Raw genomic sequence first — 57,671 nt, 5'->3', positions numbered from 1 at the left:
TACCACCGGGCACGGCAGCATCCTGATCCAGACCGCCGATCTGGATGCCCTGTCCTCACACTTCAAGAGCTGAGGAGGTGCTGTCGGCATGTTTCTGATTCGAATGATTGTCAGGTCCTTCAGCCGCCAGTTCGGCAGAAGAATCCTCATAGCCGTGACCGTCTGCCTTTCCGCCTGCGTGGCCGTCGCCATGCTGGGGGTCGTCTTCGACGTGGGCGACAAGCTCAATGCCGAACTCTCCACCTATGGGTCCAACATCATCGTGCAGCCCAAGTCCGATGCGGTGGTCTCTGATCTATACGGTTCCCAGGCGAGCCAGGGAAGTCAGGAGCAGTCCTCCCGACCCGCCTCATACCTGAAGGAATCCGACGTGCCGAAGATCAAGACCATCTTCTGGGCCTACAACATCACCGACTTCGCCCCGCAGCTCGACATCAAGGCGGGCGTGGACGGGGTCGAAGCCCCCGTGGTGGGGACCTGGTTCAGAAAGGACATCCACCTGGACAGCGGCGAGAGCACCACGGTCGGAGTCAGGGGACTCCGGTCCTGGTGGAAGGTTGAGGGGTCGTGGCCCGAGGACAGGCGTGACTCCTCGACCGGGGACCCAGCTCAGGGCATGATTGGCAAGGATCTGGCGGCCCGGTTGGGCGGTAAGCGGATTGGCGATACCGTTGGCTTGAAGATGGATGGACAGACCCAACAGGTCAGGATTGTCGGCATCTTCGATTCAGGCGATTCCGACTCCTCGGCCCTGTACGTGCCGACTTGGGCCTTGCAGAAGGTCTCCGGACTGCCCGACCAGGTGGACAGGGTGGAGGTCAAGGCCCTGACGACCCCCGAGAATGACCTGGCAAGGAAGGCCGCCCGTAATCCGGCCGCCCTCTCCCAGGACGAGTGGGAGACCTGGTACTGCACGGCCTATCCGTCGGCCATCGCCTACCAGATTGAGGAGGCCATACCGGGGGCTGTGGCAAAGCAGGTTCGCCAGGTGGCGGCCCTCCAGGGTGACGTACTCCAGAAGACCCAGGCCGTCATGATTCTGATGACCATCCTGAGCCTCCTGGCTGCTGCCATCGCCGTGGCCAATCTGATGGCCGCCTCCATTTCCGAGCGATCATCGGAGTTTGCCCTGCTCAAGGCCCTGGGGGCCACCGACGGTGCTGTATCACGGCTGGTCCTGGCCGAGACGGCCCTGATCAGCCTGGTCGGAGCCGTGGTCGGCGCTCTGCTGGGGTCCGGGGTCGCGCAGATTGTCGGTCACGTCGTCTTTGGTTCGGGCATCACCATGCGGCCCATGGTCTTTGTCCTGGTCTTCGTTCTTCTGGCCCTGACCGTGCTGGTCGCATCCATTTCATCCATACGTTCCATTCTGAGACTTCGACCGGCGGAGGTGCTCCATGGCAGATGATTCCAAGCAGGGGGGTGGAATGACAGACCAATCAGGTAGGTCGGCCCACCGCCACGCACCAATGACCAACACCCGTATGTTCCTGACCATGCTCTTCGGGGCGGTGTTCCGGCGGCGCAGCAGGGCATCCATGGCGGTGGTGGCCTCCATGGTCGGGGCGGCCACCCTGTTCTGCCTAGCGGCCGTCTGCCTGGAGGTTCCCAGACAGATGAACCAGGAAATGCGGGCCTACGGAGCCAACCTGGTGGTGACTCCCATCCAGCAGGCAGGCCAGTCTCGGCAGGGCATCGAGCCGGGCATGGTCAGCCACACCACGGAGATGGTCACGGCCAAGGCACCGGCCAGGCATGCCACCTACCGGTACGAATCGGTCAGGGTCAACGCCGGATCTCACATGATGGCAGGGATTGATGCCGAGCAGGTGCGCCAGCTCAACCACCACTGGAATGTGGACGGGGAGTGGCCCAAGGCCGGTTCCGTCATGGTGGGGCGTGATCTGGCGGATGCACTGGGACTGAAACCGGGCAGCAGGATTACCGTCAGCTACAGGGCTTCGGACAACGCCGATGATGCTCCCGTTGCGGGCGCTGCCGCCGGGGCTGAACAGTCCGATGCCCAGCAGACCGCTGACGCGCAGGCGGAGAGCCATTCCGCCTCAGGAGCTTCTTCCGGCGGGTCCGGGCACATGCACGGCATGGCCGGGATGCCCGACAATTCGGGTCAATCAAATGAGCAGGCCCAGGCGGGGAATTCTCCCGGCAATAGGGAGGCCCAGACCCAGAGCCTGGCGCAGCAGGGGTCTCAAGCCCCGGTTGACGAGTCCATTGCCAAGGATGCCCAAGAGTCGGGTATGGAACTTCGGGTGGGCGGCATCGTTGATACCGGCGGTTCCGAGGATCAGATCATCTACGCCAGTCTGCATGACATGGAGGCGCTGACCGGAGCCAAACGAGGGTCCGATGTCATCGAGTACTCGGTCGATGCCATGGGGCCGGATCTGTCGGCAATAGCCAAGAGCATCAATGAAATGACCAGCATGGGGGTTACGGCACGGACGGTGGCCAGAATCACCGCCGGCGACACCCACACCATCACCATGCTCCAGACCCTCTTCTGGCTGGTCTCAATCGTCGTCCTGGTGCTGACCTTCGTGGGGGTAGGCACCACCATGGCCTCCATCGTCTCCCAGAGGCGCAGTGAAATCGGTCTGCGCAAGGCCCTGGGAGCCTCATCAGGCAGCATTGGGGCGGAGTTCTACGCAGAGTCCGCCCTGTATGGGTTCCTGGGCGGGCTGATCGGTACCGCACTGGGATACCTGTTCGCCCGGCTGCTCTGCACCTCGGTCTTCCAGCGCTCGCTGGGCTTCAGCTGGTGGCTGGCCCTGACCTCGGTCCTGCTCAGCATCGCCATATCGGTAGTCGCATCCATCCGGCCTGTGCACAGGGCATCACGCATCGACCCGGCACTGGTTCTCAGGGAGGAGTAATCATGAAGGAACAAGAAGAGGTCCAGCAGGGAAAAGGCGGAAGCATGCTCCTCGATCTGGACCACGTATCCAAGATCTATGGCGACCTGCACGCGCTGGATGACCTGAACCTGAGTATCCCCCAGGGGCAATGGCTGGCCGTCGTGGGGTCGTCAGGATCAGGCAAGACCACCCTGATGAACATCCTGGGATGCATGGATACCCCTTCTGCGGGGTCGGTCCGGTTGGAGGGGCGCCCTCTGGAGGACCTGAACCCTTCCCAATTGGCGGATGTGCGTAAGAACGTGATTGGGTTGGTCTTCCAGAAGTTCTATCTGGTGCCTCACCTGACGGCCGTCGAGAACGTGATGGTGGCCCAGTACTACCACTCGGTGGTTGACGAGGACCAGGCCATGCGGGCCCTGGACCGGGTCGGTCTGGCCGACAGGGCTAAGCACCTGCCCGGACAGCTTTCAGGCGGGGAACAACAGCGCGTCTGCGTGGCCCGCGCCCTGATCAACGAGCCCAAGCTGATTCTGGCCGACGAGCCGACCGGTAACCTGGATGAGGCCAACGAGAAGATCGTGCTGGACCTGTTCCGGCAGCTGCATGACCAGGGGACCTCCCTGGTTGTCGTGACCCACGATGCCCTGGTGGCTTCCTGTGCGCAACGTGAGATTATGCTCAACCATGGTGTTCTGGTGGGTGAACAATGGAACGACGAGGATGCCCGACGGGCCTATGAGGAGATTGGCGGCAGGCCGGCTTTCAGTGGCAGTGCCGATAAGGAGGCTCAGTCGGGTGATGTTCCTGTCGGATTTCGGGATCCGACCAAGGCGGCCAAGACCGGCGGCGGGAATCGGATCGACTGAGCAGATGATGGAGGTCCCCATGAAGGATGATAAGCGGGATGGAATCAACAGGGAATCCCGGGCTGCGGACGATGCAACCGGATTCACTGGGGCCCAGGCCGGATCTTCCAGGTCACATGGGCTGACCGGGATTTCGGCCACCCTGGTGGGTCTGGTCGCGGCCGCCTCCTTCCTGGGTGGGTGCGGCCAGACCGATACCAAGCCCATGGATGATGAGTACGCGGGCAATGAGTCCAGCAGCGCTCCCGGTAACGGAGAGGCACAGGGACCTCAGGCCGGTGAGGGTGTGCCCAGTGTATCTTCGCGGGATGGAAGGCAGCCTGCCGCTTCCGATACCGGGCAGTATCAGGACGGGTCATATGCCTTGACGGGCCATTACGGCAAGGATGGTTCCGACAGCATCGATGTCGACCTGGATGTGTCGGGCGGCACCGTGCAATCGGTCAGGGTCTCCGGGAAGTCCGATTCCCCGGTCTCCAGAAAGCACATCGATGAGTTCGCCAAGGCCGTGCCCGGGGTGGTCCAGGGCAAACCCCTCAAGGATCTCAAGGTCAGCAAGGTGGCCGGTGCCAGCTGGACCTCGGATGCCTTCAACAAGGCTCTGGACCTGGCCCGGCAGGAAGCCTCGATTTCGCAGTAGCCTTGGGCGACGGTCGGTAATCCCGTGTGCGGAATGCGAAGGGTGCCCGACACGGAACCAATCCGTGCCGGGCACCCTTCGCCTTGCCGAGGGATGATCGGTCGGCCGACTACTTCCCCGGATCCACTCGAAACTAGCGATCCCACCAGGGGCGGAGCGGGTAGGAGTACGTGCCGGTCGCGGGGTCGGGCTTGATGCACTGGAACTGGTGCACCTGGATGTTGTTGATTTCGAAGTTCAGGCGCGACCCGGCCATGTAGAGACCCCAGAGACGGGCCTTGGGCTCGCCGACCATGGTCTTGGCCTGCTCCCAGTTGTCCTGGAGGTTTTCGGTCCAGTGTTGCAGGGTCAGGGCGTAGTGCTGACGGAGGTTCTCCTGGGTCATGACCTCAAAACCGGTGTCCTGGATGGCCAGTTCGATTTCGGCCGGGCTGGCCAGCTCGCCATCGGGGAAGATGTACCGGTCGATGAAGCCGCCGGCCCTCTTGTTGTCGTGGGAGTTGGTCCGGGTGATCTGGTGGTTGAGGAGGATGCCGCCGGGGCGCAGCTTGTTCATCATCTCCTTGAAGTAGGAGGGGTACTGCTTGTATCCCACATGCTCCATCATGCCGATTGAGCAGATGCCGTCGAAGCCTGATTCGGGCACATCGCGATAATCCATCAGGCGGACCTCGGCCAGGTCGCCCAGGCCCTCCTTCCTGATCCACTCCTGGGCCCATTCCACCTGTTCCTCGGCCAGGGTGACACCGATGACGTGGATGCCACGCTTGGCGGCGGCCACCTCCATCGAGCCCCATCCGCAGCCCACGTCAAGGAGCCGGTCGCCCTTCTTCAGGTTCATCTTGTCGAGGACCATGTTGAGCTTGTGCTCCTGGGCTGCCTCCAAGGTATCGGTCGGCTTCTCGAAGACGGCGCAGGTGTAGGTCATGGAGGACCCCAGGAAGAGGCGGTAGAAGTCGTTGGACTGGTCGTAATGGTAGCTGACCGTGGCCGCATCGCCCTTGCGGGTGTGGGGGCGCAGGCCCTCGGTCAGGCGCTTGGCCAGGGAGGGGCCCTCGATTGCAGGAGGCTCGGGGATGCGAATCCCGTGCGAGAAGATGGCGGCGGCCATGCGGGCCAGATCGGTCTTGCCGGGCTTCTTGACGTACTTCTTCAGGGCCACCAGGTCCTTGAAGACCTGATAGGGATTGCCTGGCTGCAGGTCCGGCGAATCCAGGTCGCCCTGCAGGTAGGCCCTGGCCAGACCCAGGTCGTTCGGATTCTCGGCGATGTAGTATATTGCGCGCGAGTTCTTGATCTCCAGATGGAGCGGTGCGGCCGAATCTCCGAAGTGCGATCCGTCGAAGGCGGTTATCTGAACCGGCGCGGCAGGGTCCAAAAAGAGCCGGATCATTTCCGCGACCGTCATATTGCTTCTGGCCATGAAGCCCCCTTTTCTGACGTCCTGATTGCGAATAAGCATGACAAATCAGGCCGCCTGTGGTTGTTTTCTGGACCCAACCGTACTCCTCGTACTGGCCTGTGCCGGTATTCTCTGAGCTGATGTGTGCCTTGTCGAATCCCCTTTTCGCTGGTAATGCTGGTGCTGAAAGTGAGGCGACCGTGATTGGTGAGGATAACCAGGAAGGGTTGATTTCGAATCCCGACAATGCCTCTTCACCGGGGAACCTGCGGGAAGAGGAGGTGCCCGCCTGGGTCGGTCGAACGCTGGTCCGGCTGGGGCACTCGAATTTTCGTGCCGGATTCAGTCTATCGGCCAGGGACCGCTCCTATGCCAGGGCCAGGGGGAAGGCAACCATCAACCGCCATGCCCACGAAATGCTGGCCAAAAGGGTCGGACCGGCCCATCCCTTGAAGGATGGGAAACAGACACCGTACAGAGGTCATCCTGTCTTCACGGCCCAGCATGCCACCGGTACCTGTTGCCGTGGATGCATCCAACGTTGGCACCATATTCCCAAGGGCCGCCCTCTGACCGACCGTGAGATCGATCGGTTGGCCGCCCTGGTCATGGGGTGGATCGAGCGCGACTTGATGCATCATCCAGCCTGATACCGGTCGGATGATGCACCGTGGCAGGGCCTTATCGGGGATGCTCGTTGGATGGGGGTTGACTGGCCCTATGCCTTTGCGGGTTTGGTTGAGCGGTCCGCACCTGCCGACTGCTTGGTCCCAAGCGCCTTCCTGGCTTCGGCCTTGAGCATTTCGGGGGTCTTCCGGGTGCCGTTTTCCTCGGCGTCCTTGATGATGGCCTTGACGTCCAGGTCCGGGTTCTGGTCCTGCGTGGCCACCAGGTCGCGGGCCTCCTGGCGGTTGAGGACCGTAGGCAGGGTGCCGGGCATGGGCTTGCGGGCTGTTTCGGCCAGGAAGAGGACGGTCACCAGGCCGCAGACCGAGGTGAACATGATCCAGTATGCCGGGGCCAGGCCCTTGCCTGTGGCTGTCACCAGGCCTTCCATGATGACCGGTGCCGTACCGCCGAAGACGGCCACGGCCAGGTTGTAGGAAAGTCCCATACCACCGTAGCGCGAGGCGGTGGGGAAGAGGGCGGGCAGGGTCGAGGCCAGATTGGCCACAAAGAAGATGACCGGTATGGCCAGGAGGACCAGGCCGGCGAAGACCGCGCCCGTGGTGCTCTGTTCCAGAATCCTGAAGGCCGGAAGGGAGAGGCACAGTCCGGTGAAGGCGCCCATGAAGAGTACCTTTTTGCGGCCGAACCTGTCGGAGAGGGCACCGGTGATGGGGATGCAGAAGGCCACCAGGAGGAGGACGGGCAGGGATAGCAGGTTGGCCTGGGCCGTGTTGTAGTGGAGTGTGCCTGTCAGATAGGTGGGCATGTAGGCCGTCAAGGTGTAGCTGAGGGTGTTGGCCGCGGCCACCAGGATGAAGGCCATGAGCAGTTCCTTCCAGTACCCTCGGATCAGGTCGCCCAGGCCCTTGTGCTCGCTCTTGGTCTTCTCGTCCGTAACTGCTTGCGCCTGTTCAAAGGCCGGGGTGTCCTGGACCTTCGCCCTGAAGTAGACGGCGATGCCTGCCAGGGGAAGGGCGATGATGAAGGGGATGCGCCAGCCCCAGGCAAGCATGGCCTCGGGTGAGAGCTGGAACTCCAGGAGTGAGACCAGACCGGCCCCGAAGGCATAACCCAGGTAGGAGCCCACGTCCAAAAGGGAAGCAAAGAAGCCGCGATGCCGGTCGGGGGCATACTCGGTGACCATGGTCGATGCGCCGGCATATTCTCCACCGGTCGAGAATCCCTGGACCAGCTTGAGCAGGATCAGAAGGATGGGGGCCAGCGGGCCCACGGCCGCGTACCCTGGTAGGACTCCGATCAGCAGGGTGGCTGCCGACATGCTCAGGAGGGTGAAAGCCAGGATTCGTTGCCGGCCCAGTTTGTCGCCGAGCTGGCCCAGCACCACGCCGCCCAGAGGTCGGGCGATGAAGGTTACCGCGAACACACCCAAAGAGAAGAGACGCTGAATGGCATCCGAAGCGTCGGAGAGGAAGACCCGGCCGATGGTCACGGCCAGGTAGCCGTAGACTCCCACGTCGTACCACTCCATGAAGTTGCCGACCACGGTGCCGGCGATGGCCCGTTTCAGTGTCGACGCATCGACCACGTTGATGTCAGTGAGATGCAGGCGCTGGTTCCAGCTTCGGTGGGGATGCTGGTTGCGCTTCCTGGTCCTGCCTTTGGTGGCGGGCCCAGTCTTTCCGCCCCGCCCATGACCCTGCTTCGAATTGAGATTATTTCCGTCGGTTGAACTTGATTCCTCTTGTGCCATCATTCCTTCTTCGGCCCCCTGGCCGTACTGCATTTCGAGTGTTTTGGTATCCCTCAGTGGTCTCCTATCAGGTGGTTTTTAGGAAAATGCCATGAAAATACACTGTAACACTCGGGTCTTGGCGGGGGCCGGATATGAAAGGAGCCCCGCTATTGCGGGGCATACTGACACCGCGGCATAGAGCCTGATGCCGAATCCTGTCGCTTGCGGGGCAGAAGAGCAGCGGAGGCGAATGCCGCTGGTTATGGTCAGCTCAGAGAATCTGACAGAATTCGATGGTCTCCCTGTTGGGTCCGTAAACGTTGAAGTAGCGGATGCCGCGATCCCAGAAGGTGGGGATGGACTGGATGCCGTCTTCCTTGATTTCCAACCCCAGATTCCTGGCATTCTGATAGGCGGCTTCGATATCCGGGGTATCCAGGGCCCAATGATTGATGGCTCCAGTGGTCAACGGGGCCTCTTCGCCTTCCCAGGTCTCGATGGTCAGGTGACCATAACGCATGAAGGCGCAACGGTTCTCTCCGTTGGGGAAGACTCCCACCAGCTCGAAACCGAGCTTGGCGGTATAGAAGTCAACGGTCTCATCCAGGTTATGGGCAATCATGCCTGAGTGCTGGAGGTCTGTGGTGAATGCCGACATTGGCTGCATGGATAACTCCTTTGTTGTGGCGAGCACCGTATTCTGGCGTATGGCCGATACGTGCTGCTGGAACCATGGTATGCGATGCTCGGTACGGAACCTCTGGTGCCGGTTGCCGCTGCTTCAGGGATTCCGATTCCCGGTTGCGCTTGCGCGGTTCTCAGTCCCCGAAGGCGACCACCGCCTTGATGACACCGCCGATCGATCCGGACATCAGATCGGGCACTTGTTCGAGGCTCAATATGTGGGTGACCAGACCTGCGATATCCATGCGAGCGGAGGCCAGGAGGCTGATGGCATCGCCGAATGAACATGGGTTGCTGAAGGATCCCTTGATGGTCAGTTCCTTGCGGTAGATGTCATAGGCGTTCATCGTGAATCGGGCATCGGGGCAGCCGATGCCGAACATGAGCACCTGGGCGCCCCGGCGGCAGGCCTTGATGGCCATGGTCTCGGCAGCTGGAACCCCGACGGCTTCGATCACCAGGTCATAGTGGTCCCGGGGCGGTGTCTGTCTCCGTTTGTCCGATCTGTAGACGGCATGAAGGTTGTTCAAGGCCTTTCCCCTGGCCAGTTTCGTCTCGTTCAACCCGGCCATGTCGACCTGAAAGAGGCCCTGAATCCTGAGGAGTTGGGCAAAGAGCTGGGCCATGAAACCATCCCCAACAATCAGGGCCCGCTGGTTGGACCGCAGGTCCAGGCATCGAATGCCATGCAAGGCACAGGATAGGGGACCGATGGCAGTGGACTCCAGAAATTCCAATCGATCGGGCAGCCGGTAGACCACCTTGGCCGGGGCGGAGAAGTACTCGGACATCCCACCTCCGCGTGTCACACCGATGACCGCCAGGTGTCGGCAGAGTTCGGGTCTGCCGTTTCGGCAGTAATCGCAACGTTGACAGGTGATGTTAGGGTCCACGGCCACCCTGTCCCCCTCGGCCGCCTGGCCTCCGTCAGCCAGGGTGACCGACCGGGTACCGATGGCCGCCACGGTTCCGCAGCTCTCGTGCCCCAGGATAATCGGGAGATTGGCCTCAATCGACCCCTGTGCTCCCTGGTAGATGCCGCGATCTGTGCTGGATATGCCTGTAAAGGCGGTGCGGATGAGAACCTCTCCCGCCTTGGGCCGAGGAACCGGGACCTGCCTCATGTGCAGGCCGCGTGTTCTGTCCAATACCAGTGCCCTCATGATGGTTTCCCTCCGCCGGCTGCGGTGCAGGTTTGCTCGTCGCTGTGCTTACTGCTCTTCAGGTATTGCGGCTTGGACCTTGTGCATACCTATAGGGTGAATCGTCTTCGGACTGATGCCCCTCATCTGATTGAGGAGTTGGGTGCCGGAGTTCTCGACTGCCTGGTTTCATCCTAGGGTCGCCAGGATTTGGAATCCGGTGCTTTTCTGCCGGATATCGGTATTATTTTGCCCTTTTCTTGGATAGGATGGGTGGTCATCGCCCTGGCAGTGACAGGGTTGGCAAAGGTGCCGTTGAAGCTCTCCCCCTGTGTGCGATCAGTTGTGCTGAGTGCGACCGATTGGGTCAAGAGCAACAGGCCGTTTCCCCGCACATATCGGAGGTGGGTGAGCATGGGCAGTCATGTCGATGGGCGGGCGGATTTGGAGGTGGTCCTGCCTCGGAGCGGCGAGAGCATCCGCTGGGTGGAGCACGGGTACCCTTCGGCCTTGGCCCGGTGGCATCACCACATCGAAATTGAGATCCATCTGATCCGCAAGGGTAGGGGAATGATGATGGCCGGGGATGGGATGGTGCCTTTTGATTCGGGGCAGGTTTCCCTCCTGGGGAGCGATGTTCCCCATAATTGGATTTCGGAATTGGATCCGGGTGAGGTGTCCATTCCCAAGCGGGATGTGGCCTGCCAGGTTCATCCCGAGCGCATCCGAGCCCTGGCGCGGATTTTCCCCGAGGCCGGGAGGATACTGACCCTGTTGAGACGGAGTGGGCAGGCCCTTGTCCTGTCCGGTGCTTCCGCGCACCGAGCGGCCACCATCCTGATTGGTATGGGGGCGCATCATGATCTTGACCGGCTGATTGACCTCCTGGCGATTTTCCGTATCTTCATCCAGGCCCCTCGCCGGGAGTGGATGACAGTGGTCACACCGGGTTACGTGGCGGAGGCGCCCGACGGCATGACGGAACGGGTCAACCAGGTCCTGGCGTATATCACGGCACATATCGCAGACCGGATTACCTTGGAGGAGGTCGCTGCCCAGGTGGTCATGAGTCCCTCAGCGTTCTCCCGTTTCTTCAAGGAGGCGGCGGGAATCAACTTTTCCGCACTGGTCTGCCGCTTGCGGACTGCACGCGCCTCCCTCCTCCTGGTCACCACCGATCTGCCCATCGCCCGGATTCAGTCCTTGAGCGGGTTCGGTAATGCCTCCAACTTCAACCGTCGCTTCAAGATGGAGACCGGCACGACCCCGCGTGCCTACCGCCGGGCGTATCGGCGCTGAGGCCGTTGATTCCTCTTCAAGTAATGAAGTAAGCAAATGGACGAACTACGTCCGAATGGTGGATGCTGCTTGGGAGGATGCACGCGGGTGCTCTAGCATCGTCCCCATGAGGAAAATGACATCACGGCAGTCCTGGTTGCCCATGGGTGTCTTTTTCTATGTCGATGCCCGATGGCGTTGATGTCCTTCGCCTGATGGGCCAGAACCGGCTCGGTTCTTCTTCTGATTCATATATCCGCCTCGGTGTTTGAGGTCTCTTTTTCCATTGCTGACGGGTGTGGGGCCATCGGATGGTTTGGATCCATACCGTATTGGATACCCGCCTCAACCCGGGTGCACTCGCACCGTGGGAGGTTCATCCCCCGTCTTTCCAATCGCAGCATCCGACCAAGGGAGTGCCGGTATGACCATCAATGCAACCATGGAATCCCACCAATTCGTCAGCGACCTTGACGCCCTGTCCATATACAGGCGCTTGCGCACCAGGTATCGGGAGGATCAGCTCTTCCTCCTGGAGTCCCTGAGTGGTCCCGATCCGGACAGGAACCGTTCGGTGATTGGATTCGAGCCCATGTTGACCCTGAGTGTGACGGACCACGTTATGACCATTGATCCGCTGGGTAACGTACAGCTGGCAGGTCTGTTGGAGGTCTTCGGCCGGATTGAGCAGGGGGTGGTTCGCCATCCGGTCCCCGACATCCAGGAGGTGTTCGCGGTGCTGAGGGGGATTGAGTCCTCCTTCGCCATCAGCGGCGGCCATGAAGGCCCCTTCGGGATGGGATGGTTCGGCTACTTCGGGTATGACACCATTTTCATGATTGAGGACCTGGAAGAACGCATTCCCAGGGATGCGGCCCTGCCGGTCATCTCGCTGACCCTCTACCGGGGAATCATCACCCTGGACCTGAAGGCTGGCGGCCACTGCGCCACGCTGATCCATCTGAGCGGCGACCCTGGCGGGTACGACATCCGGGATGGTCGGGGAAGCAGGGAAAGCGGCAGTCCGGTAGGGCAGGAAGACGCGGGTGACATTGAGTACAGCAGGCTTGACGGGCAGCCGGATGGGAAGAGCGTTGGGCATGAGTCCGACCGGTTTGCGGAAATGCTGGGCCTGCTGCAATCTGACGCACCCCTTGCGGAAGACCCTGCCCGGACCGGTGCAGGGTCTGAGGATGCCGGATCGAACTTCCCTTACAGTGCCCATGACACGATTGACCGAGACCTCTTCTATCGGTGGTTTGCCAAGGGCAAGGAGCACATAGCCCAGGGAGATGTGTACCAGCTCCAGCTCGGGCATGAGATTCAGGTGGACTCCAGGATTCCGCCCTTCCAGGTCTACCAACGGCTGCGTCGGCAGGACCCGTCCCCCTATATGTACTATTTTGTGACTCCCCAAGGGGTACATGTCATCGGCGCCAGCCCCGAGCTCTTCATCGGGCTGACCCCTGATGGTGACATAACCCTGAGGCCCATCGCCGGAACTGTCGGCAATCCCGGAGATGATGAGGCCCGCCAGGCGGCCATCAGGCAGCTGACCGGCGACCCCAAGGAACGGGCCGAGCACCTGATGCTGGTGGATTTGGGGCGCAACGACGTAGCCAGGTGCTGCACACCCGAATCCTTGGAGGTGGACCGGCTGATGACCACCGAGGTTTACTCCCACGTCATTCATATGGTCTCGGATGTGGTCGGTCGAATCCGGCCTGGCCTGGACAAGTACGACGTCTTCTCGGCCGCCTTCCCCGCCGGCACCATGACAGGAACCCCCAAGGTGCGCGCCGTGGAGATCATCGAGGAGACCGAGGTCAGTTCGCGCGGGGTATATGCCGGGGCGGTGGGCTTCCTCGGATTTGACGGCCAGGTCCTGACGGCGCTGTGCATAAGGACGGCCTCCTACCATTCGGGCAGATACCACCTGCGCGCCTCGGCCGGAATCGTCGAGGATTCTCAGCCGGAAAGCGAATGGCAGGAAACCATGAAGAAGATGAGTTCGGCCTATCTGGCTATCACCGGAAAGGAGCTGGCCCATGAGAGTCTTGCTGGTTGATGCCTTCGACAGTTTCGTCTATGTGGTCAAGAACTACGTGGACCTGTTGGGCGCCGATACGACCATTGTCCGGGTGAACCACTTTGCCGAGGTGGATCCACTCACCTTCGATGCGGTCATCCTGGGCCCTGGACCGGGCCATCCGGAGGACTGCGGATACCTGGAGCTCCTTGACCGGGTTGCGGGACGGAAGCCGGTATTCGGCATCTGCCTGGGCATGCAGGCCATCGCAGTACATGCCGGAGCCCAGGTGGTCAGGGCCTCCAGCCGCCAGCACGGCAAGGTGAGCGGGATAAGAAACGACGGGAAGGGCTGCTTCAAGGGTCTGCCCGATACCTTCGATGTGACCAGATACCATTCCCTGGTTGCCGATGAGACCTCGGTCGGGCAGGTCGCCGATCTGGAGATCAGTGCGCGCTCGCTTCTGGACGGGTATGTGATGGGCCTGAGACGTGGTCGATCGCTCATGGAGGGTGTCCAATTCCACCCCGAGAGCATCGGCAGCCAGTATGGTCACCAGGTGATTGGCAACTTCTTCCGGGAGTACTGCGGCTCGCCTGCTGGGAACTGACCCGTTGCGGTCGGCTGTCGGTAATGGGGGCCGACCGCACCCGAAGTCCGTATCAGGACATCTCGCTACGGCCCTGGCGCCAGTATCCCATGAAGGAGACACTGCGTCGGTCCATTCCGTGGTCTCTGACCAGCATGCGCCTCAGGTCACGGACGGTGGCTGCCTCGCCGGCAATCCAGGCATACAGGTCATCGGTTTGGATGACGGTATCCGCCTCAGCGGAATCGGATGTCTCCCAGAGCAGCTCGCGGTCGATATCGATTTCCCTGAATTCCTTGGAGGATTGAGCGGCCTCGTCCGAGTCGGAATGGACCGGCAGGTCATCCAGGAGGTTGTGCATGGCCTCGGTAAGGGCATGGCCATGGCCGGACTCGTCACGCACTGTCCAAATGACGCGGATGCCCTCCGGCGTTTGGAGGGGGAGGCGGTCCTCTTCGGCCGGGACTTCAATCACCACCACCCCATCGCCATGCCACTGGTCGCGAACCAGGCTTTCCATTATGGCGGCGATGGCCGGGAGCGCCGTTTCATCACCCGCCAGGAGGATATGCCTGGATTGGCCCGGGTGAAAATCAAGTCCTGGAACCTGTCCTCCGACCCTTCCATCGGGGCCAATGATGACGGCTTTGTCGCCTGGCTTGGCCTGCTCTGCGAAGGTTCCGGCAGGTCCGGAAGGATCGTGGATGACGAAGTCCACATCCATTTCCCCGATCTCGGGTCTGAGAGCGCGAACCGTGTAGGTGCGCATCGGGTTGCGGCGTTCCGTGGGGAGGGCCCTCCATTCCTGCAGCCAGCCAAGCGGAACGTCTGGGGCAATCTCGAAGAAGGAGGGGTCAGGTACTGATCCGTCCGGAAGAGGAAGGATGATTTTGATCCTCTCGTCGTATCCTGCATCGGCGAAGATCTTCAGGTCGGGGCTCTGGAAGACGATGCGGCGGAAGTGGGGCGAGAGTGTTTCCGTTCTGGCCACGGTGACATGGAAGGGAATCAGGGATACCGGGTGGTTGGCGGGAAGTTTCATGGTCATTGCTCTTTCGGTTGGGTTGTATGGCTGACCTTGGACTCAGACCTATTGTGTGGGTGTCTGGGTTGCCGAGAATCAGGACACCGGGTTTGGTGTCATAGAGCTGGATTGCTGTGTTTCGGATATCGGATGCCGAATCATGGGGATGTGCATTACCGGGGCCTCACGGAGTGGGCTCCGAGGCTATGGAGGGGAGCAGGTGTCATCAGTGGAGTGCCGGTGGATCCATCCTTCACCACGGTGGACGCGATGTCGAACACCTCCGTGACCAGGTTCTCGGTCATGACCTCGTCGGGAGCGCCCAGTGCGACCCTCCTGCCATCCTTGATGGCCAGGATCCAATCCGAGTATCTGGCGGCCATGTTCAGGTCGTGGAGAACCATGACCACCGTGACGCCCTCCTGCCTGTTCAGGGTGCTCAGCAGGTCAAGCACCTCAAGCTGGTAGGCGATGTCGAGGTAAGTGGTCGGCTCGTCAAGAAGGAGTATGTCGGTCTGCTGGGCGAGGGTCAGGGCAATCCAGGCGCGCTGGCGCTGGCCTCCGGACAGGCGGTCGATTGGACACCCCGCCATATCGGTCAGTCCGGTCAGGGCAAGGGCCCGTTCCACCGCCTTTTCGTCCTTGGTCGTCCACCGTTCGACGAAGTGGTGGTGGGGGTATCGGCCGCGAGCGACCAGGTCGGCGATGGTGATGCCGGCGGGGGCTGACGGGTTCTGTGGCAGCAGCCCCAGAATCGTTGCAACCTTGCGGGTGGGGATGCTGGTGATGGGCTCTCCATCCAGCATGACGGTCCCCGAGGCCGGTTTCAGTATCCTGGCCACGGCCTTGAGGAAGGTTGATTTTCCGCACCCGTTGGGTCCGATGATGGACCCCATCGTGTGTGGGGGTATATCCAGACTCAGGTCCTCGATGACCGCACGCCCGCCATAGGTGAGGCGAAGGTGCGAGGCGGTCAGCCTATGCGCGCTGCTCCAGGAGTCGTGTGCCGGGGGTGACGTCATGATGTTCAGAGCTCCTGTCTGCGGGTCATGAGGACCATGATCAGGATGAGGACGGGGCCGCCCACAATGCTGGTGATGATGCCGACCGGCACCTGGGTTGTGGGCAGATGCTGGGCGACGATGTCGGACCCCAGAACCAGGCAACCTCCCACCAGGCCCGACTGGATAAGGGCCGATGCTCCCCGACCGACCAGGACCGCGGCGATGGGGCCGGAGAGGAACGAAACGAAGGAGATGGGACCGGTGGTCGCCGTTGCGACGGCCAGGAGCAGCACACCCACGATGATCACCTCGAACTGGACACGGCTTACCCTGACTCCCAGTCCGGCGGCCATCTCCGGTCCCAGCTGCAGTGTGCTGACATTCCTATCGAGTGCCAGCAGGAGCATGGCGCCGACGAGGGTTGTTGTTGCCAGTATGGGTAGATCGGACCACTGGGCATCGGCCAGGCTGCCCGTCAGCCACCGGGTTGCTGCCTGGATGTCCCATTGGCTGCTGCGAACCATGAGCCAGGAACCCAGAGCATTGAACCCTGCGGCCACTCCGATTCCGATCAGTATCAGCCGGGTCGGGTCGAACGAACCGCGCCAGGCCAGGGCCATGACCAGGAGGGCTGTCAGGAGACCGCCCATGACCGCCAGGCAGGCCAAGGGCATGCCCGACAGGCCCAATACGACAATGCCGAAGATGGCGGCCGTGTTGGCTCCTGCCGTGATGCCGATGATATCCGGGCTGGCCATCATGTTGCGCAGGAGGTGTTGGAAACCAATTCCGGCCATGCCGAATGCGATGCCGGCGGCGCAGCCGATCAGTGCCCTGGGCATGCGGAGTTGGAGAATTACGAATCTGGTCCCTTCGTCCCCCTGCCCCAGGAGTGCTCCAATCAGGTCGTTCATGGAGTATGTGCGGTGTCCCAGAACCAGGTCGGACAGCGCGAGAGCAACCAGGAGTACCACAAGCAGGATGGTGACTGCCAGTGAACGAACGGTATGGGTCCGTCGTATCCGTTGCAGGTCGGTCATCGCATCGGGTCTATGCGATTTCTGAAGGGCGGGGTTACCGCCATGAACGGGGGAAGCGACCATGCCTATACCTCCGCGGTTCTTCTGCGCCCGGCCAGAATCACGAATACGGGAGCCCCAATCAGTGCCGTGACGATGCCGACCTCTACATCGGATGGACGGGTGATTATCCTGCCCACCACGTCGGCGCCAACCACCAGAAGGGGGCCGATGAGGATGCTCAGAGCCATGATTCGTCTGTAGTCGGGTCCTATAAGCAGTCGTGCCACATGGGGGACCACCAGTCCGACGAAGCCAATCGGACCCGCCAGTGCCGTACAGGAGGCGCAGAGGAGTATCGCCGCAAGCCAGGCCAGGCTGCGGACACGCCCGACGTGCATACCCAGTCCTTCGGCCATCTGATCACCCAGGGTCAAGGCGTTGATTCCGGGTGTCAGACAGAAGGCGAGTATCAGGCCAAGGGCGAGAAGAGGCAGGACCGGCATCATGAGATCGAACCGGGCGCCGGAGATTCCGCCCACCTGCCAGAAGCGATATGAGCTGATGACATTGATGCGCGGCAGAAGGATGGCGGAGGTAAGAGATCCCAGTACCGAACTGATCACGACACCGGCCAGGGTCAGCCGTAGCGGAGATGGACCGGATGGCCCCAGGGAGCCTATGGCCCAGACGGCAAGTGCGGTCGTCGTACTGCCCAGCAGACCCACCCAGACATACTGGGCCGGGGTCGATAGGGAGAAGAAGGCTATGGAACAGACGATCGCCAGGGCCGCCCCCGTATTGAACCCCAGAATCGACGGGTCCGCCAGTGGATTGCGAGATATGCCCTGCATCAGGGTCCCGGCCACCCCGAGCCCGGCACCGACCAGGAGGCCGAGGACGGTGCGGGGGATTCTCAGGCGGATGGCCGAGACCGCGATGTCATCCGAGGAGGCGGACAGGGCGTGGAGGATGTCGGAAGGGCTGACGGAACGGGATCCGAAAACCAGGGACAGGGCGCAGACCATGACCAGGCAGACCGCCAGAATCAGCCCGGACAAGACCATGGGTCCGTTTCCATTGCGATGCATGGTTGCTCGCCGGGTGCCTGGGCGCGGAGTCACTCCCGACCGCATATATGCGCCACCTCTCCCTCTTTCATCCCCTCACCTGCGGCCTGATCAGACCTTGGCGGCAGCCTCGCCCAGAAGTTGGGCGTATGCGTCGGTCGTCTTCTGGATGGACAGGGCCGAGGGGTCAAGGGCATTGGCCATCTCGCTGTCATTGTCGATGACCACGACGGATCCGCGCTCAACTGCGGGAATCTTGGAGAGGAGGGGGTCCTTGCGCATCGCTTCAAGCAGGTCCGGGGTGCCGTAGGTAACGATGATGTCGACATCCTTGTACCTGTCGGCATGCTCGGAGGAGATCTCCTTGTAGAAGTTCTTGGTGCTCTTGGAGTCCTCCTTGATGGACTCCGGAGTCTCCATACCGAGGTCGTTCAGGAACTGAGGCCGGGCGTCGGAGGTGGTGTAGACGCTGAACTTAGAGAGCTTGGAAGCATCGAAGTACATCACTGCCGCGGTCTTACCCTTGATGGACGGTTGGGCCTCTCCGGCCTTTGAGATGCGCTCCTCCAGGTCGGCTATCAGCTGCTTGCCCTTTTCGGGTTCTCCGATGGCCTTGGCTGTGGACGTGATGACCTTGCGCCAGGGGTCGCCCCAGGCAACCTCCTGATAGGCGATTGTCGGCGCAATCTTGCTCAAGGTGTCATACTGCTTCTTGGTCATGCCGGAGAGCAGGCCGATGATTAGATCGGGCTTGGACGCGGCGATGGCCTCGACATCGATGCCGTCCGATTCGTCATGCAGCTTGGGCATATCCGCCTTGGCCACATGCATCTCATCCAGGGCATCCTTGGTCCAGGGCAGATACCCTCCATCCACGGTCTTGCCGAAGGAGTTCTTCTGGATGCTGACCGGCACGACCCCCAAGGCGATGAGGTTGTCGGGAGTGGCCCATCCGACGGTGGCGATGCGCTTGGGCTTGGAAGGGATCGAGGTGGTGCCGTAAACATGATCGATCTTGACGGGGAAGGAATCCTGCTGCCCGGAGGTTGTGGTCTCGCTGGACGTGGCTGTCTGCGAATTCTGCCCGCAGGCGCCTAGAAAGAGCGTGGAGCTTGCCAGTACGGTGACGATCGCGATGGCGCGTTTGAGCCGAGTCAGGGGAAGGGATGTTCGAGTATGCATGTGGTTCCTTTGATTGTGCTGTGGAATTGGCATGGCGCACCAGAGCCAAATACCAGATTTAGCATCGGGGCGACAGGAAGAAAAGAGTTGATTTCCTTAGCTGCATGTGTTAATTGGAGTGCTTGTATTTGGGGAGTGCAATTGGAGATGCCCTGCCGAAACGTTCATGTTTCGTGTAGCACTGCTGAGTGCAAGAAGCGCTTCCGTGCGCTGCCTTGACGTCAAAATCTCAACATACGTATAAATCGGAGATGGACAGTGCAATCGGCTTTACAGTGATGGTAAAGCCAAATCCGTGTGGTTCCATAGATAGGACAATGTAGTAACTCTAAAAGGGGAACAAAAGCGTGACTGTTGATATAGCAGAGTGGTAACTGAATGAACTGAAGGGGCAGTCCGATGGACGATCGTGCTGCTTCTTCATCGTCTTGTTTCTCAACCCGTACCCGCCATCCTCCTGTGCAGCGGCCTGAAATGGGCTATTGACAGTCAGACCGTGGTGGAGCGCCACCCTTTGCGACCTGCTTGATGAATAATGACACCGAAAGGCTCCGGAATGGGCAATATCGAATTGAGCGTATCGAATCTAACTGTTCGGATAAAGAACAAGACGATTCTCTCTCATCTCTCATTGGAGGTTGAAGAAGGGGCCTTCCATGGGGTCATCGGGCCTAATGGCGCGGGAAAGACGACGCTGTTCACTGTCTTGCAGGGATTGCAAAAACCGACTGAGGGAACGGTATCGGTTCTGGGCAAGGCGCCCTATCCGCGGAACCTGGCTTTGCTCCGCCAAATCGGCATCCAACCTCAGCAGTCCTCTTTCTTCCCCAAAACAACGCTCGTTGAGCACCTCACTGCGGTGGCGGATATCTACCAGGTGCCCCGGTCGCGTGTGGACGATCTGGTTGATGCGTTGAAACTGAATCATGTGGCATCCAACAAGGTTGAATCACTATCCGGCGGTGAACAGCAGAGATTGGCTATCGCCACGGCTGTCATCCATCGTCCTCGTCTGCTCTTTTTGGATGAGCCGACTGCCGCCCTCGACCCCGAGTCACGCCACGATCTTGTGAGCCTGCTCAAATCGAATCAACAATTGGCCGCCACGGTTCTTTACACGACGCACCACCTGGATGAGGCGGAGCGGTTGTGCAACATGGTCTCGATTTTGGCTGATAAGCATATTCTCGTGACGGCCAGTCCCAGCAGGCTTATTGCGCAAGCGGAGATGGAGTCAACCATCCTTCTTCCAAATGCCTTAGATCAGGCCGATCATGTGGTTCACCTCGTAGGAAGTGACTATGTAAAGGTCACACCCGACGGTTTATCAGTGCGTACCCGGGATACTGGAGTTACCTTCGCGAAATTGGTTGATTCCGGAATCAATACAAGCCAGGCGCAAGTCAAGGATGGGCGTCTTGAGGATGTCTATCTTCGCCTGCTCGAAAAGGAGAACGCCGAATGAACAGCTTCAGAACCCTATTCAAGTTGATGTTCCACTATGATCTTCGCGACTGGTCCACTATGGTTTTCACCTTCCTCTTCCCTGTAGCATTGCTATTGGTTTTGGCCCTGTCTTTTAAGAGCTTCGTTCATGGAATTGATATCGTCAGTCAAATCAGCGCCAATGTCATTGCATTTGGCGCAGCCTACGTGGGTATTTTCTCGGGTGCTTCGCACATTGCTACCTGGCACGAGAACGGCATGCTTCGGACGGTCCGCAATTTCCCCCTATCCTCGAATGTGATTATCTTCTCCCAGGCCGTGGTGGGTATCGTCGTCCTGCTGGCCCAGGCTGTGGTGCTTGTAATCATGGGAATGATCATGGGGATGGCGCTGAAACCGACGTTTTTGTCGGGGTTGCTCCCTCTGGTTCTTGGCTACCTCCTGTTCTTTTTCTTGGGCGTCATCATCGCCCTGATAATTCCCTCCATTGCAGGCGTATCCATCTTTGCGAACATTATTATTTTGCCCCTGGGCTTTATCGGCGGAGCCATGATGCCTGTATGGATGTTGCCGTCTTGGGTGCAGACCATTGCACCGTATACGCCCTTGTATCACATGAGGGAGGCACTGTCGATGATGCTGATCGGATCGGGCACCTGGACTCATGCCTGGATCGGACTCCTGTATCTCGCCGTGGGTTGCATTCCATTGGGGCTCATCTCTGTGTACGGTTTCCGCTGGAAATAAGGACGCGCAGAAGTGTGCTCGTGACGCTGCCATTCCAGCGCCATCAACCTCAGTGAGGCTCCTGTCTTGTCTCACGACACGGGTTTGAACGGTATCCGGTATCGCTCAGCATGTGAAAATCCGTCAATTGCCGTTCCCTGTTGCCCTATAGTGGAAGAGAATGTCCAATCAACAATGGCGTATTGAAAAAGACAGGATATCTGTATATGGATGAAACTCCGCTGACCCTCGATAATGTTTCTTTTCACTATGCCTCGGGCGGTCTTGGCATTAACGATGTGTCTCTGGCCTGCGGGACCGGTTCGTGGACGGCTTTGATGGGTCCATCAGGGGCAGGCAAATCAACCTTTCTTTACTGCGCTTCCGGCCTGTTGCCGATAGAAAGTGGAGTGGTTTCAATTGCTGGCAGGAATCTGTCCGGCATGCGTGAATCCGATCTGACGCGGATGCGGCGGGACCATATCGGATTCGTGTTCCAGGACTACAACCTGGTTGATGCCTTTACCTGCTTGCAGAATGTCATGTTGACAGCACTGTTTGGTGGCCCGTCCATTAAGAAGGAGAACGCTCTTCGAGCCTTATCGCTGGTAGGGCTGGGTGATTTTGCTGACTCGTATCCCGCAGACATTTCGGGTGGGCAGCGTCAGCGTGTGGCAATTGCCCGGGCTTTGGCTTCACAGCCGGACATTATTTTTGCTGACGAACCTACTGGAGCCCTGGACAGTCGAAGCGCCTCATTGGTCCTCGACTCTTTCGAGGCCGTGGTGGAACAAGGGCGCACCGTCCTGATGGTTACGCATGACCCCAACGTGGCGGCCAGGGCCCACCGTGTCGTCTTTTTAAAAGACGGCCAAGTGGATTCAATCTGCGAGGGGTACGATGCCGAGCGTCTGGCCATGCACTTGGCTGATATGGCATCCACAACGGCCGGGAGGCAAGTGCAATGAAGCGACATGGTCCCAACGGTCCGGCTCACCAAGCCCCCTCACACCTCTCGTCGAAGAGGGTCTCACTCCCAGCGCTTGTCTGGTCTCTGGTTAAGGCACACAGCGCCTCGTATATCGTCATGTCTGTGACAGTGTGCCTGACCTCTCTTCTGTTCTGTTCGACCTTGCAGGTTTACATGGCTGGCAGAATGCAGGACGGCATCGGGAAAATGGGATCCATGCATACCTTGCGCCGTCTCATGGCAGAAACGCCATATCGGAATGTCGTTATGATATCCACGGTGTCTGTGCTGTGCATAGGATTGATTTCCATCTTCCTCGTTCTTGCCTCAGTCTCCTTCCTGGTGCAGGACCGTAGGCGAGAGTTCGGAATGATGCGGCTTAATGGGGCCAGTCGGACAAGAATCATGGTGATGGAGCTGTGTGAATTCGCCTTGCCTTTGGCCCTTGCGAACATCGTAGGGTCCTTGCTCGGGTCTGTCCTGGCTATTCCTATGGGAAAGGCGTTTTCGGGCCCTTCGGAGTTTCCTGGCTCGGGAGTGAGCTTTGATTTGAGGGTTCGTCCGTCAGTTACTGTTCTGTCCTCTGCTTTCATGATGGTCGTCTGCCTGCTGGGAGTGTGGCTGGCAATACGAAAGCTGAATAAAGTGCCACCGCTGGGGCTGATGGCGCAAGAGTCTGCCAAGGGCGCCAAAAAGATGGGCAAGCTTCGAATTGTCATTTCCTGCCCACTGGTTCTGCTTTCCTTGTTCGTCGGTTTCGCTCCGATCTCCTTGCCTCTTGATATGCGCTGTATGCTGCTGGTCATCTTGGTAATCTGCGCTGTTTATGCAGCTTCCCCTCTTCTTGTGGCTGGTTCGGTTTCGCTGCTCGGTTTGATTCCGGAAAAGCTGTCCAGTGGGCCGGGGATTTTGGCTCGTCAGCGGGCCAGAAGGGAGACGGCCGGTTCTACGGCAGTCGCCTTGCCTGTCATGATGGTTTTGACGATCGTGATTTCTTTCCTGGCGGTCTTCCAGGCCGGTTCCATAGGAGGAAACATGTTAAACCTGCAGCCGCTTAAAGCGGATGTGATCGTAAGCTCTGACACCGAAGAAAGCTTCGACGAGCTGTCATCGACCATACGGGACCTGGGTGGTGAAGTCCGTGGAGCCGATATCTATACAACCCAAATCTGGGCCGTGGAGAATCCCTCAGGAACATTCCAGGTGGCCTGGCAGAACGGTACGGATGGGCTGGTCGGAGACGGTGCGAGGAGGGCTACCGCCCCCGAGGCGGTCGAAGGAAGCCTGTCTGACCTGGGCCCCGGAAAAATTGCCGTGTCGAACCAAAACACCGATTACCGGCTGGGTGACAAGGTTACCTTGATTGATCGCAGTGATAAACGTTATCAATTGACCGTGGCTGCCATCGTCAGGCCGCCCGAGGGTACGCCCCCTCTGCCTATGGACTTCCTGTCCTCAGCTGACGGACTACCTCATGCCGGCGAGGAGGAGCAGGTCTTAGCGCTTATCTCCGCGTCCTCGCCATCGGCAATCAGTGATATAACCAAAGCAATTCGTGGTGCCGGAATCAAGGGAATGTCGGTGGAAACCCGATCTGCTTTTATAGATCGGTTCTTACAGCGTGGCGTCTCAGGTCAGCACGCGCTGTCCGTTATGATTGTCGGCGGTACAGCACTCGCAATCATCTTCCTGCTTCAGTCGATAGCCATAGCCCTCTCCGAGCGGCAGGGGCAAAATCGGAGACTCTATCAAATTGGGGTATCACGGCAGTCCATCGTTTGGTCGGCTGTCCTGGAGACAGGCGTGAACATCCTTGCCGGTGCCTTAATCGCTGTGGTTGCTATATGCGTGGTTGTGGCGGCGGTAGCCTTGGCCTTTAGCGGTATAGGCCTGTCTGTTGCTTATACGCCAATTCCTCTAGGGCCGTTCTGCCTGGTCGGATTCCTGCTGCTGGTCATCGGCGTCGCCGCGACTCTCGTGGTCTCATATGGCACCTTGAAATCCGCTGGGGCAAATTAGTGGAGTACAAGAGCATGCTCCGATTGCTTGACTAGCCGCACTCCTCGGAGCGGCAGCCTTGACGGTTTTGACAGAGCCTGTGTATATTGTGATATCTACTTGGTAAACAACCACGCAGCGTTTTGGTCTGGCCGTTTTTTGATTTCCTTCAATGGGCCCCTGAGGCGTTGACTACTCCGTGGCATAAGCAGGAGAGTGGCATGACTGGGTTGACCAGCGGCTCCAAGCAAGAACAATCAACTGATACCGGGATGGCTCCGACTGCAGGGCAGGACTCTGAGCTGAGGCGCACCGCGAATGACACCATTCTCAAGGATCCCTCCACAGCGGATGCCGAGCAAGTGGCCCTTGCTCTGAATGTGGATCCTGACCGGGGCCTGGACGAGGCCGAGGCGGCGTGCCGGCTGGAGGCATTCGGCCCCAATGAACTGGCTGGGGCGCCTCCCGTACCCGCATGGCGGAAGTTCCTTCAGCAGTTCAAGGACCCCCTGGTCTACCTGCTGCTGGTGGCCACGGCTATTTCGCTGGTGGCCTGGGTGGTGGAGCGTTCTCATCCGGCGGCCGGTGGGGGCGAGCCCCTCCCGTTTGACGCCATCGTCATCATGATCATCCTCATCCTCAACGCCGCCCTGGGATACGCCCAGGAAGCCAAGGCCGAACGGGCGGTGGATGCCCTGGCGAGCATGACGGCTCCGCGTGCCTCGGTGTTGCGCGACGGTCAGGTGGTCAGCCTGGAGACCAGCAGGATTGTACCCGGTGATGTCGTGGTCCTATCCGAGGGAGACTCGGTCGGTGCTGACGGGAGACTGTTCCAGGCCGCGGGACTGCGCGTGGCTGAGGCATCGCTGACCGGCGAGTCACTGCCGGTGGGCAAGAGGCCCGGTCGGCTTGACCGGCCCAAGGCTTTGGGCGACAGGGCCAACATGGTCTTCAACGGCACCGCAGTGACCCAGGGCACAGGTCGCATGATTGTCACCTCCACCGGCATGGACACCCAGGTCGGAAGGATTGCCGGCATGTTGGCCGATACCCAGGAGGAGCCCACGCCCCTCCAGAAGGAGATGGCAAGGGTCTCCAAGCTCCTTGGACTGGCCGTCTGCCTGATTGCCGTCCTGGTTCTGGCCGCCCTGGCCCTGATGGAGGGCTTCCAGACGATTCAGGACCTGATTGACTCCCTGCTCATGGCCGTTTCCCTGGCCGTGGCCGCCGTACCCGAGGGGTTGACGGCCATCCTGACCGTGGTCCTTGCCCTGGGTGTGCAGCGCATGGCCAAGCACCATGCCATCGTCAAGAAGCTCAGCTCGGTTGAGACGCTCGGGTCGGCATCGGTCATCTGCTCCGACAAGACGGGGACGCTGACCCGCAATGAAATGACCGTTGAGCGGGTGGTTGTCCCCTCGGGGCAGGTCCGGCTCACCGGTACCGGGTACACCCCGGAGGGAGCCATGCAGCCGGTCACGTCCGCAGGGGCCGACGATCAGCTGACCGACCCCATCGATTCATCCCTGGCTGCGGAGGTTGAAGAGACCCTGATGGTCGGAGCCGTCGCCAACGACGGAGACCTTCACTGGCAGGGGGGCGATGTCGAGTCGGATTCCGAAGCCCAGTCCGGTTCCGACCAGGGGCACTGGCAGATAGTCGGCGACCCCACGGAGGTTTCGCTGATTGTCGCCGCCCGCAAGGTGGGAGCCGATTCCAGAGCTGATGGCTATCGTCGTCTTGCCGAGATTCCCTTTACGTCCGAACGCAAGCTCATGTCGGTTCTGGCTGCTCCGAGAACCGGTGACGAGGGGAAGACGCGTCTCTTCTGCAAGGGCGCTCCCGATGTGCTGCTTGATCGATGTGACAGGATTCTTGAAGGCGGTCAGGTCAGGACCATGACCAGTGCCGATCGGGAGGGGATACTTGCCCAGGTAAGCAATCTCTCGGCGGATGCCTACAGGACCCTGGGGCAGGCCTTCCGGCCTGTGTCCGGCCAGGAGCTGTCATCATTGGCCGAAACCGACGCAGGGGAGGGGCCGTCAGGAGCGGTCGGAACGGACCAACCGTCTCAGTATGCCGCGGCGGTCACCTTGTCCGCTGACACGGTGATTCAGGAAAGCGCCCATCTGGAGAACAACCTGATCTGGACGGGCATGGTCGGGATCATCGACCCGCCCCGCACCGAGGTCCGCCATGCGGTGGACCAGGCCCACAAGGCCGGAGTCAGAACAATCATGATTACCGGCGACCACCCGCTCACAGCAGCCAGAATCGCAGGGGACCTGGGTATCATCGAACCCGGGCAGCCCGCCTGTACCGGTGAGCAACTGGATGCCATGGATGCGGACCAGCTGCGGGAGACCACCTCCAAGGTCTCCGTCTACGCCCGCGTGGCTCCTGAGCACAAACTGAAGATTGTCGAGTCCCTTCAGGACCAGGGCAAGGTCGTGGCCATGACCGGCGACGGCGTCAATGACGCCCCTGCCGTCAAGGCTGCCGACATTGGCGTAGCCATGGGCATCACCGGGACCGAGGTCACCAAGGAATCGGCCAAGATGATTCTTGCGGATGATAATTTCGCCACCATCGTCCAGGCTGTACGAGAAGGCCGGGGCATATTCGACAACATCCGCAAGTTCCTGCGCTATCTGCTCAGTTCCAATATGGGTGAGGTCTTCACGGTCTTTGGCGGTGTGGTCTTCGCCGGCCTTCTGGGTATATCCCAGCCCGGTACGGCGGGTGTGACCGTGCCTCTCCTGGCCACCCAGCTGCTCTGGATCAACCTCCTGACCGATGCGGCACCCGCACTGGCTATGGGTGTGGATCCCCAGACCGACGATCTGATGGACCGCCCGCCCCGATCCGTCAGCGACAGGGTGATCGATCGGGACATGTGGTTCGACATCGTCTATATAGGCCTGGTCATGGCTGCGGTCACCCTGATCGGCATGGACATGCACCTGAGCGGCGGCCTCTTCACCGACAGGTCTGTCCAGATGATTGGTCACGAGGCGCAGATCAGGGAGGCGCGGACCATGGGCTTCACCATCCTGGTCTTCGCCCAGCTGTTCAACGCCTTGGCCTCGCGTTCGTCCCGGAAGTCGGCCTTCCATGGGCTCTTCAGCAACCTCTGGCTCTGGGGCGCCATAGGGATCTCGATCCTGCTTCAGCTTCTGGTTATCTATGTGCCCTTCCTGGGCGAGGCCTTCGGCACCGTTCCCCTCCAGCCCCAGGCCTGGCTTGAGTGCATCGCCCTGGCCTCCCTCGTGCTGGTGGCCTCGGAGCTGCGCAAACTGGTCACCTGGGTGTTCAGGCGGATTCGAGCGTAACCCCCCCCCTCTTCAGGAGGGGTGCCGGAGAGGTTGTGCGGGCCTGGATGCGTAGTGCGTTGGAGACCCGGATTGCGACTCGGGGGATAAACCGGTGCTGAGCCGCCGAGCCTGGCTCTCGGAGTGTTTGCAGTATCTCCTCGGGGTTCAGGCTCGGATGTTTTGATTGGGACTCATCGGCAATCCTCATGGAGGGGAGCGCGGTCGCTACAATACTTGTATGAGTATTGAAACGACGGGTGATGGGTCCTCTCTTGCAGCAGAAGATGATGAGGCACGGGTCAGGGTGCTCAAGGCGCTTGCCGATCCGACCCGCCTGCAGATTGTGCGCTACCTCAAAAGGGTGTGCAGAGGTGTGACCTGCGGGGAGATCGCGCAAATGGTGCAGATGAGTCCCTCGGCTGGCTCGTATCATTTCAGGACCCTGCGTGAGGCTGGTCTTACGGTGGACGAGCGGCGTTCGCGCGAGAAGTATGTCTCCCTTAACGAGGAGACCTTCCGTCGGTACGCCCCCGGATTCCTTGCGGCCCTGTAAGGCTGTTCTCCTGATGCGGGAATCGGTCCACCGGCTCTTCCGATTCGGTGTCCGGGTGCTTGTTAAGAGTGGTCGATGTCGTGCTACTATTTAATAGTTCATGAACTATTAAATAGTTAAAAGTCGCAGAAAGTCAACTCTCCTATGCGTAAACACAAGCCGACCAGTTCATTTTGGATTCTGGGTCTCACCTCCTTGGGCTCCTTCATGTCGATGATGGACTCGATGATTGTTACCACCGCCTCCACTGCCATTCGTCATGACTTCGGTATTTCAATCACCTCACTGCAGTGGGCGCTCAATGCCTACAATGTGACAATCGCTGCGGTCCTCCTGGTCGGCGTGGCCTTGGGGAACCGATTCGGGCACCGCACTGTATATATGGCTGGCATGGCTGTATTCGTCCTGGGGTCCCTCATGGCCGCCCTCTCAGGCTCCATTGCCGTGCTCATTGCCGCCCGCGTGGTGCAGGGGGTGGGTGCTTCCGTGCTGACGCCCATGTCGATGACCATTCTGGCCTCAGGAACACCACCTGAGCGCAGGGGCAAAGCACTGGGCATATATTCCGGAATCGGCGGTCTGGGCTTGATCGTCGGTCCGGCCCTGGGCGGTCTTATCGTCTCCCAGTTGAGCTGGCAGTGGATTTTCTGGATTAACATCCCGATCGGTCTGGCCGGTATCTGGCTGAGCCACAAGTACCTACCCGAAGATACGCCAGGAAACGGGCGCATCAACCTGGTGGATGCAGTGCTGGTCATTATCGCTTCCGTGGCTCTGATACTTGGGCTGTCCGACAAGAGCTGGAGCCGCTTCTCTATAGTGCTCGGCTTGGCCGGTGTTGCATTGTGGGCTGTGCTCATGCTGCGCCAACGCGGCCAGTCGAATCCTATGATTCCCTTGAGCTTCTTCCGATCCCCCTCCTTTGATGGAGGTAACCTCGCCACCTTCCTTCTGTACGCGTCCATGTACGGGGTGGTTTTCTTCCTGCCTCAGCAGCTACAGGTGGTAGGCGGTGCGAAAGCCCTGGTAGCCGGTCTCGAACTTCTTCCTTGGACGGGAACCCTGGTTGTCGTCGCGCCCCTGGCCGGGAAGTGGGTGGACAGGTTCGGCGAACGGATGGTTGCCGCACTCGGGTTGTTCCTGCAGGGCCTGGGATATGTCTGGATTGGTCTGGTGACCGGTGGCGAGTTCACCTATGCGGCCCTGGTTCTGCCCCTGATCATCTCCGGTGCCGGCTTGTCGATGGCCGGCCCCGCCTTGCAGAAGGCGGTGCTGGGAGCGGTGCCGTCTGCTGATAGCGGCAAAGCGTCCGGTATCTATAACATGTCTCGTCTTCTCGGTGGAGCGGTGGGCGTTGCTGTTTCAGTGCTTGTCTTTTATGCCAGGGGCAGCGCCTCTTCGCCGGCTGCCTTCACCTCCGGTTTCAAAGCCGCCATGTTGACTGCTGCCGTGCTCTCCTTGCTGGGATTGCCGGCCGCTGCCGCCATAGGTAGATCTGAAAGCAAGTAGATCCGCTGTTGGTTGGTTTTGGCTACTATCCTCCTGGTGACACTGATGCGGGGGTAGGCCAGGAAGATATACAGGTCTAAGGCAGTAGTGAGAGCTGCGCAGTTTGATGAGACAGGAAACCGGTAACGATGATATCGGATGAGTCTCGACCCGCTTATGCTCTACCGAGACCCTGCGAGTTTATGAGCATGGCTCGCAGGCTCGGTGTTCTTGCAATGAGATGAGGCATAAAGGTGGAGAATTTCGCACTACTGCTTAAATATAGATATTTCTTACAGTTCGGACTGAGGTCCGTATCTGTCTCCGTGTTTGCTGATACTTAAATATATGAGCAAAGATGCAGAACAACACTCGATGGACGTTTTATCATACTGGTGCGCGGTTGAACTGTTCTCGCCGCAGAGCTGGAATGATATTCAGTTAATAGCCTTGACGGATGCCCCTGAAGGTATGCGCAGGACAAGCCTTTCGGGGCGAGAGCAGCTTCCCTGGGAACAGGTACATGCCAATCTCCTCATCGGATTAACAGGTACCGAGAAGTATTCGTATAAAGATTGCTACACGGAACTATGGGGAAGAAAAGTATACCGTCTGCAAACGGACATGAAAGCGCGGTTGACCGAGCCTTTTCCGTTTGTGGAAGATACTGAGAACTGGTTGCGTATGCAGGCAGGTGGATTGGGGCTTGATGATCAGCTCATAAACAGCCTGGTTAGTGAGGCGAATCTGTCATGGATGGAGGTAACCAAGCAACGTGGCGCTTTGCAGATAGGCACCGTTTTGACGGACTCTATGGTCTCTCGCCTTCTGCAGATAGTGAGGGAGCTGTCGACCAAGATTGGTTATTCCGGTGTAGCCAGTGCTGCCTATAGCAAGGACTACGATCCACGATTTGCTCGTCAGCCCATTTACCAGGTGGTCAAGCCAGCAGTAGGTCCAGATTCTGCGGAAGGATCTGAAGGGAAATCTTGGCTCCGGCACGAGCGGTTCCGAATAGCGGCCGGTCTCTCTCAGGAAGTGTCCAGAAGAGCACTGATAACGGCCGCCAGGCTCGTTCGTGAGCTCTCGCCAACTGAAGAGACGGCTCAGGATGAAGGACTGCAGGAACTTGCTTACCAGCAACAGAGGCGTACCGGCAATTCGCATGCCACGGCTTCCCTAATGGAATTTTGTATAGGGGACGAGGGGAATCTGGTCGTAGGATCGCTAGATATCTCTCAATATGCCAAAGCGGTTTCCTGTTTATTCAACAATGAGAGCTGGCCTGATTGCCCGGCTGGATGGCCTCATATTGAAGTATTTGATCAGACAGAGAAAGAAATTAAATACCATTTCAATCGCTCTATTAGCCAAACACCTAGAGGCGAAGAAGAGTGGGCTGAGCAGGAAAGCGGACCAGTCCACAGAAGCGATATCGCAGGTCTTATTGATTGGGTAGCAGGCCGGATTGGGCTGAGTGACGATAGGGTAGGTCGTTCTCCCCTTTTCTCTCGTAATGATGGGTCGCCCCTAATCAGGAATTACGTTAACTGTCGCCTGGAAACCAATCCTGAGCAGTTCGGCGGGGGAATGATGGATTCATTTTTCCTCGACGATCTTGAGCACCTTTATCAGGGTGGTCCCGATTTACTCTCCGAACCGGTCAGACAGTATCTGTCGATAGACCATCCACAGCGATTCAATCTGGAAGAGGACCCTGAAGGGCAGCTGATTGGGGGCCTGACGGAACCTACCAGCATGTCCGTCGGGCGATGGCCAAGTGCTTCCAACCGATTCCAATCAGCGGGCCAACAGTTGGCAATCAACCAGATACGTGCAGTTATGGAAGGTTCCGGGAGTTCATCGCTCCTGGGTGTCAACGGCCCTCCTGGAACCGGTAAGACCACCCTCCTCAAGGATGTAGTCTCCGAGATTATTGTGGCCCGAGCAAAGCAGCTGATGAAATTCTCTCGCCCTCAGGATATTTTCACACCTCGGGACCAGGACGGGAACATTTCAGACGAAATCAGGAATCAGGGCTATTGGACACTCGACCCAGCTGTGACGGGTTTTGAGATTGTTGTAGCTTCCAGTAACAACAAGGCTGTCCAGAATGTCAGCCAAGATCTCCCCAGCGCTGATGCCATAGATGACGAGTGGGAGTCCTATATCGAAAGCGAATTCAAGCAGGTCCCACTTGGATTCGATTTTCGTGATTTAGCTGGGCGTATTGCCGATACGGAAGGCAAATCTTCTGGAGCCTCTTCAGCCTGGGCGCTTATATCAGCTGTTCTAGGGAATATGAAAAACAAAAATCGGTTCATACGGCCGTTTAAGAGTGAGTTCATATATGGCTACTTGAAGAAGATTCGTTATGGGGAGAGTGGCGGAAACACCTGGGCCAAGGCTAAGGCCGCTTTTGAGGATGCTCTGGAGAAGGAGGAGGGCATTCGTGCCCAGAAAGCCGCCCAATACGAACTGATTCACTCGTACTCAGATTTGTGTGATCGACGGGCTGACCTCTCATCCAGTCTTAAAACCGATAATGAACGACTGGTATGTATGAAAACCGACCGCTCAGAGTACATGAAACGAATTAAGGCGGCGGAGGGGCAAATGGCGGAAGCCAGGCAGGCCGCCAGCAGTGCTGATGCTGTTTGGGAACAGGCTAATAGTACCTACCGGGTTCATATATCTTATTGGCGGGAGCATCCTCTTAGATCTCTCTTCCATGGTAAGGAACGGCAGCAGGATGAGCTTAAAGTGCGTACTGATTTGGATCAATCTCGCTTAGCAAAGGAACACTGCGATGAACGGGTCAGTGATGCCAGCCAGCAGTTGCAGTCCCTCTACAACGGATTGCAAGCAGGGGACCAAAAGCTGAAACAATGCGAAGCGCAGATTTCGTCCTCAACGAAGGAACTGTCTGTTCTTGAGGGGCAGATTTCTGAAGCCGAACGGATTCAATGGTCCACTCCGCGCATTGGCGATGACCATATCGAATGGATGGACGAAGAGTGGAGCAAGGCGCGGACGGAGCTCTTCATCAAAGCGCTGGCCCTTCATCAGCAGGTCGTCATGGGGGCTCCCAAGCAATTCATGCGCAACCTATCTCTGGTCTGCACTGCGATGCAGTCGAATGACATCTCCAAAGGTGCGCGGCTAGCAGCCTGGCAGACTCTCTTCCTGGTGGTGCCCGTCGTCTCTTCGTCGTTTGCTTCCATAGCTAGGATGCTGTCGGGGATAGAGGGAGAAGCGTTCGGTTGGGCTATTGTGGATGAAGCCGGGCAGGCCTTGCCGCAGTCTGCCGTTGGACTCCTGCAACGCGTCAAACACGCAATTGCGGTTGGAGACCCAATGCAGCTCCAGCCTGTTGATCCCATGCCCAAGCCGATGCATGAGCTCTTGGCGAGTACCCACAACATCCAACTTGGCTTGGAATCCGAAAACATGCAGGCCATGGTTGATTACCAGACGCCTTGCGGGCTGCTGGACGATATAGAGAATCGCTGGTTAGGGATGCCTCTGGTGGTACATCGTCGCTGTGATGAACCCATGTTCTCTATCTGCAACGATATGGCTTACTCCGGCAGAATGGTTCGTGTGGGGCCGGAGCATCAGCCATGTACTTATCCTTCCGGTCTTCATGCAGGAGAAGAATTGCCGACTTCCTGTTGGTATGACGTGTCATCGGGTCCTGGCATGAGCAGCAGGACGCAATGGAGGCAGGAGGAAGGTATCGAACTTCGTAAACGGATGCGTGGACTCCTTCAGGGGGGAATTGACCCTGCCAATATTCTGGTCATCGCTCCGTTTAGGGCGGTAGCTAATGAGGTGTGGAAGATCTTCGAGGATGAGGTCAGAAAGACCTCTCGCAGTAATCGTAGCGATGCGAGGCGCCTTGCTCAGGAGCAAGCAGGGACGGTTCACACTTCCCAAGGCAGGGAGGCTGACGTGGTCTTTATCGTTCTTGGCAGCAAATATGGTAGCCAAGGAGCAAAGTCGCGTTCGTGGGTAAACCAATCGCCTAACCTGCTCAACGTTGCTGTGTCAAGAGCAAAGCGCCGTGTATACGTGATTGGAGATTTTTCCGATTGGAAGAACGGTACTTATACATCCCTGATTGCAAAGGACTTGCCCGTAGTGAGGGGTGACGAGGAAGCGCGGGAAGTCATGCCGGAGTGGCAGAGGTGACCCCCAAAGGAGGTGCTCCATTGAAAACGGCAGTGGTCTTGATCATGAGACTGCCTGGAGTTTTTAATGGAGCAAGTCAAGAGATGGGGGCGCTGGGGTTCTGTCTTTAGTATGACTCAGAACCGATTCAAGCAGGAAGCAGTATCGGGACCTGCCAACCAATGGCACTTTGTCCAGAATCATGTATGGCTCGAACCGATTTCTGACCTTTCGTCGGGATTGACACCGTAGAAACCGTCGGAGTCGGATGTTCTGCACTGATGCGATGATATTAATGAGACCCGGGAGCATCGACCAGTTGGGGATGGTCATTGATGCTCCCGGGCCTTTCCCCGGTGCTGTCGAGTCGGGTGGGCCGACTCGACAGCCTTACTCAAGCGAAGTATCTAGTTGTCTCGATTGCCTGTGATGGCGCTGCGCCGCGATGCCGCACATGGCGACGACACCGGTAAGCAGCGTGAGCATCATACCGGCCCCTCCTGCGTTGGGAAGGAGGGTGCCTGCGGGCAGGTACAGGTACGATAGCGACGTATCCGGCATCTGTCGTACGTTTTCCAGCGTGTAGTCGACGGTGACCGTCACCATCCCGGGCTGATGCGCGGGAGTGACCACGGTGGCACTGTGGCCGTCACTGTTGATGGTCAGGCTTGTTGCGGGGCTCCGGTCGAACCTGACTCTGGTGATTACCGGCCGCTTGTTAAACAATACCGGTACAGGAGTCGAGGTCTGCGAGAAGATACCGTCGTTGCCGAGCTGTCCAAAGATGTTGTCTCCCCATGCTTGGGCATCTCCGTCCGGGCCGATTGCCATCGTGTGTTCATAACCTGCGCTTATATGGACAGCGCTGAGTATCTTGACAGGCACACAGTTTGGGCTATTCCCTGTTTTTTTGCCGTCGCCGAGCTGTCCATGCCAGTTCCATCCCCATGCCCAGGCGGTTCCAGCCGAGTCAATTGCGAACGAATCGTTGGGGCCGGCAATCACTTGCGTCGCGTTCAGGTTTCCGTTGCCCCAAGGGGAGCAAACAAGAACGGGGATACAGGCATTATCGATGCTGTTGTTGCCGAGCTGGCCATACTGGCCCTGCCCCCATGCCCAGGCTTTCCCGTCAGTGCCGACGGCAAGTGCGTGCCAGCCTCCAGCACTGACCTGTGCCGCTTTAAAACCTCTTGATGCGTCCATGGGGCAGGTTGGATCGCGAACGCGAGTGGGGGTCGGATAAAAGACGGTGGAATTTGGACCATCGAGGCGACTGTTGCCAAGCTGGCCGTGATTGTTGTACCCCCAGGCGTACACGTAATCGTCCGTTCCGATGGCCAGGTTGAAGGACCAGTCGGTGCTGATCTGCACGGCATGGAAATTGTTGGATGAATTCGTGGGGTCCTTGACCGGGACGGGAACAGGCTGTCGATCGGTGAATACGGTTCCGTTCCACCCTCTTGACTGGCTGCCCCAGGTGTATACGGTCCCGTCCGTTCCCAACGCCATGGAGTTCAAAGCGCCGGCGTCTACCTGAACTGCGGTTAGGCCCTTGTATTGGTTCGTAGGGTCATTGGGGTCGCGTACCCTCGCAGGTGTGGTGGTTTGATCGCCGCAATTGGTGTTTCCTAGCTGCCCGTGGCTATTAAGCCCCCAGGCGTACACGTATCCGTCACTGCCTAGGGCCAAGGAGTGATAACCCCCAGCGCTGACTTGTACGTACGTGAAATCCGCCGGGGCTCCATCAGGTTTTTTCACCAAGACTGGAGCTCTGCGGAGGGAGGTTGTTCCGTCGCCAAGCTGCCCATGCTGGTTTGAACCCCAGGCATATGCATTCCCATCGCTGCCTATGGCCAGAGAATAACCCCTGTGGGGTTCCTCGTTGAGGTTCGTCGCACTGCTGGTCTGGTTGAACTTGATGCCCCTATTGAGGGGTGGGGTGATGCGCACGCTCTGTCCGCCATACTGGCTGCCCCTGTCGGGGTCGATTTGCCAAGTGTCCTGACCATCGAGTGTCCAGTGGGCGGTCAGAGTGAGGTTCGAAGTGACGGGTTTGCTGAAGTCATAGGCAATCCTGCCATTGAACCATCCGTCGAACAGGTAACCGCTGCGTACCGGATTCGTTGTGGGCCTTTGCACACGCCCATACGGACTGGGGACGTATTGGGCGCCGGGTCGGGGGCTGCCTCCGTCCGCGTCGAACGTGACTGTATATGTTGGGCTTGGTGCAGCGGCTCTGGCGAGAGGCTCTTCCACCGTGTAGGTGAAACTCTTGGAGAAGGGCTGGTTGTCTTGCTTGCCGCTGATGGTGACCGTGGCTTGCCCTGCTGGCCTCGCGGGTGCGTCTGCCTGCCAGGCATCGCCGCTGCGGGTCAGGGTCATGGGCTGGTCGTCGAATCTGGCCACGTCCAAGGTCGGCTCTTTGGTGACGACGACTTTGACAGGCCTGTCCTGTTGCTTGGTGCTCCACGCAAGCAACTCTCCCTGCAGATTCAGGGCGACAGTCTTGCTACCGACTGTGAGTGCCTGTATGTAGGACTGCTTCCCGCCATCCACTTGCGTAGGTGTGCTGTTCGGCTTCCAAGTCCAAATTAGGCCTTTGGTGTCCGTAATCAGCACCTGGTTGCCGCTGCTGCTGACCCGGTTTGGGCGTTTGTCATCTGGCAGACGAATCGGGGAGGGTGCAGTTTTGTCTCCTGCCAAATAGCTGGCTTGGCCAGTCGTGTCCATAAGGACGAAGCCTGTGCCGACGCTTTCGACCTGGATGATGGGAGTATCTGCGGGCTGACTGATGCGCGTGGCGTGCGCATCAGCATCGGTCATGTTCCAAGTCCAGGCTTGCCCGTTCGTGTCCACGGCCAAGGCCTGGTCGGCGGCCGTAGTGACAAGCGTCGCATGTGCCTGCTCGGGCAGGGTGACCACGGCTTGTTCGGACAGGCGCGGGCCTGTCTTCTCGGTTTTTGTCCCATCAGCTTGGAGCGTGTGGATGCGACCTTGCTGATCAACGGCCAAGAGCCATCCATGACTGGTGTCCGTGCTGATGCTTGTATACAGGGTTTCTCGGGTGACGTCAGGAATCGTGGGCGAGGGCTGCTTGACGATCCAGGTGTAAAGGTGATGATCCGATCCCAGTGCCGCCTGCCAGTGGTCGCCGGTGCCGGCTTGCAGGTAGTGGAACGCGTTCTGAGATTCAGATGGGGCTGGAACGGATACTGGCGTGGCGGAGCCGTTCCATGTGTAAAGACCACCGTTACTGGTCTGCCCGATTAGCTGGTCTCCGGAGGACTCCAGGTGGGAGAAGCGCGGTTCCTTGCTGGAAGGAGGGTTGATGGTCAGGCGGGCTCCTGAGGCAGGTCCATGATCGGGACTCAGCTGCCAATCCGTGTCTTGGACCCACTGGGCCGTCAGGGTCATGTCCTCGCGGACGGGAATCCGGAAGTCGAAGACCTGACCCTTGTATGTCCATCCGTTGAACCGATGACCTGCGCGCTGCGGGTTGCTCTCTGGCGGGCTGGCAAGGGTGCCGTCCTGCACGGTCGTTTGCGTGGGCGGGGTTCCGTCCGACAGGTCGAACCGCACCACGTGCGAGGTCTGTTTGTTTGGCTTTTCCGCCGGCTCGGTTGAGGACGGCTCCGTATCATCTGTTTCATCGGTCGTAGGAGATGGTGTACTCGAGGATGAATCGGTTGGGGTTGCCGGAGTGGTGCTTAGCGCATTGCCTGGCGTTGTGGCAGGCGAAGGAGTGGGCGTCAGGAGAGAAGTATCCGGTGCGCCGTTGTCGTTGGCGTCGGAGGACTCGTCAATGACGGAAGAGACCTGCTGTCCCTCCGTCTCTTCGGGGGTATCGGTCGCACTGGCGACAGCCATGCCCAGGCTCGACATGAGACCCAGCACGGTGACTATGAGTGTCAGCGTACGGCGCAGACTGTAGTTCAAACGCATACTTGCATACCCCTTCATTGACAACAGGTACTGACCGTTACCCTTGATCCGCGGACTGTAAGCCGGTGTCACGCATTACATCAACCCGTCGGACGGACCATCGAGTCTTCCCCAAGGTGGTCCGACACCAACAATGTCAATACCGACAATGTCCAATCAGGTTCCCAATACCTGTAACTAACCGTAGCAGTCTGTTCTATAGGATAAATTATTATCTCCTATATTGAGACCGGTGTGAGGCATGTCTCACAGCCGCCATTTTCGTCCATGATTTAAGCCTTTTCCCTTGCTAAACCGGGAAAAGTCTTTGTTGTGTTTTCTTGCCTCTACGGCAGGATCTCTTGTTGTTGGGCAACAGTTTGTTGCGCATGACGAGCGCCAGTGAAATTAATGCGGTGATACGTAAGTCGGGCAGTGAGGCTTGTGCGGTTAGTGGCCTTATTGGATGCCCTTGTGGTCTTAAAAGTAAGTGTACCTGCATGAAAGTTGCTGAGAACAATCTCGCTCTAGATTCGAAGCTTGAGGGAGCAATCGGCAGTTTGATGTGTTGGCAAGTACTCTTCTTTGTGGTCTGCTATTGAGTAGTGCGGAGAGCGCCGCCCTTAGAGAGGTGCCCGTGTGTGCAGCTTTGCTGCTTGCCCGACATATCGGGATCTGCTGTGGCGGTGGGAAGACATCTCCCCAAGTGCGCTTGAGCTTGCTGCGCATGCCAACACGTAAAGGTGTGCCAGGATTTTTGGATAGGACTGATAGCGTCATGAATCTTATGGAGCGTACATATTTATCGCCATCAGTCGAGACGAAGGCGGTCGGTGGCGGTTTTGCGCGTCTAATAGATGTACTCCGTATACTGTGGGCCGCATGGATTGGCAGTTCTTCGAGCGCTCGTATCTGCCGCTCTCTGACCGCCTATTGCCGGACATGACATGTATATATGTTCAATTGGCCATCACAAACTCAGATAGCTCTATACGATAACGAGATGTAGAAAAGTGTGACCAGGTCTTATCGTCATTTCTGTGCGTAAGTGGCACGTGGTAAAAAAGTGGAGTTGCGGGGAATCGAATCATATATGTCAGCAGACCAGTAATGACAACGGAATAGGGTAATCTACCGTTCTCCTGCCTCGTCAGATTTCAAAATATCTTTAAGCGGAAGTAATATCAAAGACATGACAAAGGAAGAGCGGTTCCTGAGACTTGAATTCAGAGGTGAACGTTTCACCGATGGTCTCTTCCCGGTTTCCGCGCTCCCGGAAGTCCAAAGGATCACCGAGGCTATTCAGAAAACTGCCTTTAGGGAAAGTCCCAAACAAGAAGTAGCTCATATTGATCCTGTGCTGTCATTTACAAAAGGTTGCGTTGTGGTTGAAGCAAGTGTTCCTCCGGCCACTAACGAGACTCATGCGGCGTTGTTGCGGAGGTCCGGAGCTGATGTGGCGAAACAGCTCGGCTCTTTCAATCGAGGTAACTTCGAGGGTATAGACAAAACCACTGAAATCGGTAAGGCGATTATCGATATATGCGGTTCTCTTGATCCGGATGACGAAATAACGTTAATCTCCGCAGACGAGACAATCAGCATCACAGGGAAACAGCATACTGAAGCGAAGAGGGCATACGACCGTGGTGATGATTTTCAGCTGGAGCCTTCAGGTGAATCTGGGCCACGGAGCAAACGTCAACAGAAGCTGGTCGGGCAGTTCACAGAATTGGATGCAGGAGAGAAGAGCTTCAAGTTCAAAGAGATATCAAAGGATATTGTCTATCAAGGCTATTATGGTAACCCGGACGATATGCCTAAAATCAAGGAGTCGCTGAATTCGCCCGACAAAGCCGAAGTCGTGCGAATCACATGCGACATGAGGATTCAGGAAAATTGGAAGCAGTGGCATATATCAGGAATACAGGATATAAGCCTTTTTCATATTGAACCTGATTCGGTTGGTGCATCCCGTATTATTCAGATCGCTTCACTCGGCAGGAACTGGAATGACGGGGATGAGCCTGCCATAAGTGACGTAGCGATTGATGCTGCCTTGAAACTGCTGGAAGGCATTGCCGAAAAATCGCTTCCTGTTCCCGGCATATTCCCCACAGAAGAGGGAGGGATTTCTCTCGAGTGGGCCGATGCCGAGCAAGTGGTAAGTGTGGAAATCGATTCGGACCTGGACGCAAATGCTGGCACTGGTTTTAATTTGTTTTCCCTTCCGCAGGATAAATTCACTAGTACTGATGAGGACACCGGGAATTTGATAGAAGCCCAACGATTCATTGAGGAGAATGTTGCAGTCTTCCAAACCTTGAGGTCTGAGTCATGACAACAGAAACGCTGGAGCCAGGCGAATCAATCATTGATCCTTCTGATGAACTTCTGTACCGTCAGATAACCCCTCCGCTGTTTGATGAAGAGAAAAACCAGCCGGCTTCCTTTGCTTTTGGCCCACAAAACTGTGATAAGGGGAAAGCATCCTATTCACGTAGTTCTAAGGTGACGGCTCAGGAAGCGCGAGATTGGCACTGTGCTAATTCATCGAAACCGTCACTTGGAGTTTGGGCTGTTACTTCTTCCGAAGCACAAAAGGGGCCTCTGAGGTGCGTTGATGACTGGACGGATGACAACCAATCGCAGATAGGGAAAATGGCTCCAGGACATTGCTACCTTGATTTTCGCGGGTTCAGTAAGTCTGAGCAAAGAAGAATCCGGGCAAACCTACTCAGATTCGCTTTAAAGCGAGGTGAAATACCAACTAACAAATCACAGGACTCCTCGGATTGAGTCGACTGAAGCACATAACAAGAGTGGGTATCTCTGGGATGAATCCGCGGTACCTACTTGCAATAGATACCGCTTATATTCCGAAGAGAATTAACGATGATCACTGAAAATACTACTACTCTGCTCCAGTTTATTGCTAGTGCGGTGTTGTCTTTCGTGACAGTAGCCGTGTCGGTGAACTTTGAGAAGTGGATTCCTTCCTCGACATACCGCCTGTGGAGATTGACCAGAAGATCCGAGACTGTAATAGCTGAAATGGAGAGCAGCAAGAACGACCTTAATCGATTCTCTTTCGGGTTGGTAGCGAATGCGATCAACAGGAAAATCGCGCATAAGAGTTTTCGTCGGATGCTCGGGCCGAACGGTGGTAGCCGAGTGTTCTCCGGTTTGGGCTTTACCACCCCTGGCTGTTTGTTCGCAAGCCTGTTTCTAGCAGGCCCATCAGCCTACGCTTTCTGGCGTTTTTACTCTTTATTGCTTTTCCCGGAGAATCCCAAGGAGCCTTTGCCTGATGCCGAGATTTTATTTTTTGCCTTAGGCTTGACAGGTGCGTGTGCTTCCTTATTGCTTGCAATACCTCTTAGTCGACATTTCATCGGGAATTTTGGCATCAAGGAGTTTGTTGATCCTTTTTTAAACAAGACCTATGTTGTAAAAGGCGCAAAAGGGACGCTTATCTTTTGCAGAGGGCTGTTGGAAAGGATATATACTGCTAAGACCGTCTGCATATGCAGGGATATAGCACTCTTCTGTTTCGTATCAGTTTTTTTAATTCCGATTCCATTGTTGATTAGTCAACGGTGGGGCAAACAGCATCACGGGGCTGTTGTAGCCGAGCGTATCTTCGTTGTATGGCTAGTACTCTTATTGGTTACAATGGTAGGCGTTGAAATCTGGTTCCGACTTGTGCTAAACAAAGAAAAAGTAAAAGCCAAAAGAGATTGTAGCTGGATCAAAGCGTAGACTGGCCAAATGGCTTATTCCGTGGTTTTGTCATGTGCACTGGATAGGTTCCAAAGGCTAAACGTTTGTCTTTTCGTGGACCTCGTTTTGGGGAATTGAATTGGTAAATCAATCAGTGCAGTTGTATCAGGTAAAAAGAATCCCTCCACTGCTTGTTCCTGATGGTGCTGGCTCATTTTTCCTCCGCTTCTTTGAGGATATCGAGGCCGGCCGAGGGCCGTGGTGGGCCCATGAGTGGCGCAGATTGCGTCTAGACATGCGCAGAGGGGGGCAGGCCGTGCTGGCTGGCGGTCCGGAGGACCGGTTTCAGAGCCCTGCATGCATGGTTTTCATGACTTGTTAGTTGGAAGGTTTGGAAGCCGGCCACTGATGGATGCCGGCCTTCGGTGGCCGGCCCTTTGAAGGTCTTGCTCTGTTGTATGGGCAAGTCGGGCCAGCGGTCGAAGGCGTCGATCGACGTGGGGTAAGGCGCCACGATCCATTTGGGATGTTTCTTATCGGGCTTGTAGAGGATGCTGTCGAATACCCTGGTTCTTCCCGCGTGTTTGTCCTATTAGAAACGGCTTTAAGCGGTCTGGAACCGAGTATTCGCTTCAATCTGAAAACGGCGGTAAATGGCGGAATTACAACAACAAGGCCGTCCGGGTGAACCCGGGCAGCCTTGTTCGAGTGGAGCTGCGGGGAATTGAACCCCGGTCCGATGACCGTACCCTCAGTCTTCTACGTGCGTAGTCTGCTGGCCGTTATGGCTATCTGTCTGCCCCCACCTGTGTCGCAGACGACTGGTGGCGGGCATAGCCGCAGGAAAAGTCCCCGGATCGTCCTGCGGTGCAGCGGTCCGGGCAAGTCTTCTTAATGACGCTCAGCATCCCCCCGAAGGCGAAGGAGAGTGAACGGAGCAGCTGCTCACTGGTTTATCCTGGCGCGAAGCTCAGGCAGCGAGAGCGAACTCAGTGCGGTTAGATTTAGCACTTGTTGTTTGCGGGAGGACATTAACGAGCGGACCCCCGCGTTCTCGGCACGCTTCCCTGCGACGAACAGGTCACCGTCGAAACCGATCAGCCCCAATCTTCAGTTATCAAACCTTGCCGGCACTCTTCGCGACCGGCCTCGTCAGTATACAACAGATACGAACGGTTGGTATTCCCGCTTCCCCTAAGTGTGAGCGCCGGAATGGGCGGTCTGCCTGCTCCCTATCCCGTCCGGCAGGGCGGAGCGCAGTCGCCGCACCGAGGAGGGAACCGACTGCCGGACAGGCTGGGCTTACTGGCCGGCTGGAGTCTGGGACTGAACCGAGGCGTTCACCTGGTCGATGGCGGCCTGGAGTGAGGCGGCAGCTTCCAGGTATGCATCTGGCTTGTTGCCCTTGGCCTGTCCGGCCTGCTCGATGGCGGTCTGCAGACCATCGCGTGCGGCGCCATCCGTTACTTTTCCATCGGTGTCGACCAGAAGACTCAACGCCTCGCCCTTACGCCTGTCCAAGGTGTCCTTGGCATTCTGGAGGCTCTTTGCGTCTCGTGAAGCGACCACGGCCTTGGCGGCCTCCGTGTACTGGCTGGAGAGCTCGTTCAACCTGGTGTCGTATCGACGGGCCGTGTCGGTTGCGTCGCGGAGTTCTGCTGTGGACATGGCGGCGTCGCATTGGACACTCTGCAGCCTGGTGCCGCTGGTCCTTTTGATGGTGTTGCCAAGTTTGCGGATGTTGCTTACCGTCTTCGGATTCTGCACCTGAGGAGCCCGGATGGCGGCCGCCTCCTGGTACTGGTCCACAGTGGCCTGTGCGGTCCTGGAGCTGTCGTACATGGACTTGACCGATGCTACACAGCTCGCCACTGCGGAATCGTGCCGACGCGGCTCGTACAGGCTCCACCCGACGATGCCGGCCACTGCCAACACAACAACGACAGCGACAGCCGTTATAGGCACCATCCACTTGGGACGGCGGCTGGTCTTCCGGCTGTCAGTGGTGGGTTCCTTGTCCATGGTTCCTCTTTCTCGGCTTCGGGCCACTTGGTTCTCCCTCCAGGTTCGCACAGGTCGACGGGAAGTGAAGACCGAGGGAGCCTTGGGTGCTTCCTGCCTATCGCCCTGGGGCATCGGTACCTCGTGCTGTCCGGGCGGTGCTCCTGTCTTCTGCCGTCTCATTGCGCGTCAACCTCTCAGAAGTCAGTGAACACCGGATACGAGCCTACCGCAAAATCACTAGGCATGCGGACCTGTTGCTGTCGTCCAGGACAGCAGCGAACCCTGATAGAGCTTCTGCTTACTTTTCAATTCGTCGTGATCCCCCAACCGGGACTTCTGGATAGGTCGAGTCGCTCAATTACCTTGTGTTTCCGACAGTTCCATATTCCTTTTGATTTTTCCGTTGCGCCCCGTTTTTCGTTCAAAACATGTGAACCTTTACGTTATGGAACGTGAGGAATCTATGAATCTCAAGAAAACGGTGTACGAACAGCGAACCAATCAGAACAGCCCCAGTTCCCGACCCCAACAAGGGGAGTCGGGAAGATAAGAGATATGACGAAACTGAGGGGGGGGGGCTGCTAATCGTCCACGTAGGATATAGAGGGCCTGGCACAGTCGGGCATGCGCCTCCCTGCACAGAGGGTCCTTCGTCATGAGTGGGGTGTGCTTGTCAGGTGTCCAAGGAAGAGACTTGTTGAAGCTCCAGGTTGTATCTGGGGAGACCGACGCAGATTACCGGGGCCTCAACTATGACCTGGTGGGAAGGTGAAGGGACATGACGACGGAGATTCATGGCCGCAGGGAGATTGTGGAGGAGAGCATCCACTCCATAGAGATGGAGAGCGGATCCATCACGCCCTGGATGCGTGAGCAGGTCCGAGAGTGGGTCGAGGGGCGGACCGACATTCCCACTCTGGTCAAGCGGACCAGATCTCATTACGGACTGGAGTCCTGAGATGGGCGCGCCGCAAGATCCCTATCTCGTAGAAGGCGCCGACGTGCTCAGAAACAAGGTCGGGGCGACTACTTGGTCCGATCTGGAGTGCAGGGAAAACGATCTGGTGTTCCTGAGAATGAACGAGCTCATGGAGAACCCGCCGAAAATCGACGGCACTTTTAGGCAGGTCCAGGAGATGCACAAGGCCTTGTTCCAGGATGTATATGAGTGGGCGGGGGAGTTGAGGACGGTGGACATGAGTAAAGGTGGCGGGCCATTGTTCCAACCCGTCGTCACCTTCCGCACGGCCATCCGGTACTACGAGGAGGTTTTCAGGGAGGACCACTGGCTTGGGGGAATGGACAGGGACAGGTTCGTTGCCAGGCTGGCCGTCAACTTCGACAACCTGAACGTGATCCATCCGTTCCGTGAGGGCAACGGCAGGACACAGCGGGCCTATTGGAGCATCGTTGCGCGTGAAGCGGGGTGGGAGATTCCCTGGAGCCGCATATCCAAAGAGGAGAACATCCAAGCGTCGAAGAACGCCGTCCTCGGCGACCAAAGCGGTCTGCATCGCATGTTCGACAGGGTCGTAAGACCGCGTGACTAGAAAGAGCTGAATGCGCCATGTCGGTCGGTTCCTAACGGTGAATTGCAGCATAGCCAAGAAGGGAACCTCGGCAGGCATAGACAGAAATCGAACTGTCTATCTAGCAGCTGTTGGGTCTCGACTGACCAAGTATCCAAGGCCCTCGAATGCCTCCTCCGGGATTCGCTGCGGATTTGAGCGTATGCGTAGATTCCCAGCTGAAAACCACCGCGGAACGTCTTTACGCATCATGGGGGGCTGCTTTATAGAGTACTTATGTTGTGGATGGGTATTGATGAAGCATGTGTGCGACGACCTCGATGAGGTTAAGGGGGGTAACCCAGGTACCTCTCCAAGGGTGAGTGGGAGTACGGCCCGTCTCCGGGCCATCCACTACCACATCAAGCTCGTACACCAACTCATGGTCGTCCACAATAAAAGCCAGCGGGATAGGAGACCTGCAAGAAACCGGTCCCGCTGACACATCTTCAATCAATCACCCAATACCGCAAGGTCCACCTGCATGACATTGACTAGGTGTAATGGTGTGCAACCAAGCATCAATGTCGGGGGAAACGCCGCCGCCCTGAGGTGTTGAAGGTGCGGCCGGCGCGGGGGCTGACCAGACTCCGCCTCCGCCTCGCCCGTAGGAGGGTCTCGCCTGCTGGACAGCCTGGACCTGCTGCTGTGCCGCCGCCTGTGCGGCTCCTTCGGCGGCCTGCTGGTCCGCCTGGGCCTTGGCCTGCATGGAGGCGTTCACCTGGTCGATGGCCACCTGAAGAGGACCGACCGCATCCCGCCAGGCCTTCACCTTGTCGCCCTTGGTCTGCTCGGCCTGACCGATGGCCTGTTGCAAGGCCTCGCGGGTGGCATTGTCCGCCACCTTCCCGTCACTGTCGCCCAGCAGCTCGGAGGCCTCTTCCTTCTTCGCAGCCAGGGCGGTGCGTGCATCGTCCAGATTCTTCGCATCACGTGAGGTTAGAACCGCCTTCGCGGCCCGGTCCAGCTTCTTGTACTTGCCGTCCAGGTCTTCGGCCTTCCGGCTGGCTGCATCCAGATCTTTTGTGGACATGGAGGCATCACACCTGACGGTCTCGGGCTTGATGCCGCCGGCATCCTTGACGGCCCTAGACATGGCGACCACCGTCTTGGCATCCTTGACCTGATCGGAGCCGACCGCCCAGGCCTTCCGCCAGAGGACGGCCCTGGATGTGGAAGCCTCCTCAAGGGGGTTCGCGTACACAGAACACTGTTCTTTGGCCGTGGAGTGCGTTTCCCGCGTGTAGATGAAATAACTGACAGACGCTGCAAGCCCAAAGACAAGAAGCGCGAGGAGGACAACAGCAATCACCGTCCCCCGCCGGGTGTGCTCCTCAGTCGCATCATCCTTGTCCGGCGTGCGGCCCTGATCGGGTTCCCCCATATCAACCAAGGCCGTTGTGATTCGTTCTTCCTCTTCCTTGCTCATATCCCCTCTTCCTGCGAACGTGTACGATTCCCTACGACATCAGAGGAAAGCGCGAGGCTCCGTGATACAGTAGATTCTTGTACATGTTCATCCTTACCTCAATAGGATTCGGCTGTGCCGGTGATTAATCTTGGCTGATAAGTCACCGGACCTCACCGATCCCGAATGTGTACCCCCCGGGCAACCGGGGGTTTTCTTATTTCCTGCGGGCATCCGATCCGCGCAGCCTGGTGCCGTCTGCCGCCGTAGCGGCAAGGCCCCTGCGCAGCATATTGTCCCGGAGTCCAGCCACCCGAGCCGACCGGCCCAGGCTCTGATCTTCCCTGACTTTTGCATATTTTCAATTCCCTTCCGATATCATGAAGGGGATGGCCTTATGGTCGTCCACATTAAAAAGCCAGCGGGATAGGAACCTTCCAAGAACCCGGTCCCGCTGGCACATCTTTAATCAATCACCCAATACCACAGCCGCCATCAGGCCTACAACCGTGATTGCCGATTGGTTGATGACTGTTCAACCTGTCTCTCCAATTGGATTTACCGCCCTGGGGTACGGAGGGCGCGAGTGCGGCCGGTGCGGGGGCTGACCAGCCGCCGCCGTATGAGGGGGCCGTCTGCTGGACGGGCTGGGCCTGCTGCGCCGCCGCCTGCGCGGCTTCTTCGGCGGCCTGCTGGTCCGCCTGGGCCTTGGTTTGCATGGAGGCGTTCACCTGGTCGATAGCCGCCTGGAGCGTACCGACCGCATCCCGCCAGGCCTGGGCCTTGCCGCCCTTGGTCTGCCCGGCCAGGGTGATGGCCGACTGCAGGGCCTCGCGGGTGGCGTTGTCCGCCACCTTCCCGTCACTGTCGCCCAGCAGCCTGGAGGCCTCATCCTTCTTCGTGCCCAGGGCGGCGCGGGCATCATCCAGGTCCTTCGCATCCCGACTGGCCAGCACCGCCTTCGCGGCCCTGTCCAGCTTGTCGTACCTGCCGTTCAGATCCTCCGCCTTGTCGGCGGCGGCCTCAAGGTCCCGAGTCTTCATGGACGCATCGCACCTGACCGGCTGCGGCTTGATGCCGCCGGCGTTCTTGACGGCCCTGGCCATGGCGATCACCGTCTTGACATCCTTGACCTGATCGGAGCTGATACCCGCAGCCTCCTGGTAGTGTGCCATCCTGGCAGCGGCACCGCCGGCCGGCTTCTCCAGACGCGCCACGGCCCCGGAACACCGCTCAACAGCTTGGGTGTGTTCACGATTGGAAACCACCCGCCAGCAGATCAGGCCAGCTGCGATAAGTGCAACCACGGCGGCGGCGGTAACGACAGGGATCATCCACCTGGGCCGGGTCCTGGTCGCTCCGTCGGTGTTCTCTGCGGATTCCGACGATGGAGGGGTCTGGGAGTCCTCCAGGCCGGATGGAGGACTGATTTCCTGGTCGCCGGAGGTTGGTTCCTTATCCATGATTCCTCTTTCTTGGCCTGGGCTGCTCAGCCCCATCCCGGGTTCGTACATGTCGGAGAAAAACGGGTACTAATGGAAAAACGTGCGGACCCAGGTACCTAGCCATGCCACAAGAGCAGATTTGTGCCCCCCCTCGGATTCGAACCGAGAACCCACGACTTAAAAGGAGCGTACCATACGGGCATCGCTGTTCTTGGTCGGAGATGACGGTAATGGTGGCTTTGGTTGCTCTTAAGCTTATGGGTCCTGTACAATAAATTTTTATTGAAATGCCCTAGTGGTTTGCCGGCCCTGCCGGCTTTTTTTATGCGTTTGGCAAGGAGAGCCTTTATGGAGTTTCCCGAGCATAGACAGCCACCAGCCGGGTGGGTCGGTTGCGTGGATGACTGGGTTGCTTCGTTGCGGGTGCGTGGTGATACGGATGCGACCGTGGAGCACTGGTGGTATCTGGTGACCCAGTTCGCTATTTTCGTCAGAAAAGACCCCAAGGATGTGCAAACCCAGGACGTCCTTCCCTGGCTGACCCGGGGGGTTTCCACAAGCTCTATCAGGTCGGGTGTGAACGCCCTGAGATCCTTCTACGGGTGGTTGCATCGGGAAAAGGTCGTGGTTGACAATCCCATGGAGGGCATTCCTTCGGTGAAGAGGCAACGTAAGAAGCAGAAGCCGGCTCCGCAGGCGGCTGTTGATCGGGGGTTGAACCACGTCGATCCCAGGGTCCGTCTCCTGGTCAGGCTCTTTAGTGAAGCGGGTCTGCGGAGATCGGAGGCCATTGCTGCCAGGTCGGATGATTTGCTGGAGGATCTGGCCGGTATGAGTCTGCTGGTCCACGGTAAGGGCGACAAGGACAGGATGGTGCCCTTGAGCGACGGGTTGACCAGGGAGCTTTCGTCTCTTCCCAAGGGGTACTTCTTTCCTGGCCGGCACCGGGGGCATATCTGCCCGGATACGGCTTATGCCCTGGTCAAGGACGGAACGGGGTGGCCGCCTCATTCCTTTCGCAGACGGTTCGCCACCGACGTGTGGAAGGCGACCGGGGATGTGGTCAAGGTGCAGTCGCTTCTCGGGCATGAGTCCCTGGCTACGACGCAGGCCTACATCTACGACACCACCGATGACCTCAGGCAGGCGGTGGACAGTATGCTCTCGTACAGGAGCCACAAGGGCGTGCGTATTCCGCAGCCGGAGAAGATCCTGGAAGCCTACGGCTTGCCCCTGCCCGTAATCGATAGGATACTGGCCAGAAGCGAGAATGAATACAGGCAAGGGCAGCTGTTCGGCTGAATGAAGAGTGCTAGGCCCTGGCTATTTCCCGTTGCGCCCTGTTTTTACCTGGAACGGTGCAATCCTAGGGAGAGCCAGGAAAAGGAAACTCTCGGAACAAGGCACCCGACATTGGGTGGTGAGGGGAAACCATGGACGACAATATGAACGAATCCGGCAACAACGAATCCGCCGGGGACCGGAAAACGCAGAAGAAGGGGGTCCTTGCCCGGGGCCTGGAGAAAACCCTTGCCCTGTCTTCGTTTTTTGCGACCAGGCTTGGGGTCTGGGGTTATACGGCATCTGTTACCTTGCCGGCGAGCATCATGGGGTTGTTGGTGGTCCGATTCTCGGGTATGGATGTGCTGCCCTGGCTGGTGCCGATCATGTGCGCGGTAATCGCGGTCGAGTCCCTGGTGGAGAGCCGGCGTAGCAGGAGAGAGCTGGGTGCGGCGGGCATAAGGACCGTGCTCGTGACCACAGGATTCGTGTTGCTGGCTCGCCTGCTTTTCCGCAACCAGCTGGATGACTACCTGCTGATCATGGCCTCTGCATCTGGGGTGATGGGAGTCTTCCTGTGCATCATGCTGATGTTCTTCGTGCTGTCAAATTCCGTTCGCGTGCTGTGGCGCTTCCTCACCTGGCACAACCACCCAGATAGTCGAGGGTGGTGCATGGTGGTGGCTGCCTTCTACCAGCCGGCCGTGCTTATCCTTTTTGGCGCTTGGTGCGGCGCGATCATGCTTCTCGACTGGTTCGTAGTGCTTCCGGTCGTCGTTGCCCTGGTGCTCTATCTGATCATCTTCCTGGAGGACCGAATGCAGGAGAAACGCCTCGCCTGGTTGCAGGCCAGCGGGTACTACGATGTCTCCCCCGATGGGGGCGACAATGGCGGGCAGGAGTCGTGAGGACGGGGAGGAGACGCGCCAGGAGGGTCGCCACCAGGCGGCTGGCCCTTACATGTGTCACGGTCGCCCTGGCCGCCGCGTCGTTCCTGGGGGCCTCGATGCGGCCGGATGCCGGCCGTCCGGGGACGGAACCGGGGTCCTTCTCCGAGTCCTTCAGGGCACCCGTTGACTACGCGACAGCCGCGCGGTACGCACTGGACGGCCCCGTGGAGGACCGTCCGCACACCGGCGGGTACCACAGGGAGAGCCAGTTCGGGCAGTGGCGCAAGCAGGGCGGGGATTGCCAGTACGCCACGACCAGGGACCTGATCCTTCAGCGGGATCTGGACAACGTCCGTTTCAAGTCGGGGTGCAGGGTGGCGGCCGGGGATTTCCATGACCCGTACACGGGCCGGGACATCCGTTTTCTCAGGGGGCCGGACACCAGCCCCCTGGTCCAGATCGATCACGTCGTCTCCGTCCATGATGCCTGGGCATCCGGCCTGTGGAGTCCGGACCGGGCGGGGGAGAGGGCCGACTACTACAACGACCCCGAGGTTCTCCAGGCCGCCGACGGCCGGAGCAACCAGGCCAAGGGGGACGGCATCGACTGGCAGGCCGCCACAGACCCCGTATGGATGCCCGACAACAAGGCCTGGCACTGCGACTACATGGCCAAGCGCGCCTACATCAAACACAAGTACCGGCTCACCATGAGCACCGCCGAACAGACCCAGACAATCAACACGTTGCAAACCTGCACCACCGGTGCGAGTGACCGGTAAACTCGGTGCCACTGAAGTTCAGACAAGGGAGCAAGGGGATGACTATGAGCAAGACCAGGACATTCGAACTCTGCAATCCGGAATGGCAGGATGTGGCGCGCGATGCCTTACGCGACGCGCTCATGTCCCGATACAAGGCTCTGCGGGACCAGTTTGAACAGGAAGCCGAAGGCTACTCGGACAATCGCAAGCAGTGGCGGAGTCAGTCAGGCGAGAGCATCGATGCCATCCGCTTGAAGTACCCATATCCTGCCTACGAGATAGGTGGTGAAGACCGTTATTGGATGGGTTACTTTTTCCGGGCCTACGACACCATATGCCAGGCCGATGAGGAGATCAAGGGCAGAGACGGTACATGCACCGTCGAGGGGGTTTCCGACCCAGCCAGTATTCGTATTCGGATAGAGCTTGAGGATGGTAGCCGTGTCACAATCGGCCTGTGCAGGGCCAAGCCGTACAGCCTCCCGCGGATTTTCCATCGGTACAAGCCTGCGGAGCAGGCGAGCCGTGTGTAAGGGCAGCAAGGACGCGGACGGGATGTCCCTGGGGCTGGACGAACCGCATGACCCTAGGACGGATCGAGCCTGAAGGTCACGGCAGCTGTGCTCTTCCGCCGGCAAGCACTACCAACGGGGACCCCGTGAGTGCTTGCCGGTTTTTCGTATGCGGGGAACTGCGGAGCTCCCACCCCGAACCCGGGCGACCTGAATCAGGTCAATCATTGCGCTGCCGCACATTTTCAGGGGCAAACCACGCCCCTGAAAATGCTTGCCTGAAGAGATCCGTTGTCCTGGTTGTGGGTGTGCGCGGTCACGCCTGCCGAAGAGGGTGCCGAAAGTACGTTTTCCATGTGTACGGGGTGACTGCCGTATCCTCGCAATGATAAAGGCGGGTTTCTGTCCGTTCTTTTCCATGCCTGAATAGTGCCTTTAAACATCTAAAACCCAACATCGCCAATGTGGTACCATAGCAATCGACGGAGAGGTGGCAGAGCGGTCTATTGCGGCCGACTGATAATCGTCTGATCGGGCTTAACTCAATAATTCTGATCCGCGGGTTCGAATCCCGTCCTCTCCGCTTTTATCTGACCCCGGCCATCGAGCCGGGGTTTTCCATTTACTGTATGCAAAAGGCCTCCAGCATGATGCCGGAGGCCTTCGTCGCCTTTCGGGGTAACAGGTGGTTGATAGGCACCAACCGGAAAGCGTCTGATCGGTCTTAACTCAAATCCATATAATACACCAAATCGCGCCAAATCGCGCTAAATCGCAGTAAATCGCGGTAAATACCACATTTTCCAGTCAAAGCCTCGCTCTACGCGGTAAAACAGCGCACCATTGCTGTGCCCCACAACTTCCAAAAACCCCTTCAGGGGAATACCTAGATCACACTCGTCAAAATCCCTGGTCGATACTGGCGGGGATGCGCACGACAGGGTTTTCGGCGGAGCCTGATTTCCCAGGGCTGCCGCCCGGGGGGAGGCCCGGTAACGGATATCGGCCTTCGGGCGACGGCTGGTTCCGGACGGTTGCATCCATGCGGATGCGGTACCGCCCCCTTTTCCGCCTGGACCATCATCCTGTCACCGTCTGGGCATCGCTGCGCGCCGGAGCGTCCCGATCCATGCCCGACCCGGCCGCGATGCGCCGGCTCCCGGCCCCCTCCCGGGGACCACTCGCCGCCGCTGCGCCCCGAAGGAGGCGCAGGGAAACGGACACCGGCCATATAGGGCCGGTGGCTGGTCCCCGCCGTCCCACGCCCTGCGGGAGTGGGACTCGGTGCCGTCTCCCGCCTGACCCCCTCCATCATGGCACGGGTCGCTACGGTCACGACCCGGAGCGTCCCGATCCGCGCCCGCCCGGCGACGGCGTGGCCCAACAGCGTGCCACGCCGCCACCGGCCCGCCGCGTCCCGGTCCGCACACGGGCCGCGCCCTCCGCTCCGCCCGCACCTGGTGGAGGTTGTCAGGCGGGAGGTGCCCGCCCGGACAGCAAGGAGAAGACATGACCGACATCAACACCACCTGCGAGGTATGCAACCAACCGGATGGCATATTCAGGTGCCCGCTCTGCGCAAGAAGAATCTGCTGCTCGTGCACCAATTTCTGCCCATGCTGCAACAGCTATGGATGCTGGGGGTGCATCATCAGCCAGGAGGACGACCCCGACGACATCAGGTGCGAAAAATGCGACCACGACATTCCCGCCTACCGGGCCGAGACCTACGCGAACCCTTACCCGGAAAACATCAAGGGCAAGCCACTGACCATCGGAATCGAAATAGAAATCGACGGCAGCCACGACCACCACGCCCTGGCCTCTCACGACCTGGTGGCCTCATGGTGCCACGACGACAGCCTGTCCAGGGCCGGCATGGAATACCAGACCCAGCCCATGGCGACCGACCCCGAAACCCTTGCCCGGCTCCGTGACCTCATAGACGGAATCATCCCCGAAACCTCCCAGTACGAAGCGGGCGGCCACATCCACGTCACCCGCACCACCAGGCAGGCCGGCGGCCGCTGGGTCGCGGCCCTTAAGGGCCTGGACAAAGGTAAAGCCCTTTGGCTCAACATGCGCCACGCGGACAGCTTCACCTCCCGCTGGTGCACGCTCCGCGACTATTACAGCGGCAAAGACTGCGCCGTGAACTGCGACCACGACAACACCATCGAACTGAGGACGTTCGGCCCCTGGAACACCCAAACCGTGGACACCCTCCTGCCCGCCATCCGCTGGATAAAGACCATGTGGCGGTTCTTCGAAAACCACCCCTTCCACCTCGCCGAAGAGGACATCGAGGCCACCAGCCGCACCGCCTGGGCGAACGCCGTGCCCGCCATCGCCAGGAAAGGAAACCGCTGAACATGTGCGTCATCTGCACCGCCGCCCCCGGCACCATGCCCACCATTCACCAACTCGCCGCCATGAGCCAGGCCAACCCCGACGGGGCCGGCATAGCCTGGCACGACGGGGCCGTGCTCCGCCGCTACCGCTCCGCCGACAACGAGACCACGCTCCGCTACATCTGCGCCCACCTGGACGACCTCACCGCCGCCCCCGTGCTCATGCACTTCAGGCTCGCCACCAACGGCCCCGTCTGCGAAGCCAACACCCACCCGTTCCGGTGGACCAAGGAAGGCAAGACCGGCTACATGGCCCACAACGGCATAAGCCGCATATACAGCCACGGCCCCCACCAGTGCGACAGCCGCAACGCCATCGCCGCCTGGGAACAAGGAGCCGACCTCACCGACGGTCAGGAGGGAATCTTCGCGACCATCGACCACACCGGCGAAACCCGATGGCTCACCCCCGCCGAAACCATCGACGGACAAGGAGGACCCATCACCGTCAGCAACACCGACTGGCAAATCCCCACCGGGACACCCGCCGGCTGGTACGACCCCGATGAAATATGGATGAACGGATACCGCCAGGGACAGGAGGACCAACAAGCCGAGAACAACCTCCGCCTATAAACCAGAACCGCAACGTCGCCCGCCCCGCGAGGGGCAGGCGGCGGGGGCCGGTCACCCGACCCGATCGGAATCGTCCGGGTCGGGGGCGGAGGGCGGGGCCGTGATGAAGTTCAGCTCCGCGTTGCTGAGGTGCAGGCGCTCCGCCGTCTCTTTCCGGGTCGCACCCGTCGCGGCCTTGTACTCGGCCCATGCCCGCCGCACCTCCTCGGTCGATTCATGCCAGGCCGCCAGGGCCACCCCGAATTCCGAAACGGCTTTCTCTTTGCTTCTCAGCGCTTCGCGCTCCCTTGTTGTTGACTCTTCGACGAGGTGCTTCACCCATTCGCTCTGTACTTTCGACAGCTTCATATTTTTCCTTCCGATTTTTTTTCGTTGGGCCCCGTTTTTTGCTCAAACCGTGTGAGCCTTTACGTGACAGAAAGCGAGGTTATCCGTGAATCTGAGAAAAACAGGGCGCAACCGGAAAATCGTTCAGGACGGACCAGGCCAAGGACCCGCCCGCGTAGGTGAAATGCCCTCCCCAAACCCGTCGGGTTTGGGGTTAGCAAGCATAGCAAGTATCCGGATACTTGCTGCTTGCCGGCTCCGCCGGACAACGACGGGAGACCCGAACCCCATAAGCGCCGAAGGCGGCAATGCATGAGCGGCGCACGTCGTTCGGCTGCTCGCCCCGTGCGGAAGGAGGTCACCTTCTCGCGTGAAGAATGGGCGAGGTCCCGGGAACTGTTCGAGAGCATCAAGGACGGTTTCGGCTACACCACCTACATGAAGTTCGCGCGGGAGATGCTCATGCACGGCAGCGTCCACACCACGCATGTGATCACGGACCCGGCGAAAATCCGCCCGGAAATCGCCCGCATCGGCAACAACATCAACCAGATAGCCCATGTGGCCAACGCCACCGGCACCCTCACCTCGGACCAGTACGACACCCTGGTGCAGGGTCTGGGCCGCGTCGAATCCATCCTCAACGACCTGTTCACCAAGGCCGCCGACCAAGGGTGGCAGTGATGGCCGTCGTCAAGGTGAAGAGCGTCAAGACCGGCCTGGACAAGACCATCAAGTACATCATCAACCCGGACAAGACCGAGGGCGGCCGGCTTGTCAGCGTCATCGGCAGCGCCGCCACGGCCCCGGAGGGCATAGCCCGTGCCATGGCCGACGACCTGAAGGCCACCCGGTTCGGCATCCGTTCGGGTACCGTCCTCGGCCGACACGTCATCCAGAGTTTCGACCCCGAGGACGACCTCACCCCCGAGGAGGCGCACCTTCTCGGCAAGGCCTTCGCCACCGAAATCACCGGCGGCAACCACAAGTACGTCATCGCCACGCACACCGACCGGAACCACATCCACAACCACATCGTCATCTGCAACGCCAGCGACGACGACCACGCCATGCTGCGGATGCAGAAAAGCACCCTCGGCAAGTGGCGCAACATCAGCGACCGTCTGTGCAAGGAGCACGGCCTCGGGGTCATCAGGAAACCCAAGGTCGAACGTCACGGACGAAGCCTGGAGGAGATCTATTCGGGTGTGCGCGGGGACGGCATCAAGGACAGGATGCGGACCGCTCTGGACCTCGCCGCCGCCCACGCCGAGAGCTTCCCGGACTTCACCGCACGCGCCGCGCGGGCGGGCATCGAGGTCTCCGTCCGAGGCCGGCACCTGACCTACACCGACACGAAGAGCGGGCTGAAAGTGCGCGACCTGCGCCTCGGACAGGCATACGACGAATCCAACATCATGGCCAAACTGTCACGCGCCCAGGTCATCCAGATCAGTTTCGATGCCAAGCTCATAGCCCGGCGCGATAAAGGGTCGGTCACCGTCTGCCTGCCCGGCACCCGCAGGGGCGAGACCATCACCATCCCCCTGGACCGCTGTGTGCGCGCCGGCCGCACCTGGAGGGCCTATATCGGCGTGGACAACGACCAGACCATCACCGACCAGAAGGGGCGCTACCTGCGCACCATCCGGCCGGAAGGACTCTACCGGAACTTCGCAGCACCCGACATGAACCTGGCCAGCCTCACCGAGGCCCGCCTGCCCATCAGGCCAGGAGTCAGCGACGCGCAGCGCCGCTACTACGCCGTCCAGGGACACCGCCTAGACCAGCTGCGCGACATGGCCAGGCAACTGAGCACGGCACGCAAATGGACCGCCGGCGACGGGGACCTGGGGGCGGCCATCGAACGCCTGGAACGCCGGGTGCGCGATGAACGCGCCGACTTCCAGGCCCGCGTAGTGGCCGCCTCGGACCTCGCCACGGACGACGAGAACGAGGCCAGGGAGATCCTGCGCGACGTGGACGAGAACGACCGCCGCCTGGGCCAGCTCGAAACCGAACTGGCCAGCCTCAAACGACTTTCCCGCCGCACCGAGAGGAGCGAGGAGCGGGAACAGGAAACCACCAGACAGAAGACCCGCAAACACGGCCGCCGTTTCTGACGGCCGGGAAAGAGACAACCATGGCAATAGAAGAGCAGATATCATCCAGGCTCGCATACATCGGCCAACAGGCGGCCGGCGAGGCGGCCCGGCTCACCGTCAGGATCAGCGGACGGCTTGCCGCCCAGCTGGCCGGTGCGGGAGGGTGGAGCGTCCGCAAGACAGTTGATGCCCTGAGGGACCGAATCGACAGCGGACGCATGAGCGAGGGACGGCTCCAACGGGTCGCCGGCGGCGACATTCATGAAATCGAACTCGACCCGGAAAGCCTCCGTGCCGTCGGCCGCAGCCTGAAACAGGCCGGCCTGGACTTCGCGATAGAACACGACGGCGACGAGCACTACCTGCACTTCCAAGGCCGTGACATCGATCACGTCCAGCACGCCGTCGCCCGCGCCTTCCGCAGCATCGGTCTGGAGCTGGACCCCGACTCCTTCGCCCCCGCGCGGAGTGCGGGCGACAGCGGCCAGGCCGCCAGGCAGGCCCGGGAACAGGCCAGCCGGAACATGCCCACACACAGCAAGAGAAAAGGCCCCTTCACCATGGTCTTCAACACCGTGGAATGGGACCGGAACGCCAACATCATCACCTCCAACCTCAAGCAGATGCAGATACCCTTCACGCAGGATTCAGGCCCGGGCAATGACCAGCAGAGCTTCACCTTCGATGCCTCCTACGCCCCCGCCGTACGGTCCTTCATCGATGCCTACTCGGACAAGGTAGATCATTTCAGCACCGACCGCGTGGAGAACTACGACCAACTGTGCGACCCGTCCACGGCCCCCGCCGAGACGGAACACCACGGCCCCGCAGAAACCGAAACCCCGGCCATGGACGACGGGGACCGGCCCGCCCCCGCCGGACGGGAGAAGGCCCGACC

45 protein-coding genes, 1 tRNA gene and 1 other RNA gene (2 of these 47 only partly in view) are annotated in these 57,671 nt (G+C 59.0%); 32 read left to right on the top strand and 15 right to left on the bottom strand.

Translation table 11 applies throughout. The annotated features are described in order from the left end of the window. From H3V08_RS06530 to H3V08_RS06510, 5 genes are all read left to right on the top strand, one after another. Nucleotides 1–73, top strand: the final stretch of a protein-coding gene (locus H3V08_RS06530; protein WP_198182014.1) for a Fe-S-containing protein. It extends 1,202 nt beyond the left edge of the window; 73 of the gene's 1,275 nt are visible here — the last part of the coding sequence; its start codon lies beyond the left edge, outside the window; its stop codon occupies nt 71–73. 15 nt (nt 74–88) lie between these two features. After that, nucleotides 89–1,408, top strand: a complete 1,320-nt coding sequence (locus tag H3V08_RS06525; RefSeq protein WP_198182013.1) for an ABC transporter permease — start codon at nt 89–91, stop codon at nt 1,406–1,408. Nucleotides 1,409–1,469: 61 nt separating this feature from the next. Beyond that, nucleotides 1,470–2,894, top strand: coding sequence for an ABC transporter permease (locus H3V08_RS06520; RefSeq protein WP_198182155.1), 1,425 nt, complete (start codon nt 1,470–1,472; stop codon nt 2,892–2,894). Between the two features lie 44 nt (nt 2,895–2,938). Beyond that, nucleotides 2,939–3,745 (top strand): ABC transporter ATP-binding protein, encoded by an 807-nt coding sequence (locus H3V08_RS06515; protein WP_033491249.1) that lies wholly within the window; start codon nt 2,939–2,941, stop codon nt 3,743–3,745. Nucleotides 3,746–3,764: 19 nt separating this feature from the next. After that, on the top strand, nt 3,765–4,385 hold the full coding sequence (locus tag H3V08_RS06510) for an FMN-binding protein (RefSeq protein ID WP_232340172.1): 621 nt from the start codon (nt 3,765–3,767) through the stop codon (nt 4,383–4,385). Between the two features lie 133 nt (nt 4,386–4,518). Here the strand turns inward: H3V08_RS06510 and H3V08_RS06505 are convergent, their stop codons facing one another. After that, nucleotides 4,519–5,808: a class I SAM-dependent methyltransferase gene (locus H3V08_RS06505; RefSeq protein WP_198182012.1), complete on the bottom strand. Its 1,290-nt coding sequence runs from the start codon at nt 5,806–5,808 to the stop codon at nt 4,519–4,521. 245 nt (nt 5,809–6,053) lie between these two features. Between H3V08_RS06505 and H3V08_RS06500 the strand changes: the two genes are divergently transcribed. Continuing rightward, a complete protein-coding gene (locus tag H3V08_RS06500) occupies nt 6,054–6,437 on the top strand; it encodes a DUF4186 domain-containing protein (protein WP_033491253.1) in 384 nt (127 codons plus the stop codon). A gap of 68 nt (nt 6,438–6,505) precedes the next feature. On the opposite strand, the gene H3V08_RS06495 is transcribed toward H3V08_RS06500, so the two are convergent. From H3V08_RS06495 to H3V08_RS06485, 3 genes are all read right to left on the bottom strand, one after another. After that, on the bottom strand, nt 6,506–8,170 hold the full coding sequence (locus H3V08_RS06495; RefSeq protein ID WP_232340170.1) for an MFS transporter: 1,665 nt from the start codon (nt 8,168–8,170) through the stop codon (nt 6,506–6,508). A 250-nt stretch (nt 8,171–8,420) separates the two neighbouring features. Continuing rightward, complete coding sequence (locus tag H3V08_RS06490; protein WP_232340168.1) at nt 8,421–8,816, bottom strand: VOC family protein; 396 nt, start codon at nt 8,814–8,816, stop codon at nt 8,421–8,423. A 151-nt stretch (nt 8,817–8,967) separates the two neighbouring features. After that, the gene (locus H3V08_RS06485; protein WP_198182010.1) at nt 8,968–9,996 is read right to left on the bottom strand and encodes a zinc-dependent alcohol dehydrogenase family protein; all 1,029 of its coding nucleotides are present in this window, start codon (nt 9,994–9,996) and stop codon (nt 8,968–8,970) included. Nucleotides 9,997–10,389: 393 nt separating this feature from the next. Here H3V08_RS06485 and H3V08_RS06480 point away from each other — a divergent pair, with 393 nt between their 5' ends. From H3V08_RS06480 to H3V08_RS06470, 3 genes are all read left to right on the top strand, one after another. Next, nucleotides 10,390–11,274, top strand: coding sequence for an AraC family transcriptional regulator (locus tag H3V08_RS06480; protein WP_198182009.1), 885 nt, complete (start codon nt 10,390–10,392; stop codon nt 11,272–11,274). Nucleotides 11,275–11,677: 403 nt separating this feature from the next. After that, entirely contained in the window at nt 11,678–13,321 is a 1,644-nt protein-coding gene (locus H3V08_RS06475; RefSeq protein ID WP_198182008.1) for an anthranilate synthase component I family protein, read from the top strand. Further along, a complete protein-coding gene (locus tag H3V08_RS06470) occupies nt 13,302–13,892 on the top strand; it encodes an anthranilate synthase component II (RefSeq protein WP_198182007.1) in 591 nt (196 codons plus the stop codon). The genes H3V08_RS06475 and H3V08_RS06470 overlap by 20 nt, the downstream gene beginning before the upstream one ends. Nucleotides 13,893–13,944: 52 nt before the next feature. Here H3V08_RS06470 and H3V08_RS06465 read toward each other — a convergent pair whose 3' ends face one another. The 5 genes from H3V08_RS06465 to H3V08_RS06445 all read right to left on the bottom strand — a co-directional run bounded on the left by H3V08_RS06465 (nt 13,945) and on the right by H3V08_RS06445 (nt 19,170). Continuing rightward, a complete protein-coding gene (locus H3V08_RS06465; RefSeq protein WP_198182006.1) occupies nt 13,945–14,919 on the bottom strand; it encodes a siderophore-interacting protein in 975 nt (324 codons plus the stop codon). Nucleotides 14,920–15,068: 149 nt separating this feature from the next. Beyond that, entirely contained in the window at nt 15,069–15,917 is an 849-nt protein-coding gene (locus tag H3V08_RS06460; RefSeq protein ID WP_198182005.1) for an ABC transporter ATP-binding protein, read from the bottom strand. A 5-nt stretch (nt 15,918–15,922) separates the two neighbouring features. Further along, nucleotides 15,923–17,002: a FecCD family ABC transporter permease gene (locus tag H3V08_RS06455; protein WP_198182004.1), complete on the bottom strand. Its 1,080-nt coding sequence runs from the start codon at nt 17,000–17,002 to the stop codon at nt 15,923–15,925. 2 nt (nt 17,003–17,004) lie between these two features. Beyond that, the gene (locus tag H3V08_RS06450; protein ID WP_232340166.1) at nt 17,005–17,985 is read right to left on the bottom strand and encodes a FecCD family ABC transporter permease; all 981 of its coding nucleotides are present in this window, start codon (nt 17,983–17,985) and stop codon (nt 17,005–17,007) included. A gap of 114 nt (nt 17,986–18,099) precedes the next feature. Then, nucleotides 18,100–19,170, bottom strand: coding sequence for an iron-siderophore ABC transporter substrate-binding protein (locus tag H3V08_RS06445; protein ID WP_198182002.1), 1,071 nt, complete (start codon nt 19,168–19,170; stop codon nt 18,100–18,102). Nucleotides 19,171–19,726: 556 nt separating this feature from the next. On the opposite strand from H3V08_RS06445, the gene H3V08_RS06440 reads away from it, so the two are divergent. From H3V08_RS06440 to H3V08_RS06405, 8 genes are all read left to right on the top strand, one after another. Then, the gene (locus H3V08_RS06440; RefSeq protein WP_198182001.1) at nt 19,727–20,635 is read left to right on the top strand and encodes an ABC transporter ATP-binding protein; all 909 of its coding nucleotides are present in this window, start codon (nt 19,727–19,729) and stop codon (nt 20,633–20,635) included. Further along, complete coding sequence (locus tag H3V08_RS06435; protein ID WP_198182000.1) at nt 20,632–21,363, top strand: ABC transporter permease; 732 nt, start codon at nt 20,632–20,634, stop codon at nt 21,361–21,363. Before H3V08_RS06440 ends, H3V08_RS06435 begins: the two co-directional genes overlap by 4 nt. A 182-nt stretch (nt 21,364–21,545) precedes the next feature. Further along, nucleotides 21,546–22,310, top strand: a complete 765-nt coding sequence (locus tag H3V08_RS06430) for an ABC transporter ATP-binding protein (RefSeq protein ID WP_232340164.1) — start codon at nt 21,546–21,548, stop codon at nt 22,308–22,310. A gap of 119 nt (nt 22,311–22,429) precedes the next feature. Beyond that, on the top strand, nt 22,430–24,331 hold the full coding sequence (locus H3V08_RS06425) for an ABC transporter permease (RefSeq protein ID WP_198181999.1): 1,902 nt from the start codon (nt 22,430–22,432) through the stop codon (nt 24,329–24,331). A gap of 200 nt (nt 24,332–24,531) precedes the next feature. Beyond that, a complete protein-coding gene (locus tag H3V08_RS06420) occupies nt 24,532–27,642 on the top strand; it encodes a cation-translocating P-type ATPase (RefSeq protein ID WP_442859351.1) in 3,111 nt (1,036 codons plus the stop codon). Nucleotides 27,643–27,862: 220 nt separating this feature from the next. Further along, complete coding sequence (locus H3V08_RS06415) at nt 27,863–28,177, top strand: ArsR/SmtB family transcription factor (protein WP_033498411.1); 315 nt, start codon at nt 27,863–27,865, stop codon at nt 28,175–28,177. A gap of 144 nt (nt 28,178–28,321) precedes the next feature. Further along, nucleotides 28,322–29,686 (top strand): MFS transporter, encoded by a 1,365-nt coding sequence (locus H3V08_RS06410; protein ID WP_198181998.1) that lies wholly within the window; start codon nt 28,322–28,324, stop codon nt 29,684–29,686. Between the two features lie 327 nt (nt 29,687–30,013). Beyond that, nucleotides 30,014–33,859, top strand: a complete 3,846-nt coding sequence (locus H3V08_RS06405; RefSeq protein ID WP_198181997.1) for an AAA domain-containing protein — start codon at nt 30,014–30,016, stop codon at nt 33,857–33,859. Nucleotides 33,860–34,228: 369 nt separating this feature from the next. Here H3V08_RS06405 and H3V08_RS06400 read toward each other — a convergent pair whose 3' ends face one another. Continuing rightward, complete coding sequence (locus H3V08_RS06400) at nt 34,229–37,780, bottom strand: RCC1 domain-containing protein (protein ID WP_232340162.1); 3,552 nt, start codon at nt 37,778–37,780, stop codon at nt 34,229–34,231. Nucleotides 37,781–38,951: 1,171 nt separating this feature from the next. Here H3V08_RS06400 and H3V08_RS06395 point away from each other — a divergent pair. The 3 genes from H3V08_RS06395 to H3V08_RS06385 all read left to right on the top strand — a co-directional run bounded on the left by H3V08_RS06395 (nt 38,952) and on the right by H3V08_RS06385 (nt 41,521). After that, the gene (locus H3V08_RS06395; RefSeq protein WP_198181996.1) at nt 38,952–40,100 is read left to right on the top strand and encodes a hypothetical protein; all 1,149 of its coding nucleotides are present in this window, start codon (nt 38,952–38,954) and stop codon (nt 40,098–40,100) included. After that, on the top strand, nt 40,097–40,558 hold the full coding sequence (locus H3V08_RS06390; RefSeq protein ID WP_198181995.1) for a hypothetical protein: 462 nt from the start codon (nt 40,097–40,099) through the stop codon (nt 40,556–40,558). The genes H3V08_RS06395 and H3V08_RS06390 overlap by 4 nt, the downstream gene beginning before the upstream one ends. A 96-nt stretch (nt 40,559–40,654) precedes the next feature. After that, nucleotides 40,655–41,521, top strand: coding sequence for a hypothetical protein (locus tag H3V08_RS06385; RefSeq protein ID WP_198181994.1), 867 nt, complete (start codon nt 40,655–40,657; stop codon nt 41,519–41,521). Between the two features lie 667 nt (nt 41,522–42,188). Here H3V08_RS06385 and ssrA read toward each other — a convergent pair. Beyond that, nucleotides 42,189–42,587: a transfer-messenger RNA gene (gene ssrA, locus H3V08_RS06380) on the bottom strand. A 197-nt stretch (nt 42,588–42,784) separates the two neighbouring features. Then, nucleotides 42,785–43,504, bottom strand: coding sequence for a hypothetical protein (locus H3V08_RS06375; protein WP_198181993.1), 720 nt, complete (start codon nt 43,502–43,504; stop codon nt 42,785–42,787). 760 nt (nt 43,505–44,264) lie between these two features. On the opposite strand from H3V08_RS06375, the gene H3V08_RS06370 reads away from it, so the two are divergent. Both H3V08_RS06370 and H3V08_RS06365 read left to right on the top strand, forming a co-directional pair. Next, nucleotides 44,265–44,444: an antitoxin VbhA family protein gene (locus H3V08_RS06370; RefSeq protein ID WP_033498772.1), complete on the top strand. Its 180-nt coding sequence runs from the start codon at nt 44,265–44,267 to the stop codon at nt 44,442–44,444. Nucleotide 44,445: 1 nt separating this feature from the next. Further along, on the top strand, nt 44,446–45,036 hold the full coding sequence (locus H3V08_RS06365) for a Fic/DOC family protein (RefSeq protein WP_198181992.1): 591 nt from the start codon (nt 44,446–44,448) through the stop codon (nt 45,034–45,036). Between the two features lie 475 nt (nt 45,037–45,511). On the opposite strand, the gene H3V08_RS06360 is transcribed toward H3V08_RS06365, so the two are convergent. Both H3V08_RS06360 and H3V08_RS06355 read right to left on the bottom strand, forming a co-directional pair. Next, the gene (locus tag H3V08_RS06360) at nt 45,512–46,483 is read right to left on the bottom strand and encodes a hypothetical protein (protein ID WP_198181991.1); all 972 of its coding nucleotides are present in this window, start codon (nt 46,481–46,483) and stop codon (nt 45,512–45,514) included. A gap of 452 nt (nt 46,484–46,935) precedes the next feature. After that, nucleotides 46,936–47,925: a hypothetical protein gene (locus tag H3V08_RS06355; RefSeq protein ID WP_198181990.1), complete on the bottom strand. Its 990-nt coding sequence runs from the start codon at nt 47,923–47,925 to the stop codon at nt 46,936–46,938. Nucleotides 47,926–48,255: 330 nt separating this feature from the next. Between H3V08_RS06355 and H3V08_RS06350 the strand changes: the two genes are divergently transcribed. From H3V08_RS06350 to H3V08_RS06320, 7 genes are all read left to right on the top strand, one after another. Next, complete coding sequence (locus tag H3V08_RS06350) at nt 48,256–49,209, top strand: tyrosine-type recombinase/integrase (protein ID WP_198181989.1); 954 nt, start codon at nt 48,256–48,258, stop codon at nt 49,207–49,209. Between the two features lie 131 nt (nt 49,210–49,340). Then, a complete protein-coding gene (locus H3V08_RS06345) occupies nt 49,341–50,096 on the top strand; it encodes a hypothetical protein (protein ID WP_198181988.1) in 756 nt (251 codons plus the stop codon). Continuing rightward, nucleotides 50,093–50,860 carry an HNH endonuclease gene (locus tag H3V08_RS06340; protein WP_198181987.1) on the top strand — a complete coding sequence of 256 codons (768 nt, stop codon included), beginning with the start codon at nt 50,093–50,095 and terminating at the stop codon, nt 50,858–50,860. The genes H3V08_RS06345 and H3V08_RS06340 overlap by 4 nt, the downstream gene beginning before the upstream one ends. A gap of 44 nt (nt 50,861–50,904) precedes the next feature. After that, nucleotides 50,905–51,375 carry a hypothetical protein gene (locus H3V08_RS06335; RefSeq protein ID WP_198181986.1) on the top strand — a complete coding sequence of 157 codons (471 nt, stop codon included), beginning with the start codon at nt 50,905–50,907 and terminating at the stop codon, nt 51,373–51,375. 463 nt (nt 51,376–51,838) lie between these two features. After that, nucleotides 51,839–51,937 (top strand) — tRNA-Ile (locus H3V08_RS06330). A 926-nt stretch (nt 51,938–52,863) separates the two neighbouring features. Continuing rightward, nucleotides 52,864–53,724 (top strand): hypothetical protein, encoded by an 861-nt coding sequence (locus H3V08_RS06325; protein WP_198181985.1) that lies wholly within the window; start codon nt 52,864–52,866, stop codon nt 53,722–53,724. 2 nt (nt 53,725–53,726) lie between these two features. Then, nucleotides 53,727–54,341, top strand: a complete 615-nt coding sequence (locus H3V08_RS06320; RefSeq protein WP_198181984.1) for a class II glutamine amidotransferase — start codon at nt 53,727–53,729, stop codon at nt 54,339–54,341. Nucleotides 54,342–54,392: 51 nt separating this feature from the next. Here H3V08_RS06320 and H3V08_RS06315 read toward each other — a convergent pair whose 3' ends face one another. Continuing rightward, entirely contained in the window at nt 54,393–54,689 is a 297-nt protein-coding gene (locus tag H3V08_RS06315; RefSeq protein ID WP_198181983.1) for a hypothetical protein, read from the bottom strand. A gap of 291 nt (nt 54,690–54,980) precedes the next feature. Between H3V08_RS06315 and H3V08_RS06310 the strand changes: the two genes are divergently transcribed. The 3 genes in view from H3V08_RS06310 to H3V08_RS06300 are tightly spaced (at most 20 nt apart) and all read left to right on the top strand, a layout consistent with a single transcriptional unit that may run on beyond the window. After that, the gene (locus H3V08_RS06310) at nt 54,981–55,352 is read left to right on the top strand and encodes a MobC family plasmid mobilization relaxosome protein (protein WP_198181982.1); all 372 of its coding nucleotides are present in this window, start codon (nt 54,981–54,983) and stop codon (nt 55,350–55,352) included. Continuing rightward, nucleotides 55,352–56,791 carry a relaxase/mobilization nuclease domain-containing protein gene (locus H3V08_RS06305; protein WP_198181981.1) on the top strand — a complete coding sequence of 480 codons (1,440 nt, stop codon included), beginning with the start codon at nt 55,352–55,354 and terminating at the stop codon, nt 56,789–56,791. The genes H3V08_RS06310 and H3V08_RS06305 overlap by 1 nt, the downstream gene beginning before the upstream one ends. 20 nt (nt 56,792–56,811) lie before the next feature. Then, nucleotides 56,812–57,671, top strand: the 5' portion of a protein-coding gene (locus H3V08_RS06300; protein WP_198181980.1) for a DUF3801 domain-containing protein. It continues 283 nt past the right edge of the window; only the first 860 of its 1,143 coding nucleotides appear in the window; its start codon is at nt 56,812–56,814; the stop codon falls past the right edge of the window.

The organism is Bifidobacterium sp. M0307, assembly GCF_016100445.1.
GTDB classification, from domain to species: domain Bacteria; phylum Actinomycetota; class Actinomycetes; order Actinomycetales; family Bifidobacteriaceae; genus Bombiscardovia; species Bombiscardovia coryneformis.
The sequence above is the reverse complement of the archived record's forward strand: the minus strand, read 5'-3'. Positions and strand labels throughout refer to the sequence as shown.

Coding starts and splice junctions, on each gene's coding strand:
- H3V08_RS06525 (WP_198182013.1), top strand. CDS start 89: ATGTTTCTGATTCGAATGATTGTCAGGTCCTTCAGCCGCCAGTTCGGC.
- H3V08_RS06520 (WP_198182155.1), top strand. CDS start 1,470: ATGACCAACACCCGTATGTTCCTGACCATGCTCTTCGGGGCGGTGTTC.
- H3V08_RS06515 (WP_033491249.1), top strand. CDS start 2,939: ATGCTCCTCGATCTGGACCACGTATCCAAGATCTATGGCGACCTGCAC.
- H3V08_RS06510 (WP_232340172.1), top strand. CDS start 3,765: ATGAAGGATGATAAGCGGGATGGAATCAACAGGGAATCCCGGGCTGCG.
- H3V08_RS06505 (WP_198182012.1), bottom strand. CDS start 5,808: ATGGCCAGAAGCAATATGACGGTCGCGGAAATGATCCGGCTCTTTTTG.
- H3V08_RS06495 (WP_232340170.1), bottom strand. CDS start 8,170: ATGATGGCACAAGAGGAATCAAGTTCAACCGACGGAAATAATCTCAAT.
- H3V08_RS06490 (WP_232340168.1), bottom strand. CDS start 8,816: ATGCAGCCAATGTCGGCATTCACCACAGACCTCCAGCACTCAGGCATG.
- H3V08_RS06485 (WP_198182010.1), bottom strand. CDS start 9,996: ATGAGGGCACTGGTATTGGACAGAACACGCGGCCTGCACATGAGGCAG.
- H3V08_RS06480 (WP_198182009.1), top strand. CDS start 10,390: ATGGGCAGTCATGTCGATGGGCGGGCGGATTTGGAGGTGGTCCTGCCT.
- H3V08_RS06475 (WP_198182008.1), top strand. CDS start 11,678: ATGACCATCAATGCAACCATGGAATCCCACCAATTCGTCAGCGACCTT.
- H3V08_RS06470 (WP_198182007.1), top strand. CDS start 13,302: ATGAGAGTCTTGCTGGTTGATGCCTTCGACAGTTTCGTCTATGTGGTC.
- H3V08_RS06465 (WP_198182006.1), bottom strand. CDS start 14,919: ATGACCATGAAACTTCCCGCCAACCACCCGGTATCCCTGATTCCCTTC.
- H3V08_RS06460 (WP_198182005.1), bottom strand. CDS start 15,917: ATGACGTCACCCCCGGCACACGACTCCTGGAGCAGCGCGCATAGGCTG.
- H3V08_RS06455 (WP_198182004.1), bottom strand. CDS start 17,002: ATGGTCGCTTCCCCCGTTCATGGCGGTAACCCCGCCCTTCAGAAATCG.
- H3V08_RS06450 (WP_232340166.1), bottom strand. CDS start 17,985: ATGGTCTTGTCCGGGCTGATTCTGGCGGTCTGCCTGGTCATGGTCTGC.
- H3V08_RS06445 (WP_198182002.1), bottom strand. CDS start 19,170: ATGCATACTCGAACATCCCTTCCCCTGACTCGGCTCAAACGCGCCATC.
- H3V08_RS06440 (WP_198182001.1), top strand. CDS start 19,727: ATGGGCAATATCGAATTGAGCGTATCGAATCTAACTGTTCGGATAAAG.
- H3V08_RS06435 (WP_198182000.1), top strand. CDS start 20,632: ATGAACAGCTTCAGAACCCTATTCAAGTTGATGTTCCACTATGATCTT.
- H3V08_RS06425 (WP_198181999.1), top strand. CDS start 22,430: ATGTCTGTGACAGTGTGCCTGACCTCTCTTCTGTTCTGTTCGACCTTG.
- H3V08_RS06420 (WP_442859351.1), top strand. CDS start 24,532: ATGACTGGGTTGACCAGCGGCTCCAAGCAAGAACAATCAACTGATACC.
- H3V08_RS06415 (WP_033498411.1), top strand. CDS start 27,863: ATGAGTATTGAAACGACGGGTGATGGGTCCTCTCTTGCAGCAGAAGAT.
- H3V08_RS06410 (WP_198181998.1), top strand. CDS start 28,322: ATGCGTAAACACAAGCCGACCAGTTCATTTTGGATTCTGGGTCTCACC.
- H3V08_RS06405 (WP_198181997.1), top strand. CDS start 30,014: ATGAGCAAAGATGCAGAACAACACTCGATGGACGTTTTATCATACTGG.
- H3V08_RS06400 (WP_232340162.1), bottom strand. CDS start 37,780: ATGCGTTTGAACTACAGTCTGCGCCGTACGCTGACACTCATAGTCACC.
- H3V08_RS06395 (WP_198181996.1), top strand. CDS start 38,952: ATGACAAAGGAAGAGCGGTTCCTGAGACTTGAATTCAGAGGTGAACGT.
- H3V08_RS06390 (WP_198181995.1), top strand. CDS start 40,097: ATGACAACAGAAACGCTGGAGCCAGGCGAATCAATCATTGATCCTTCT.
- H3V08_RS06385 (WP_198181994.1), top strand. CDS start 40,655: ATGATCACTGAAAATACTACTACTCTGCTCCAGTTTATTGCTAGTGCG.
- H3V08_RS06375 (WP_198181993.1), bottom strand. CDS start 43,504: ATGGACAAGGAACCCACCACTGACAGCCGGAAGACCAGCCGCCGTCCC.
- H3V08_RS06370 (WP_033498772.1), top strand. CDS start 44,265: ATGACGACGGAGATTCATGGCCGCAGGGAGATTGTGGAGGAGAGCATC.
- H3V08_RS06365 (WP_198181992.1), top strand. CDS start 44,446: ATGGGCGCGCCGCAAGATCCCTATCTCGTAGAAGGCGCCGACGTGCTC.
- H3V08_RS06360 (WP_198181991.1), bottom strand. CDS start 46,483: ATGAGCAAGGAAGAGGAAGAACGAATCACAACGGCCTTGGTTGATATG.
- H3V08_RS06355 (WP_198181990.1), bottom strand. CDS start 47,925: ATGGATAAGGAACCAACCTCCGGCGACCAGGAAATCAGTCCTCCATCC.
- H3V08_RS06350 (WP_198181989.1), top strand. CDS start 48,256: ATGGAGTTTCCCGAGCATAGACAGCCACCAGCCGGGTGGGTCGGTTGC.
- H3V08_RS06345 (WP_198181988.1), top strand. CDS start 49,341: ATGGACGACAATATGAACGAATCCGGCAACAACGAATCCGCCGGGGAC.
- H3V08_RS06335 (WP_198181986.1), top strand. CDS start 50,905: ATGAGCAAGACCAGGACATTCGAACTCTGCAATCCGGAATGGCAGGAT.
- H3V08_RS06325 (WP_198181985.1), top strand. CDS start 52,864: ATGACCGACATCAACACCACCTGCGAGGTATGCAACCAACCGGATGGC.
- H3V08_RS06320 (WP_198181984.1), top strand. CDS start 53,727: ATGTGCGTCATCTGCACCGCCGCCCCCGGCACCATGCCCACCATTCAC.
- H3V08_RS06315 (WP_198181983.1), bottom strand. CDS start 54,689: ATGAAGCTGTCGAAAGTACAGAGCGAATGGGTGAAGCACCTCGTCGAA.
- H3V08_RS06310 (WP_198181982.1), top strand. CDS start 54,981: ATGAGCGGCGCACGTCGTTCGGCTGCTCGCCCCGTGCGGAAGGAGGTC.
- H3V08_RS06305 (WP_198181981.1), top strand. CDS start 55,352: ATGGCCGTCGTCAAGGTGAAGAGCGTCAAGACCGGCCTGGACAAGACC.